Source organism: Acinetobacter sp. BWR-L5, from assembly GCF_039655985.1.
GTDB classification, from domain to species: domain Bacteria; phylum Pseudomonadota; class Gammaproteobacteria; order Pseudomonadales; family Moraxellaceae; genus Acinetobacter; species Acinetobacter johnsonii.
This window is the reverse complement of the sequence record NZ_JAGFEV010000003.1, coordinates 173015-230685: the sequence shown is the minus strand read 5'-3', so window position 1 is coordinate 230685 and position 57671 is coordinate 173015. Positions and strand designations below refer to the sequence as shown.

General features: G+C 38.9%; 47 protein-coding genes and 2 tRNA genes (2 of these 49 running past the window's edge). 14 read left to right on the top strand and 35 right to left on the bottom strand.

The genetic code is table 11. The features are described 5' to 3' along the window. Positions 1-1800, bottom strand: partial view of a potassium transporter Kup gene (locus tag JZ787_RS06800; RefSeq protein ID WP_339422047.1) — the 5' portion only. The gene continues 78 nt to the left of window position 1, outside the view; the window shows 1800 of its 1878 coding nt (coding positions 1-1800); it begins with the start codon at positions 1798-1800; the stop codon falls past the left edge of the window. A gap of 121 nt (positions 1801-1921) precedes the next feature. Here JZ787_RS06800 and JZ787_RS06795 point away from each other — a divergent pair. Then, a tRNA-Ser gene (locus tag JZ787_RS06795) sits at positions 1922-2012 on the top strand. Positions 2013-2192: 180 nt separating this feature from the next. Beyond that, positions 2193-3356, top strand: coding sequence for an integrase arm-type DNA-binding domain-containing protein (locus JZ787_RS06790; RefSeq protein WP_346311992.1), 1164 nt, complete (start codon positions 2193-2195; stop codon positions 3354-3356). Positions 3357-3465: 109 nt separating this feature from the next. Here JZ787_RS06790 and JZ787_RS06785 read toward each other — a convergent pair whose 3' ends face one another. The 8 genes from JZ787_RS06785 to JZ787_RS06750 all read right to left on the bottom strand — a co-directional run bounded on the left by JZ787_RS06785 (position 3466) and on the right by JZ787_RS06750 (position 14652). Further along, positions 3466-3927 (bottom strand): hypothetical protein, encoded by a 462-nt coding sequence (locus JZ787_RS06785; protein WP_346311991.1) that lies wholly within the window; start codon positions 3925-3927, stop codon positions 3466-3468. Positions 3928-3929: 2 nt separating this feature from the next. Then, entirely contained in the window at positions 3930-4811 is an 882-nt protein-coding gene (locus tag JZ787_RS06780) for a DUF6731 family protein (protein ID WP_346311990.1), read from the bottom strand. Positions 4812-4908: 97 nt separating this feature from the next. Next, complete coding sequence (locus tag JZ787_RS06775) at positions 4909-5787, bottom strand: HNH endonuclease signature motif containing protein (RefSeq protein ID WP_346311989.1); 879 nt, start codon at positions 5785-5787, stop codon at positions 4909-4911. After that, a complete protein-coding gene (locus tag JZ787_RS06770) occupies positions 5787-7391 on the bottom strand; it encodes an AAA family ATPase (RefSeq protein ID WP_346311988.1) in 1605 nt (534 codons plus the stop codon). Before JZ787_RS06770 ends, JZ787_RS06775 begins: the two co-directional genes overlap by 1 nt. A gap of 1 nt (position 7392) precedes the next feature. Continuing rightward, positions 7393-10455, bottom strand: a complete 3063-nt coding sequence (locus JZ787_RS06765; RefSeq protein ID WP_346311987.1) for an HsdR family type I site-specific deoxyribonuclease — start codon at positions 10453-10455, stop codon at positions 7393-7395. 23 nt (positions 10456-10478) lie between these two features. Further along, on the bottom strand, positions 10479-11573 hold the full coding sequence (locus JZ787_RS06760; protein ID WP_346311986.1) for a restriction endonuclease subunit S: 1095 nt from the start codon (positions 11571-11573) through the stop codon (positions 10479-10481). Then, on the bottom strand, positions 11570-13057 hold the full coding sequence (locus JZ787_RS06755; protein WP_346311985.1) for a class I SAM-dependent DNA methyltransferase: 1488 nt from the start codon (positions 13055-13057) through the stop codon (positions 11570-11572). The genes JZ787_RS06760 and JZ787_RS06755 overlap by 4 nt, the downstream gene beginning before the upstream one ends. Before the next feature lie 5 nt (positions 13058-13062). Continuing rightward, positions 13063-14652: a class I SAM-dependent DNA methyltransferase gene (locus JZ787_RS06750; protein WP_346311984.1), complete on the bottom strand. Its 1590-nt coding sequence runs from the start codon at positions 14650-14652 to the stop codon at positions 13063-13065. Positions 14653-14838: 186 nt separating this feature from the next. Between JZ787_RS06750 and JZ787_RS06745 the strand changes: the two genes are divergently transcribed. After that, complete coding sequence (locus JZ787_RS06745) at positions 14839-16749, top strand: hypothetical protein (RefSeq protein ID WP_346311983.1); 1911 nt, start codon at positions 14839-14841, stop codon at positions 16747-16749. A 4-nt stretch (positions 16750-16753) separates the two neighbouring features. Here the strand turns inward: JZ787_RS06745 and JZ787_RS06740 are convergent, their stop codons facing one another. From JZ787_RS06740 to JZ787_RS06685, 12 genes are all read right to left on the bottom strand, one after another. Continuing rightward, positions 16754-17767 (bottom strand): HNH endonuclease signature motif containing protein, encoded by a 1014-nt coding sequence (locus JZ787_RS06740; RefSeq protein WP_346311982.1) that lies wholly within the window; start codon positions 17765-17767, stop codon positions 16754-16756. A gap of 7 nt (positions 17768-17774) precedes the next feature. Continuing rightward, positions 17775-18359 (bottom strand): class I SAM-dependent methyltransferase, encoded by a 585-nt coding sequence (locus tag JZ787_RS06735; RefSeq protein ID WP_346311981.1) that lies wholly within the window; start codon positions 18357-18359, stop codon positions 17775-17777. Positions 18360-18433: 74 nt separating this feature from the next. Continuing rightward, entirely contained in the window at positions 18434-18661 is a 228-nt protein-coding gene (locus JZ787_RS06730) for an AlpA family phage regulatory protein (protein WP_279702017.1), read from the bottom strand. Positions 18662-18757: 96 nt separating this feature from the next. Then, positions 18758-19690, bottom strand: a complete 933-nt coding sequence (locus tag JZ787_RS06725) for a hydrolase or metal-binding protein (protein WP_346311980.1) — start codon at positions 19688-19690, stop codon at positions 18758-18760. A gap of 141 nt (positions 19691-19831) precedes the next feature. Beyond that, positions 19832-20875: a lambda-exonuclease family protein gene (locus JZ787_RS06720; RefSeq protein ID WP_346311979.1), complete on the bottom strand. Its 1044-nt coding sequence runs from the start codon at positions 20873-20875 to the stop codon at positions 19832-19834. A gap of 144 nt (positions 20876-21019) precedes the next feature. Beyond that, positions 21020-22066, bottom strand: coding sequence for a DUF932 domain-containing protein (locus JZ787_RS06715; RefSeq protein ID WP_346311978.1), 1047 nt, complete (start codon positions 22064-22066; stop codon positions 21020-21022). Positions 22067-22317: 251 nt separating this feature from the next. Beyond that, positions 22318-22941, bottom strand: a complete 624-nt coding sequence (locus JZ787_RS06710; RefSeq protein ID WP_346311977.1) for a hypothetical protein — start codon at positions 22939-22941, stop codon at positions 22318-22320. 37 nt (positions 22942-22978) lie between these two features. After that, a complete protein-coding gene (locus JZ787_RS06705) occupies positions 22979-23290 on the bottom strand; it encodes a hypothetical protein (protein WP_346311976.1) in 312 nt (103 codons plus the stop codon). A 4-nt stretch (positions 23291-23294) separates the two neighbouring features. Next, positions 23295-23579, bottom strand: coding sequence for a hypothetical protein (locus JZ787_RS06700; RefSeq protein ID WP_346311975.1), 285 nt, complete (start codon positions 23577-23579; stop codon positions 23295-23297). Positions 23580-24068: 489 nt separating this feature from the next. Continuing rightward, entirely contained in the window at positions 24069-24935 is an 867-nt protein-coding gene (locus JZ787_RS06695) for a hypothetical protein (RefSeq protein WP_346311974.1), read from the bottom strand. A gap of 126 nt (positions 24936-25061) precedes the next feature. Then, positions 25062-26027, bottom strand: coding sequence for an inovirus-type Gp2 protein (locus tag JZ787_RS06690; protein WP_346311973.1), 966 nt, complete (start codon positions 26025-26027; stop codon positions 25062-25064). A gap of 399 nt (positions 26028-26426) precedes the next feature. Next, the gene (locus tag JZ787_RS06685) at positions 26427-28772 is read right to left on the bottom strand and encodes a hypothetical protein (RefSeq protein WP_346311972.1); all 2346 of its coding nucleotides are present in this window, start codon (positions 28770-28772) and stop codon (positions 26427-26429) included. Between the two features lie 794 nt (positions 28773-29566). On the opposite strand from JZ787_RS06685, the gene JZ787_RS06680 reads away from it, so the two are divergent. Both JZ787_RS06680 and JZ787_RS06675 read left to right on the top strand, forming a co-directional pair. Further along, positions 29567-29794, top strand: a complete 228-nt coding sequence (locus JZ787_RS06680) for a hypothetical protein (RefSeq protein WP_004691623.1) — start codon at positions 29567-29569, stop codon at positions 29792-29794. Between the two features lie 177 nt (positions 29795-29971). After that, a tRNA-Thr gene (locus JZ787_RS06675) sits at positions 29972-30047 on the top strand. 67 nt (positions 30048-30114) lie between these two features. On the opposite strand, the gene JZ787_RS06670 is transcribed toward JZ787_RS06675, so the two are convergent. The 3 genes from JZ787_RS06670 to JZ787_RS06660 form a co-directional block, all read right to left on the bottom strand. After that, positions 30115-30945: a class I SAM-dependent methyltransferase gene (locus JZ787_RS06670; protein WP_234964964.1), complete on the bottom strand. Its 831-nt coding sequence runs from the start codon at positions 30943-30945 to the stop codon at positions 30115-30117. A 3-nt stretch (positions 30946-30948) separates the two neighbouring features. Next, the gene (locus tag JZ787_RS06665) at positions 30949-32247 is read right to left on the bottom strand and encodes an FAD-dependent oxidoreductase (protein WP_346311971.1); all 1299 of its coding nucleotides are present in this window, start codon (positions 32245-32247) and stop codon (positions 30949-30951) included. A gap of 414 nt (positions 32248-32661) precedes the next feature. Then, positions 32662-33543, bottom strand: a complete 882-nt coding sequence (locus tag JZ787_RS06660; RefSeq protein WP_004978180.1) for a pirin family protein — start codon at positions 33541-33543, stop codon at positions 32662-32664. A 332-nt stretch (positions 33544-33875) separates the two neighbouring features. On the opposite strand from JZ787_RS06660, the gene ycaC reads away from it, so the two are divergent. Together ycaC and JZ787_RS06650 are read left to right on the top strand one after the other, a co-directional pair. Then, entirely contained in the window at positions 33876-34502 is a 627-nt protein-coding gene (gene ycaC / locus JZ787_RS06655) for an isochorismate family cysteine hydrolase YcaC (RefSeq protein WP_346311970.1), read from the top strand. A 127-nt stretch (positions 34503-34629) separates the two neighbouring features. Next, on the top strand, positions 34630-35553 hold the full coding sequence (locus tag JZ787_RS06650; RefSeq protein ID WP_346311969.1) for a LysR substrate-binding domain-containing protein: 924 nt from the start codon (positions 34630-34632) through the stop codon (positions 35551-35553). Between the two features lie 100 nt (positions 35554-35653). Here JZ787_RS06650 and ahpC read toward each other — a convergent pair whose 3' ends face one another. The 4 genes from ahpC to JZ787_RS06630 all read right to left on the bottom strand — a co-directional run bounded on the left by ahpC (position 35654) and on the right by JZ787_RS06630 (position 39145). Continuing rightward, positions 35654-36217 (bottom strand): alkyl hydroperoxide reductase subunit C, encoded by a 564-nt coding sequence (ahpC, locus tag JZ787_RS06645; RefSeq protein ID WP_346311968.1) that lies wholly within the window; start codon positions 36215-36217, stop codon positions 35654-35656. Positions 36218-36495: 278 nt separating this feature from the next. Beyond that, positions 36496-36987, bottom strand: coding sequence for a flavin reductase (locus JZ787_RS06640; protein WP_035326242.1), 492 nt, complete (start codon positions 36985-36987; stop codon positions 36496-36498). Positions 36988-37069: 82 nt separating this feature from the next. Continuing rightward, positions 37070-38116 carry a methionine synthase gene (locus JZ787_RS06635; RefSeq protein WP_346311967.1) on the bottom strand — a complete coding sequence of 349 codons (1047 nt, stop codon included), beginning with the start codon at positions 38114-38116 and terminating at the stop codon, positions 37070-37072. A 36-nt stretch (positions 38117-38152) separates the two neighbouring features. Further along, entirely contained in the window at positions 38153-39145 is a 993-nt protein-coding gene (locus JZ787_RS06630; RefSeq protein WP_234964968.1) for a DUF1852 domain-containing protein, read from the bottom strand. An 898-nt stretch (positions 39146-40043) separates the two neighbouring features. Between JZ787_RS06630 and JZ787_RS06625 the strand changes: the two genes are divergently transcribed. Further along, a complete protein-coding gene (locus JZ787_RS06625) occupies positions 40044-41342 on the top strand; it encodes a dicarboxylate/amino acid:cation symporter (protein ID WP_346311966.1) in 1299 nt (432 codons plus the stop codon). A gap of 135 nt (positions 41343-41477) precedes the next feature. Here JZ787_RS06625 and JZ787_RS06620 read toward each other — a convergent pair whose 3' ends face one another. Then, positions 41478-42368, bottom strand: coding sequence for a LysR substrate-binding domain-containing protein (locus tag JZ787_RS06620; protein WP_148825348.1), 891 nt, complete (start codon positions 42366-42368; stop codon positions 41478-41480). A gap of 134 nt (positions 42369-42502) precedes the next feature. Here JZ787_RS06620 and JZ787_RS06615 point away from each other — a divergent pair, with 134 nt between their 5' ends. Then, positions 42503-43921, top strand: coding sequence for an aspartate ammonia-lyase (locus JZ787_RS06615; protein WP_346311965.1), 1419 nt, complete (start codon positions 42503-42505; stop codon positions 43919-43921). A 207-nt stretch (positions 43922-44128) separates the two neighbouring features. Here JZ787_RS06615 and ssb read toward each other — a convergent pair whose 3' ends face one another. The 3 genes from ssb to JZ787_RS06600 all read right to left on the bottom strand — a co-directional run bounded on the left by ssb (position 44129) and on the right by JZ787_RS06600 (position 47368). Continuing rightward, positions 44129-44713: a single-stranded DNA-binding protein gene (gene ssb / locus JZ787_RS06610; protein ID WP_004691666.1), complete on the bottom strand. Its 585-nt coding sequence runs from the start codon at positions 44711-44713 to the stop codon at positions 44129-44131. A gap of 51 nt (positions 44714-44764) precedes the next feature. Continuing rightward, positions 44765-46129: an MFS transporter gene (locus JZ787_RS06605; RefSeq protein ID WP_004978200.1), complete on the bottom strand. Its 1365-nt coding sequence runs from the start codon at positions 46127-46129 to the stop codon at positions 44765-44767. Between the two features lie 159 nt (positions 46130-46288). Further along, entirely contained in the window at positions 46289-47368 is a 1080-nt protein-coding gene (locus tag JZ787_RS06600; protein ID WP_058870674.1) for a DUF475 domain-containing protein, read from the bottom strand. A gap of 211 nt (positions 47369-47579) precedes the next feature. On the opposite strand from JZ787_RS06600, the gene tenA reads away from it, so the two are divergent. The 4 genes from tenA (at position 47580) to uvrA (ending at position 51942) form a co-directional block, all read left to right on the top strand. Next, positions 47580-48254 (top strand): thiaminase II, encoded by a 675-nt coding sequence (gene tenA, locus JZ787_RS06595; RefSeq protein ID WP_201701835.1) that lies wholly within the window; start codon positions 47580-47582, stop codon positions 48252-48254. A 161-nt stretch (positions 48255-48415) separates the two neighbouring features. After that, positions 48416-48790, top strand: a complete 375-nt coding sequence (locus JZ787_RS06590; RefSeq protein WP_004978208.1) for a hypothetical protein — start codon at positions 48416-48418, stop codon at positions 48788-48790. Next, the gene (locus JZ787_RS06585) at positions 48791-48913 is read left to right on the top strand and encodes a hypothetical protein (protein WP_256350717.1); all 123 of its coding nucleotides are present in this window, start codon (positions 48791-48793) and stop codon (positions 48911-48913) included. A gap of 197 nt (positions 48914-49110) precedes the next feature. Next, positions 49111-51942 carry an excinuclease ABC subunit UvrA gene (gene uvrA, locus JZ787_RS06580; protein ID WP_346311964.1) on the top strand — a complete coding sequence of 944 codons (2832 nt, stop codon included), beginning with the start codon at positions 49111-49113 and terminating at the stop codon, positions 51940-51942. Between the two features lie 231 nt (positions 51943-52173). Here the strand turns inward: uvrA and JZ787_RS06575 are convergent, their stop codons facing one another. Together JZ787_RS06575 and JZ787_RS06570 are read right to left on the bottom strand one after the other, a co-directional pair. Continuing rightward, complete coding sequence (locus JZ787_RS06575) at positions 52174-52641, bottom strand: HIT domain-containing protein (protein ID WP_218288614.1); 468 nt, start codon at positions 52639-52641, stop codon at positions 52174-52176. Between the two features lie 60 nt (positions 52642-52701). Continuing rightward, positions 52702-54447, bottom strand: coding sequence for a GGDEF domain-containing protein (locus JZ787_RS06570; protein ID WP_346311963.1), 1746 nt, complete (start codon positions 54445-54447; stop codon positions 52702-52704). A gap of 1089 nt (positions 54448-55536) precedes the next feature. Here JZ787_RS06570 and omp33-36 point away from each other — a divergent pair. Further along, positions 55537-56403 (top strand): porin Omp33-36, encoded by an 867-nt coding sequence (gene omp33-36 / locus JZ787_RS06565; RefSeq protein WP_234963332.1) that lies wholly within the window; start codon positions 55537-55539, stop codon positions 56401-56403. A gap of 49 nt (positions 56404-56452) precedes the next feature. Here omp33-36 and betT read toward each other — a convergent pair whose 3' ends face one another. Beyond that, positions 56453-57671 carry the 3' portion of a choline BCCT transporter BetT gene (gene betT / locus JZ787_RS06560; RefSeq protein WP_346311962.1) on the bottom strand. 749 nt of this gene lie beyond the right edge of the window, so 1219 of the gene's 1968 nt are visible here — the last part of the coding sequence; its start codon lies off the right edge, out of view; its stop codon occupies positions 56453-56455.

The following is a 57671-nucleotide window of genomic DNA, read 5'->3' as shown; positions in this document are numbered from 1 at the left end:
CCGTTGCATTGAGATAAAGAGCTTTTCACGCCACGGCGCCATACCATCACCCACGGTACTGATAATTCGTTCACGCGATACAAAGAAGCTGATCTGCATTAAGTTATATTCCAAATCAATCGCTTGATACACCGCTTCAAGTGCTTGTGGAATGTTCATTTCATCTTTAAAGCCATAGTACAATTCAAGACGATAAAAATGCTGATTCATGGTTTCAACATGGAAGCGATTGGACTCTTCCACATAAGGAACATCTTGAATTTTAACGGTGAGAATGATGTTCTTTTGATGCAGTACTTTATTGTGCTTCATATTGTGCAACATCGCATGTGGCACAACGGTTGGCGTTCCTGTTAAAAAGACCGCCTCGCCTTCAACCCAATTGGCTTGATCACCAATACTTTGTACAAATAAATCGAGTGGCAATGTATCTTGCTGAAGCTTGGCAAAGGTTAACTCGCGACCTTGTTTCCATGTCATTAATAACATGAATGCAATACCGCCAATCAGCAATGGAACCCAACCGCCCGATAATACTTTAAGTGAGGTCGCACTCACCAAGACCAAATCTAAAACAAGGAATGGAATAATCAGCAGCACCAATTTTGGCATGCTCCATTTCCATGTATAACGAATAAATACCGCAATCAATAAGGTATCGCACAACATGGTCATGGTGACCGCTAGACCATAGGCATGCGAAAGCTGTGAGCTGGTTTGGAAGATTAAAATTAAGACAATAATCGATGCCAACAATATCCAGTTCAGTAAAGGTACATAAATCTGCCCCTGTTCCGAATCTGAAGTATGCTTCACATTTAAACGTGGTAAATAACCCAATTGAATGGCCTGACGCGCTAAAGAGAAAACCCCCGAAATTACGGCCTGTGAAGCAATAACGGCGGCCATAGTGGCCAAGAAGATCATTGGGTACAAGCCCCACTCTGGCACCAACAGGTAAAATGGATTTTCAATCGCAGTCGGATCACGCAAGAGCAATGCACCTTGTCCTGCATAATTGAGCAGTAAACACGGCAAAACCACAATAAACCAAGCCAAACGAATCGGCACAGGACCAAAATGTCCCATATCTGCGTACAGGGCTTCGCCACCTGTGACGGTCAACACTACCGCACCCATAATGAAAAAGGCCATTAAAGGGTTGGTCACGATAAACTGAAATGCCCAATGTGGGCTCAGCATGCCCAAAACCAAAGGCGTTTGAATAATACTCGAAATCCCAAGAATACCGAGAGAGAAGAACCACAACAAGGTCAGTGGGCCAAAGAACTTACCAACAAAGGCTGTCCCATACTTTTGCATGACAAATACAGCAGTGACGATGCTAATCGCAATCGGCACAATATAAGGGTCAAGTGCATCGGTTGCGATGGATAAGCCTTCTACGGCAGACAAGACTGAAATGGCTGGGGTGATGATCCCATCCCCAAAAAATAGTGAAGCCCCAATAAAGCCAATCGAAATTAACAGTAATTTTTTCCGATGGCTAAAATTGGTATTGCGCAAATTGAGTGCAAGCAAAGCCATAATCCCGCCTTCACCATTGTTATCTGCACGCATGACAATTGCAGAATATTTAATGGTAATGACCATAGTCATGGTCCAGAAGATAATGGACAAAATACCCAATACGTTTGCAGGGGTGATGCCCAAGCCATGTGCAGCGTGGAAGGATTCTTTCAATGCATAGAGTGGACTGGTTCCAATATCCCCGAACACGACCCCTAATGCTGCCAAGGTCATCGCAGGCAAGGCGGCTTTTTTTGCAGTACTTTGCATAAGCTTGTCTTCAATTATCGACACTATTTTTGCGAATCATATCATTGAGCTAAAACTTTTGCTCGAATTCAATTGTTTCACCTTGTCGATGGCTATGTTTTTCGATATTATCCTCCGCCATGGTGAAGTGTCCGAGTGGCTGAAGGAGCACGCCTGGAAAGTGTGTAAACGTTTATAGCGTTTCGAGGGTTCGAATCCCTCTTTCACCGCCAAATTCAATTCTTATGAAATCTCATAAGGTCTAGAAAAGCTTAAATCTAAAGGGTTTAAGCTTTTTTTACGTCTCATACAATCTACTTAATCTATTGCAAGCTTGATGTAGTTGGGGGTATAACTGGGGGTATAATATTTTACCCCTAAAATTATACCCCCAATTCTGTGGATTTATTGCCATGCTTACAGATGCTCAAGTCAGAAAAATAAAACCTTTAGAAAAGAAAACTAAATACTCTGATGAAAAAGGCATGTATCTAGAAGTCACTCCTTCTGGAGGAATGCATTGGCGAATGAAGTTTCGTTTGAATGGTAAAGAAAATATCTTCAGTATTGGTACATACCCTCAAACTACGCTTGCACAGGCTCGCCGTGCTAGAGATGAAGCACGATTAAAGCTTAAAGACGGAATCAATCCCAATGAAGAGAAAAAGCAGAAGAAGCAACAAGCTGATGAAAGCATTCTTTTCAAAGCGCTTGCTATGGAATGGATAGAGGATCGTAAGGCTGTTATTAAAGAAGGTACATATTTACGTGACCTATCTGTATTTGAAAAAGACCTTTTTCCTGCGTTAGGACATATGCCTATTGATCAGATTAAAGGGAAAGATGTCCTTGCTTGCGCTAAGCAAATTGAAGCACGTGGTGCTCAGGAGATGGCTAAACGATCTATTCCTTTAGCTGGACGTATTTTCCGTTATGCGATACGTAAAGGTCTAATTGAGAATGATCCAACCCCTCACCTTCAAGAAGCTCTCAAGCCTCGTAAAGTGAAGCACATGGCTCGCTTAGATATTTCCGAGTTTCCCCCTTTCTTAGAAAGGATGGATCATTATCACGGTAATATTCTGGTTAAAACTGCCTTACAAGTAATGACTTTAACTTTTGTAAGAACTGCTGAGCTCATTAACATGGAGTGGAATGAGATTGATTTTGAGAATCAGTTATGGAGAATTCCTGCATATAAAATGAAAATGGCTTTACCACATATTGTTCCTTTATCAAAACAAGCTATTGAACTCATTCAAGCGCTACAGCCACTTACAGGTAACAAACAATTTGTTTTTTATAATCACAGCACTGCCAAACCATTAAGTAATAATGCTCTTTTAAGCGCTATTCGTACTATGGGTTATACAGGTAAAATGACAGGTCATGGTTTCCGCGGACTTGCATCAACAACATTACATGAGCAAGGCTATATGCATGATGCTATTGAAATACAGCTAGCGCATACTGTTGGTAATGCTGTATCTCAAGCATATAACCATGCGCAGCACCTCGAATATAGAATAAAAATGATGCAGGAATGGGCTAATTTTATTGACGGGTTAAGAAAGTAAGCAAATATAAAGAATTGTTTAGAACTGGAAGTAGAGTTTCAATTTGAATTATTTTTTAAATACTTACTAGGCCAGGTTAGTAATTTTAAATTATTTAAGCCTTGCAAAATTATTCATGTACTTTCTTCATAATATTATAAGAGATATTTGCGGCACGGAGAAAAGTCATTCCAGCATAAGCAATACTTCCCAGCCATATACAAAAATAATATTCAAAGTTACTTTTTAAAAAGAAAAAGCCCGTAAACGAAATCATAGAAAAAAGTATAGAACCCTTGATAGAACTAATTAGATAGCTATGTAATTCATTAATATAACCAGAATCTTTCAATTTTTCTAAAATATCAGTATTACTTAGTGTCATAAATAAACCCATAATGACACCAATAAACCCAGCCCAAATTGCTCCTAAACTAATGCCAACAGATAAAAACTCAGCTTTCTTATCTGTAAAACATGATGTTAAAGATAAATCATATTTTAAATATACGGCCATACAAATAGTAAAGGCAGCTAATGCTAATACTATAGGGCCATATCTTTCACGATTTAAACCAGAGAATATGCTCATTATTAAGAACCTAAGAGTATTTTCTTCCATCCATTGTACGCTTTTTCAAGATGTTCGTATCGCACGGCCTCAGACCATCTTTTATTAGAACTTAAAGGTACATTTTTAAAGACTTTTTTCTCTCGATCTTTAATTAAATCAACAGTTTCAGGAGTATCACTACCATCATCAAAACCTGTTGCCCTGACAGTAGAGGCAATACCATCTCTTGCAATCATTTTTAGAAATTTTTTAATACCATTTTTAATTAAACCATCTTCAGGCTTTGCTGAGATTTTTAAATAGACACTTTTGGGGTTTAATTTTCCAACAGTGTCTATAGCCTGAGCCAATGTTTTTCCTTCTTGCCTCATTGCGGAGGTCATTTGATTGGGATGAATTTTAATTTCCAACTCTGTTAATATATCTTTATTATCCAACCGTGCTTCAGCATCTGGTTTTAATTTCACTAAAAATTCATATTGTTTTGGGGTTTCATTCACATCTTGAATATAGATATTTAAATACTCATTAATTGCACTTACTCTTGGACCGTGATGAGCATATTGAATTAAAATATATTCGCTTTGAGGGATGTATAAAACTGCTGTTTCTTCTGCAAAGTCATGACCTTCGTCTAATTCAATATCTTTAATTTGATCATCTTTACTTCGCTGCCCAGGAGCAACATTTAATATTCTGCTAAAATTAAGAAGCCAATATGGCTTATCCTCTGTAGGCTGGTTGATTTTATCAAGTCTTATACTAACTTGCTTGATCAGTCTTGAACGCGTTTCTAGGGAATCTCTTTCAATAACCTTGAAAACTTCCTCTAACGGTTGTTTATGTTCAAATTTATTTACTTTATATAATTCAATAGTAAGTGATGGATTATATTTAGCCATGTTCTACCCTAAAAATTTTAAATTATTGGTTATTAAGAGAATATAGCAGATTCTTTAAAAATTTATGCTTCTAATACTAGGTTAAATCAACTAATAATTATATAATTTCAACAATTTTCTTTTGGTTTAAATATTTAATCAATCCATCGCACATCCCTACCTCCCAATAGTTTACAAAAGGTGCATCATCAATATCAGGCTGAATTACCTCACTAATAATTTCCTGAATACTAATACCTTGGTCCATTTCTCGCTTAATTGATCTTAGTTTAGATCGCAATGATGCCGTAGCCTGTTTAGCATACCTACTCGATAAATTGAAATCATTAAAATATTTATCAGCTCTTTTCTTATCAACTTCACTCCAATCATCTGGAGCATTGACGTAATATTGGAATTCGCCAGGCTCATCGAAACTTGAACCTGAAATGTAATTTGCTGTTATCCACTGCTCTTCAAAAAATATTGGTTTGTCCAGATATGGATGTATCGTTTGCTCTTCATCAGTTTTTGCATATCCAACTTTCTTTTCCCCCATATTACAATCTCGACAAGATGGTACAAGGTTTGAAGGATATATACTAAATTGAGGAAATTCTGCTTTAGGTAAAAAATGATCTAGAGTGGCCGGATCCCCAATACCGCCACAAAAAGGACAATCACCTTTCGCAGACGCTAATATTGCATCGTAGATTACTCTTACTTTTTTAGCTTTAGGCACAAAATATTGCGTATATAATTTCTCATAATCATCTTTAGTACTTCTAATGCATATTGCATCATGAAATCTGATTAATGGCAGATAAGTATAAATTATCCCCTGATTAACCCCAGCATCATATAAATTTGCGTCTAAAAGTAGATTTCCCTTATTAGCTTTAATTCTCGATTTTATATTTTGAGTATCCGCGATTCCTTCAATACATAAATCAATTACATCATTATAGTTGTGATCCGGCTTAGTTAATCTTTTCATTATTGATCACCTCTATCCCTTTCAGTAATCATTACTTTTAGTAAGGCTCGGCCTTCAAAACCAATCTGATTATCAAATTCCGTAATAATTTCTTGATAGCTCTTTCCTTCATCGATAGCCTCTTGAAGTAAACTATGAAATCCTGAAGTTGTAACTTCCAGTCCAAAAACTTCGGTAGTTAAATCACTTACACTTTCACCAAACGTTTCTATTTTTGGTAAATCAATCTGCATACTTTTACCATGTCTAAATAATTTCCAAACACAAGCTCGCGGAACTTCTTGAAGAACTACCGGAGAATGAGTTGCAATTAGTGCTATAGCATTTCTAGATTTTAAAAGATCAGATAAAGCTCGTATAAATGCCGACAATAAAGGTGGATGTAAATGGCTTTCTGGCTCATCCAATAACACTAGAGAACGCTCATCAACTTTTTCAATCAGTCTTGTGATTGTCATAAATACGACTGAATGTCCCGAGCTCATACGTTTTAAAATACTTAAAACATGGTCTTCATATTCTTGTTTCATTCGTTGTTTTTTTTCTACATATTCAACAGAATCAGACCTGTCATTAATACGGTAACTCTGTGCTAGATCTTGATAAAATTCCTTTAAATTTCCTAAATTCATTTCAGCAAAATTTTTATCTGATGATAGTTTTTGAATAACTGTCATCCATCTTTCAGCTTTATCTTGATGTGCAAAGCAATTCATCAGAGATCGAATGCATTCGATTCTCAATTCTTTAAAACCCAATAGCTGTTCATCATCACCTGGTTTTTTTAGACCTAAATAAAAATAACACGTTCCTTTTGCAGGATCAGACTGCTCAGCTGGAGGCATAAATGGGTCAAATGCGCTAAAAGATACCGAAATTAATGAGCTAAAATAATCTTTATCATTCGAATTATATCTATGATCTAGAGGCTCTATTCGGCATCGTTGATTATTTTCAGAGTCTCTAATAGATGAAATAATATCATTTAATACTGTGGTTTTACCCACGCCATTACGACCTATAAGTGCATGAATATTTGTTGGAGGTTTCGTATCGACTCCCACATCAAAATATAATTCAATTCCACTCATCCTCTCATTTTCATCACGAATGAAATGAAATTGGAACGGGGTAGGTTCATTGTTTCCATCTAAGATACTTTTAAATTTCCCTCTAATTGAAGCTATGTATACGTCTCTTAATAACGAAGTTCCAAAAACTTTCTCATCTTCAATTATTGGAATCAGTTCTGGGGAAGCAACCAAGTCATTTATGCCTTTTAAGTAACTTGTTCTTGTTTCTTTAGGCATGCTACTCAACTTTTTATAGTATTCAGTACTTTGTCCTAGAGAGAAATAGTCTTCTGAAAGCTCCAGAAAATGATTATCAATTTTTTGAGACGTTGCATTAGCACTTCCTTCATCTTGCCCCTTATAAGCAATTTTCACATCCCCAAGTTCATAGCCTATTCCATTTTTATCAAATACTTTTACTTGGAATAATGTGAAGTATGAATAATCATTCCAATTATCTATTTTAAGATAAGCAGTATTTCTACCTTCTGTAGGCAACCATGTACTACGATTTAAAACTTTGAATTCCATCTCAGTAATGCTCTTTTATATACCCATAAGCCTTATCAAAAAGCTCTTTATCTTTCCCTAAACCAAACTTATTCAACGTAATGATCAATGCTTTTTGCACTTCACGTGGACCACTCACTGAAGTCTGCCAGCCATCAAATCGTGTGACTTTAACAATTTCATCAATCTGCTCAACAATCTGACGAATGATATCTGGAGTTTTTTCTGGACGAGTCTCAATAAATAGCTTTGTTAATGCTTCTTTATTATCTAATTCAGTAATAGGTACTTCCCCTGTTTCACGCTCAGCCTGAACCGTTTCTTTGGCTGTTTCAAGCAAGCCTTTCAACCAGTCAATTGCTTTAATTACACCTGCTTCATAGTCTTGGCGCAATTTTTCTAAACGCTCACCAAGTTTCACAAAACGTGGATCATCATGACCACGTAAGCGGCCAAGCAAATTGATTTCAAGCTGTCTTGCTTTACGCTCTTGCTCTTTTTCAGTAAACGTAAAGATTGCATGTTCATCCATGGTCAGCGAGCTAATATCATCACGAATACGGTTTACATCTGTATTTTCATGAATCATCTGTATCACTTGTGGTCCAAGTGCTGCCCAGATTAATGAGCCCGTACCAGTTGCAGGACGAAAACTTTCATAAATCTGCGCAAGCCATTTGAAATCTTGTCGATGTGGATTTAAAAAGTTATCTGGGTAAATTGCCGTCCACAGTTTATTCACTACACCAAAGGCACGAGCAAAGTTATCTCGTTTTTCATTGTTAGGTAGACATTCCTGTGCAGCCATAATGCCTTCAAAACCCTCTAATGTCCGATCTACTCCTGGAAAAAAATCTAGACATTTTTGCAAAGCAGGTTGGAATAACTCTTTAAAGCTCTCAATCGCTTCAACCACCTTATCAATATCTTCAGGATCATAAGCAAGCGCCGTACGTAAATTTTCAAATACACCAAGATAATCAACAATTAAACCCATTTCTTTTTTAAATCCGTCTTTTTCATATAGACGGTTGGTTCGGCACATTGCCTGAAGTAAAGTATGATCTCGAAGAGGTTTATCTAAATACATGCAATAGCAGATTGGCGCATCGAAACCTGTAAGCAATTTCGCCGTCACAATAATAATTTGTAAAGGGTTTTCTGAATCTTTATATCCCTCTAAAATATCTTTTTGCGTTTGACTATCAGCATCAATTTTTTGCCAACGTTCGAAATCATCTTTTTCAATTGATAACTTGAGCTCTTCTTTCCAACGGCGCCAGTCTTTATTAAGCTTTCCGTTCTTATTTCCATCAGTCACTTCAATTGGGGCACGGTCTACATTCATAATGACTTCAATACTATCTTTACCGAGCTTCTCTTTCAGTAAGTAGTACATTTGCACACACGCATCACGATCATAGACCACGACCATCGCTTTAAGCTTTTTTGGTCTGACATGTGCGTTAAAGTGCTCAACTATATCTTCACTAATACGTGCCATGCGTTTAGGTGCTTTAAGCATAAGTGCTAATTTACCCGCACGGCGTGAAAGTTGTGCTTTTTGTTCTTCACTTAAATCATTTTCTTTGGCTAATTTCTCAAACTCAGCATCTATCGTTTCACGATCTACACGGAGCTCAGCCAAGCGAGGTTCAAACTTTACAGGATTAGTTGCAGCGTCACGGATAGACTGTTTATAGCTATATTTATTCATATAGCGACCTTCATCCTCTTCTGCACCGAAGAGCTTGAAGGTATTCTTTTCTAATCCTGAAATTGGTGTACCTGTTAAACCAAAGAAGAACGCATTTGGTAAAGCCCAACGCATTTTCTCACCCAGTGAGCCTTCCTGAGTACGGTGTGCTTCATCCACAAGCACAATGATATTACTTCGGTCATTTAAGCCTTTGGCATTGTCTTGTTCAATCTCAACATCTTGGAATTTAAAGATGGTGGTAATGAGAATGCCACGACTGTCCTGTTCAATATGCTGACCAAGCTTTTTACAGCTTTGTACAGGTACTAGATTTTTAATATCTGCACCACCAAAGGTGTCATTGATTTGACCATCTAAGTCTTTACGGTCTACTACCACCAATACAGTCGGATTCTTAAGCTTTGCATCTGCACGTAGCATTTGCGCTGCGTACAGCATAAGTAATGATTTACCTGAACCTTGGAAATGCCAAATCAAGCCTTTCTTTGGATAGCCTGCTTTTACACGGTCTACAATTTGTGAAGCTGCTTCAAACTGTGGGTAACGTGGCAGAATTTTAATTTTTGTCGGTGCTAAGTTCTTACCAATTTTTACCGAAGAATATAGCGTGAATGATTGCAGTAGCTTTAACAATGTATTTGGATTGAGTAAGCCTGCTGCACTTTCGAGTACAGATGCCATTCCTGGTAAAATTTCATCTCGTTGTTCGGTTTTATGCCATGGGCCCCAATCTTTTAAGCGTGCGTTGATTGCGCCGTAGGCAAATGTTTTCCCTTCTGAAGCAAAGCACAGTAAGTTAGGTACAAAAAAAGGAGCAACATTATTCCAATAATTTTTTGTTCCACCACAGAAATCAGCAGCGCCGTCTTCCCAGCTTATTGCTGGACGGGTTGCAGTCTTCACTTCCCCCACAACCAAGGGTATGCCATTCACATACAGGACAATATCAAAGTATGCTTCTGTCGTAGCAATGAAATGTACCTGTCTAGAAATGACATAATGGTTATTTTCAAGATTATTATAGTCAATCATATGAATGGTGACATGCTCACCATTCTCACCAAAAGGTAATGATTTTTCAGCTTTGAGCCATTCATAAAAGCTTTCATTGGCTTTGACTAAACCAGTGTGTTTCGCCTCTATAAACACTGCACGTAGTTTATAGATGACTTCGTCTGCATAGTCTGGATTGGCTTGGATCGCAGGGTTGAGTTTCATTAACGCCTGCTTGAGCCAAGGATCAACCAATACATCCTGCGTATGCTTGGGAATGGTCCCCCCCGATACGAACTCCCACTTTACCCCATCTAAATTTTGCAGTTTTTGGACAATTGCTTCTTCTGGTCCATTTGCTTCATTAAACAATGCAATATACCCTCTAGATAAATTTAAATGTTTTTTAGTATGTTCAAAACATTTATAATTTTATTTAATGACATAGTTTCTACTGCTTCAATTTTTTCAAGAAGATTAACAATAACATCTTGAACAAATTTATCAGGTACTGAAATGTCAATTTTTTCCAATGTAGTTCTAGACAATGAAGGCACCCCAGAACCTTCATTCAATGATCGAAGATCAACACCTTCTAGAACAAAGAAAAGCCACTTTAAATTTAATATTTCACTTTTTTTACTTAAACAGTAGAAAGTTGTATCAATTGGCCAGCATGCACCTTTAAAATAAATTGGTTTATCAATCGTACCTTTCCGACCTAACAAGATGAGCTCATCTGAATCAACTAAATACTCATCAGAATAACCAACAACACCACTTGATCCTAAAATAGGATATTCACCATTATCTTTTTTAATGCCTAATGGCGATTTCCCATAATTAATACTAATAAGATCTTTCAGCTTTTTATTACTTATACTAAACTCTTCACAACTAAATTTTTCATAATCACCAATTAGACATTTATGAACGATGTTGTTTTTGAGATTGTAAATTGAAGCTATTAGATCATCATGCGCTTTATCAATTTTCTCATAAGACTCGTATAAATCCAGAATACTTTTTTGAGCATCAATTGACTTAAGTGAAACTATAAAATCACTTAATAATGAAAATTTAGTACGTGGTGATAAGGAACCTGATGATGTCTGTACTGCATGTTCCCAGAATCTATCGTTATGAATAATTAATAAAATTATTATATTATCAACAACATTATCCTTTTTATCGACAACAATAATATCCCCACTACAGATACCATCAAATTCGGCAATAGCGGCCTTTTTAAGATAAGGACGGCGTTTACCAATTAGGATATGTCCTTTTTTAAACACACGCGTAAATGTCGGATTATCTTCAGCAATCAATCCCCAACGTTTAATTTTTAAAGATCCTGAATCCAAATGCTCTAAGCCAATATATTTATCGTAGCCATCAGCAATCGGATCTTTCGTCGTTAATTTCACTTCACGACAAATATCACCAAACTTTACTTCTTGATATTCCATATTCACATCAGTACTCATACATCTTGCTCCACTGACTGAACATCTAAACTTTTTAAATCTTTCATCAAATCTGCGACTAAATTTTTTAACTGTTTACGGTTATCTACCCAATCATCCAAAAGCTGATCCATAGATAGCGTTTCTTGCTCTTTCTTCAACGAGATATAGAGCGGAATAGACAAGTTATGATTGTTCTGACGAACTTCATCTAAGTCCACCAAACGCGCAATGGCACTCTCTTCTGGCTTTAAATAAGCATCAACCAAAACGGCCAAATCTTTTTCAGAAAGACGGCTATGTGCACGCTCACGAGTCACATGCTCTACACCATTAATAAACAAAATCTTGTTCTGACGTTCCGCAGGCTTTTTCGCCCGTAACACTACAATACAAGACTCCATTGGCGAGTTATAGAATAGGTTTGGACCTAAACCAATCACTGCATCAATAATGTCTGACTCAATCACTTGCTTACGAATTTCAAACTCAGAATCACGGAACAGCACCCCGTGCGGCCATAACATAGCGCCACGACCTGTTTCTGGGTTTAAACTCTTAATAATGTGCGTATAGAAACCATAATCGGCACAGCCTTGTGGCGGTATGCCATACATGTTGCGATGAAAGGGATCTGATGAGAATTTCTTGCGATCCCATTTTTTAATCGAATATGGCGGGTTAGCCAAAATCACATCAAACTGCTTAAGCTGATCATTTTCAATGAACTTTGGCTCACCTAAAGTATCACCACGGCGTATATCAAACTCTTCAATGTCATGTAAAAACATGTTCATACGTGCAATAGCAGAGGTTAGTAAATTCACCTCTTGACCATAGAGCTTCACGCTACGCCATTCTTCGCCGTTCTCACGCAAATCCATCACAGCATTGAGCAACATCCCACCAGTACCACAGGTTGGATCGTAAGCTGTTTCGCCTGGTTTTAACTCCATGATACGTGTCATAAAGTGTACGACAGTACGGTTGGTATAAAATTCCGCCGCTGTATGGCCAGAGTCATCGGCAAATTTCTTAATCAGGTATTCATAGGCTTGACCAAGATCATCTTGCTTGACCTTATGTAAGCCTAAATCAATCTTACTAAAGTGCCCAATCAGGTCTTTCAGTAAATGATCTGGTAGACGCTCTTTATTGGTCCATTGCGCATCACCAAATACCCCCGCTAGGCGTCCATTTCGTGCTTCAATAGTACGTAATGCTGTTTGAATCGCCTTCCCAACATCTTCAGAGGTTTCTTTGACTCTTTGCCAACTTGCTTCAACAGGAATTTGAAACCGATGGAAATATTCCGCATCAAATAAATCATCTGTACCCATTTCCGCTCGTGCATCTGCCAGTTCATCATCATAAACATCTGATAGACGTTTAAAGAATAATAATGGGAAGACATACTGTTTATAGTCTGAAGCATCAATTTGCCCACGTAAGAACTCAGCAGCACCCCATAGCAGATCTTCTAATTTTGCGTTTTCACTTGCCATCTGACTTAACCTACATCCTTAATTTTAAAGCCTTGGGCTTTTAATAACACTTCTAACTCTTGTTCAGCTTTTTCTAACTCAGTCATTTTTGCAGTAAAGTCACTTAAAGCCTGCTCCAATGTCATGGTTTCTTGCACTAAAGGTTTTTGAACATAACGCGCAATATTTAAGTTGAATTCATTCTCTTCAATTTCAGCAAATGGCACCCACCGAGATTGGCCTATTATCTCTTGGTTTTCTTCTTTGGCTTTAATATAAAGATCATAAATCTCGTCAGATTGCTCATTGCTCAGCGTATTCTGCGCACGGCCTTTAGTAAAAATCTCTTCCGCATTAATAAATAGCACGGGTGCATTGAGCTCAGTTCCATTTTTTTGCTGAGTTGGCTTTCTATCTTTACTAAGTACAAGAATACAAGCAGCAATACCTGTTCCATAAAACAAGTTTTGTGCAACACCAATTACTGCTTCAAGCTGATTAGATAAAAGAAGCTGTTTACGAATTTCTAACTCTGAACCACCACGGAAAAGTACGCCGTGGGGTAATACAACCGCCATACGGCCTTTTTCTTTAACTGAAGCCAACATATGCTGAATCCAAGCAAAGTCGCCGTTGGTTTTTGGTGCTAAGAATGATTTACGCACAAGCTTGGTTTCTAATGACTGTTCCGGCATTGGATCAGACTCTTCAACCATATAAACATTACGTGCGTATGGATCAGACGACCACTTGTTATATCCCCACTCTTTTAAACTAAATGGAGGATTGGCAATCACGCAGTCAAACTGTTCAAGCTGATCATTTTGCAGGAATTTAGGTTCAAGTAAGGTATCACCACGTACAATTTGAAATTCTTCTTGTCCATGTAGGAACAAGTTCATACGAGCAATCGCTTCAGTCGTTAGGTTTTTTTCCTGGCCTTTTAGCTTGAGTGAACGTGGATCACCGCCATTTTCTGTTACATGGTGAATTGTTTCTAATAGCATACCGCCCGTACCGCAAGCCGGGTCATATACACTTTCGCCAGCTTTTGGATCTAAGATATTCACTAGTAAACGTACAATTGAACGTGGTGTATAGAATTCACCCGCTTTTTTATTGGCCTTATCGGCAAAGCGTTTAATCAAATATTCATACGCACGGCCCATATCATCATTACGGACTTTACTGACACCTAGGTGATATTTATTAAAATGACCTAGTAAAGTAGTAAGAAGCTCATCTGATAAGCGTTCTTTATTAGTCCAACTCGCATCACCAAAAATGCCATATAAGTTTTCATTGGCCTGTTCGATTTTATTAAAGGCTTCTTTTAAATGGTAACCCACATCTTGTGTATGGGCGATCACATCTTCCCAATGACAACCGTCTGGAATATCAATTCGATGGAACATTGGTGCTTTAGCCATTTCAGCATCACCACCAGTTTCTTTAATTGCCTGCTCTAGCTCTTCATCATAAACGTCACAAATACGTTTAAAGAAAAGAATCGGGAAGATATAAGTTTTATAGTCAGACGCATCGATCGGACCTGTGATGATATGTGCTGCTTCCCATAAGTGGATTTCAAGATCTTTCAGGTCTAACAAGGTCATAACTATAAAAACATTAAATTCAAAGACTGTAAGTATAAGTGATCAACTCGCTTTTTTTTTTGATATTTCACAACAAATCAATTTAGCTCAAATATGAAAATAATTTATTAGTTTCTAATTAACTTATCATCGCTTTAGCATAAATAAGATTTTAAAATGGCTTTATAAATTATCAAATTGCCCTTTATGAAAAATTACATTCCATTTGATGCTACGACTTTACCGTTCTCACAACTCTCAAGTGATCAATTTGAACAATATTGCGAATGGTTACTCTGCAAAGATAAAGAATTGACAAATGTGCATCGAATAGAAGGTAATGGATATTACCAAGGTGGACTTGATATATGTGCCAATCTTGTAAAATCCCCTACACAACTAGCCGTATTTGAATGCAAGTGCTGGAAAAAATTATCAATTCAAGAATTAGACAACACGATAAAAAAACTCAAAAAAAATGATTTAATCCCTAATATAAAAAAGTATGTACTTATCCTTGCACAGTCAGAGGTGACAAGAAATATTCGAAAAAAATGGGATGAAATTCATCATGTACTGCATAGCCTAGGAATTGAAGCAGAACTATGGACTGGTGTAACGCTAACAATAAAATCACAACCTTATCCGGATATTGTCAGCAAATTCTTTCCAATGGCGCCAGAAAGCCAGTTTTACAATGAATGGATGCTTAGAACTCACTTTATTGAGACATTACATAAAGCGTTAATTGATCCTGATGAAAATAATCGAGAAGCGGCTAAAGAACTTCTTGATTTCTCTTCATTAAATTATTCAGATTTTGACGAATCCTTTTTTGAGGATGGCAATTGGAAAATTAAAAAAAAGTGGATTGAAATTTCGGCTTTATTACCTACACAAAACCATGTTGGCTCTGCCACTATTACGGTCAAAACGCATGATGCTCATGGGGTAAGTGTTATTCTAGAAAACAAATGGTTGTTAGAAAATTTCTTAGGGAACTCAGGACAACCCATCAGCTCTCGGTATAGACCATTTTATATTGATAACCCATCAAATCAATCTGAAGTTATAGACTTACAAAACTGTCGTTTTAATCTACCAATCGAAGTTGTTCAACAAATTACAGAAGTCGCAGACAATCTTACTATCGCATACCTCAGGGCAATACAAAAAATTGAAGCCATATGGAAAGCTTATAATTTTCCTTTTATTTCATGGAACGGTCGAACATATGTTGCTTTATGTACATTGCCCAAACAAATTTGGGACCTGATGATTAAGTTTACGAACGTTCATGATGTAGATAACGGAAACACTGAATGGCACATATTTTCAGCATCTCGAAATTTCATACAACTATATACTGGTGAGAAATATAAACCTGTAGAAGATGTTTATCACGGTATGTTTTGGGCAGAAAATATTGAAGATATCAACGATAAAGATGAACTTACCTTGTTATGGGAACCACCCCTTAGCAAAATCCCTGTATCCGAAGAACAATGGTGGCCTTGTCAAACTTCTTTTGAATGGATAACTGAGAAACTTATTCCTGAAGCTATTAATTGGAATAAAAAGAAGAACTTTTTTTCCTACTTTAGTTACTCAAGAAAAATCAGAAATTTAAAAGATCTAAAGGACTTTGGTTTCATGAGGGATATTCGTAAATTTGCGTTACTCAAAGATCATTACTATCGAAGTTTAGGTGTATTAAAAACAATCGAGATCTTGCAAGCTTTTTATATTTCCCCCAAAAGTAGCCGTGCCTATTTCACTACGAATGAGATTTCACAACTATATCTTTGTCTGATTTCTTTGGTCGAAAATGCAAAAGGCTATTTTTCTTATATCTCTTCAAAGCTTGATTTTTATAATGAAGAATTCTCAAATTTTGAGGAACTTCTTAATGCGCTTAGAGGTAGAGTAGAAGAAGAGATCTTTTTAATGAATAATCATGAAATTGAAATTATTTTCAGAGCCATGGGTGAATGTATCTATCTTGATGATTCATGGATAGATATCAAATTAAAAGAAGAAATTTACTTAGCCCTTAAACCCTTTTTAGAATTTCATGACCATCAACTACTTATAGATAGATACTCTAAATTTATGTAAATGCTTAGGACTTATTTGTCCACAATAAATACCCATTCTCTTCGGCCTGCCGATAGGCCCAGCTCGCAACACTATGCGATCTTTCCATATCTGTCAGAAATCCAAGCTTTGATACCTGCTCTATAATCAGGTAATTAAAGTTCTTATTTCTTTCTTGCCACTGCAACAAAAACTCTTTTGACGCCAAGAAATCACTTTTAGCTGAATTACACTTGTCATCTGCAAGCACAAAATTATGTCCTGTATCTGCTGGATACATGGCCCACGGTATAAAATGATCTACAGCCCACTTATTGTGTTTAATTGGCTTTTGACAGTAAAAGCATCTACATGCTTGTAGGTCAACTAGGAATTCTCCTACTTGACGAAGTTGATTCCGGTTTGGTTCAAACATGAATTTAGCCAAATCAGGTAAACCATCTAAAACCAATATATTACCTTTATTCAATCTTACAAAATCAACCCATTTTTTCTGGCATAATTCTTCAATAATTTCATTGAATTGACGTAAGCAATACATGACTTTTGGCAAAAGTATAAGTTGTTTTTGAGAATCTTCTAAACGATATAAAAACTCAACATTTTGACCTTTCAAGTTTTGTAGGTATGTGACAGGCATCTTTTTTACGATATCTGCGACTTTCTTTTTCAATTTCAGCCAGTAGACATGATCTCGTCTGGCTAAGGCAAGGGATTTATAACTTTGTTGGGCAGTATGAATTAAGCTAATAATTCCTGCTTGCTTGCCATTATTCTGTTGTAATAGGAATGGTTCATTTTCATTAAAATGAAATGGAAGAGTCTGCTTCCAGTATAAATCTATAAATTTTTCTGCAATATCCATATAGTCTAAAGTTAAGTTTTCTCCAGTATCGTTACCCTGTTCAACCGCCAAGCGGGAAAGGCTCATCAATAAAGCAAATTTATAAGTGGAAGAAAAACTTCCTGAATGTAAAATTTGCTGTATCTGTTTCAGAAACTTAAGTTGCTGCTGTGGTGTAGGTATAGATACTGACATTATTTATTCAATTTTGTTTTTGAAATACGATATTAAGCCAATCTTCATTATGATCGGGACGCTTATCAATGGTAATCCATTGTTGTAACAGTAAAATATTATCAAATTTTTTTAATAAGCTCTGTGCTTGTGATTCATCCATATCTGTAAATTGTCTTCCATCCTTGTAACGGTCTCCCGCACCATATTTAAATGACGTATAGCAGATACCATTAACTTTTAATGCTTTTAGTATTTTTTCCAGTACCTCAGGCAAGCGCTTTCTTTCACAATGTAATAGTGAAGCACATGCCCAAATACCATCATACTGATTCAATTCAGACAATTCATAGAAGTTTTGCTGCCTTACATTAATTCCCGTGAGTTCTCTCACCTTTGTAACGAGTTCTTCTGAATAATCAATCGCTTCGACTTGGTAGCCCAATTTTTTAAAAGCTAGACTATCACGACCCGAACCACAGCCTAGATCCAAAATATTGCCTCCATCAGGCAAGTACCTTACAAACGGCTGATATATTTCTTCCATCTCTACATAAAAAGTTGACGCCACAAATGTGTCTGCATGTTGATTATAATAATCTATTGTTTTCATAGCTGGCTTGTTAACGAATATCTGATTTTATTCTACTAAAAAACAAAAAAATAAGGGAGCATTCGCTCCCATACTTATCGGCTTTGTATCTTACCTTCAATCCATTGATGAACTTCTAAAGCCACCCAACCAATACGCGACTCACTTAAGCGAACTGGCTTTGGAAAAGTTGGGTCATAGTACTTTGAATCTACTTTTATCATTTCATAAATTTTTGCTCGACTAATACTTGTAAATTCAATTACTTCATTAATATTAATAATCTGATTCATCTGAAAAGTTTGACCTGTGAACGCATTCATGATGTTGACTCCTGATCATTGATGCGAGCGTGTATTCGCTCAGATAATAGGTCAGTCCAATAAAATTTTACTGAGTCCAATCTCGTCCAACTCCATCTAATTCACAGCCCTTACATTCTGCTGCAATCCCTTCTGAATATCCTGTACAAAACCCTCCCCCTGATGGAACTTATGCTTTGCTTTAGCTTTTGAGTTAGGCTGTACTTGTTCAGACTCAACAAGTTCATCTGTATAAAACTCTTCAACCAAATCCAGCCCCTCCTCTGAATCCATCTCAAACCGTGCATTGCCATAACCCTGCCTCGCCATCTGATCTAAAGCATGTTGATTAAAGCCAAAAGCTTTGCTTTGTTGATCAATGTCCTTAGCTGTTTGAATGGCTTGTTGAAGGTTGACGCCATCACGTAGGGTTAAATCGACGTAATACACAGGTGTACGGTAGCTTTGAGTGGTGGACTTGCCTCTTAAAGTGAGTTGCAGAGGTAGGCATGAAAGCAAGCCATTCGATGCCGCATGGTAGTAACTCAGTCGTGCCGCCAAGGTTCGTATGCTGTTAAAACCCGTGGTTCTAAAGATGAATGTACCAAGTTCATCCGATTCATCTAAATTGACATGCAGACGCCCATAAGGTTTACAGTTTCCTCCTTGTGCCATTGGGCATAGATCAGGAGATGGACAGGGATGTTGCTCAACCCCTTGATGGGTCAATCGTTGACAGGTTTCCCCATTGCCTACACACATAGGACGTCCTGTCTGACGGTCAAATAGAGTGTACTCAGCCCTCAAGTTAAGCTCTGGATCATTGAAGATCATACGGACTGGGATTGAACGGAGTTTTTGATTGGGTGCTTTGGCTCGAAGCTGTTCATCCAGTGGATGTTTCACCCAACCACTGTCTTTATTTTGGATTTGACTGGTAATGGTGAATTGGTCATCTTTTTCAGGTAGACGTTTACCGTTCTTTTCGACAACCTTGCCAATACTGATTCGCCCTAGAATAGGCGGTGTGATTGCTAGACCTTTAATCATGGTGCTTTCCTCTTCTGTTTAAATGAGTTTCAGTGTTTGTTTAAAATGAAATTGCTATAAAAAATCCCATGCGCTGAGGCATGGGATTGTTGAGTGGAGTTTGATGTTCCGCTTGTGAATTACACTTAGGCTAAAGCAGCTTCAATCATCCTTGCTGTAGATATTGAAACGTCGTGAACCTTGTTTAGTTTGTGGAAACTGGTTGAGGTATTCAGGGTGTGATTTGAGTAAGGCTTTACTGTCTAAACTGATCGAGTCTTTAGCCTTTTTCCATGTCACTGAACCTGTCGTAAACACGGCCCGTTCGGCATTTTTCATCTTGGCTTGTAGCTGATGCTTCAGCAGATCGAAATGCTCTTGATGCTTTTCAATTTGGCTTCGAGCTTGAAGCAATTGCTCAAATTGTTGATTGGCTTGTTCATCCTCTGATAGATCCGTGGTACTGAGAGGTACATGTTCTGGATAGAGGAGTTGTAATGCTTTGGCTGCCGATTCACTGGCATCGACTTCAGGCGGCGTATCCTTTTCCACACATTCCCAAAAGTAACGCTCTGCATCGATGATGTGTTGAATCACCGATTCTGAACGGGTCACTTTAAAGATTCGCGTTTCATGCCCACAGATCAAGATGCAGATATGTGCAGCTTGTTTACCTGTCACCGCCAATTGATGTTGTACTTGGCACAACACGTATAAAGGCACACCCTCTCGCCACAGTTTGGCACCATATTCCCCTGCGGTTTTACACTCCAATATCTGTACATCAGCATCACCCACCACCGAATAATCCAAGTTGGCCAACATGAAATGCTTATCAGGTTCAGGGTGTTGTAGCACTGCATTGACACGTCTCACTTTGTAGTTGGTGTGCATGCTGTAGTATTCAGCCACTAAAGGTTCAAGCTGTTTACCCCAATATAAAGGTGCATGCCCTTCACTTTCATCTTCAATGGATTGCTGTATCCGTCCTGTTTTGATCATCCATAGTTCCAGCATCGACATATAGGGATTGAGTCCACAGGCTGCGGCACAGTCACTACTACCGATGCCTTGCCGACGTACTTCTAGCCACTCGGCTTGGCTAAGTTTCTTGGTATCCACAAAGCGTTTTGCGGTAAACAGCTTGGGACGATCAGCATGGATATTTGGTTTGGTATGAGTTGGTTGAATCAGTGCTGAGTTCATAAATAATTTCCTGTAATTGTTAAATTTTGGGCATAAAAAAAGCCACATCTGGAGATGTGGCAAAGAGGGGTCTGGGTTAAGAGGGTTTTACAGGATCATATTGATCTCATGTCCTCATGTTAAATCTGGAATCTGAATCTAAACTTAAACAACTAAGCGTAGTGCTTGTTCAAGTCCACGTTGCTTTAAGCCCGCCCCTGCACCAAACCAAGCCGAATCAAGTCGATGATCTTGACTCATGGCTCGACGTTCATGGTCGGCAAATTCTGTGATCGAGCACAATAAGCCATAAGCTGTATCTTTGGCTGAACTAAGCTCTGCCCCACGACCCTGTCCATTAAACATGGTCATGACTTTCGACATGGCACGTCCATTCGGCTCAGTTTTGTTTTCAGCTTTGGTAGCTGAGTTGGCTTGCGTTGCGACATTACGGTAGAACTGAATAATGCCTTCGTCTTGTTCAGCAATACTCAGACTGGTGTTGTTAAACACCGCATCAAAGTACGCTGCCGCTTCAGTCTGCGTCACTTTACGCTGACTGAGTTGTTTCATTTCATACATGTGTTCATCCCATGCACGAACAGAAATTCCCAGTTGCTGTTTAATCTTCTCAGCATCAAACTTGGTGCTGTGCGGGACTTTGACTACACCTGCACTTGAGTTCTGACCTTTCAAAGCAATCGCTAAGGTGTTGTTACAGACCACACGGATACTGGTGAATTGTGCTGTGGTTGCTAAGGTTCCATCACAGGCCGTAGCCAAGAGGATATAGCCATTGCTGACATCCTTGCCTTTTAAAGCTGAGCTTTGTCCTGTACGCGCCAAAGCCCAGAACTTCTTCCCACCTTTGAGTACCCCTGCCGTTTCTAACTCAAAGCCTGATTGCTCAGTTAGATCTCGATAAAACTCCAGAATCTGTTTGGGTTGAACTTCCTGATAACGCTGACTGACCACGGAGAGCGGTGCATGGGTATCGGAACGGTATAACACCCGCTGTTCTTCATACGGCATGATGATACTTTGCCCGCGTTCATTTTGTGCCATATAGCTGACATTGGAGGATTCAATGCGCCAGTCCATGCCTGCCTGCTGTGCCCAGACTTCAATCGGTTGATTTTGCGTGAGTTGGTTGCCTAAACCATGCCAAGGGGTTTGACCGACATAAGCCATTTGTTCGAGTTGATGTGCCATGCGTTTTGTCCTTATAAACAAAAAGGCTGCTGAACCCCATCCCTTGATTGGAATGAAGTCCAGCAGCCTGATTCAGATTTGTCTTGTGAATTTGCTTATTAAGCCTTATGTAATTGACTCAACAAACTCATTCAGTGTATTGATTCATCTTTATGTTATATAAGTGAAATTTCTTTCAATCCACTCAAAATCCTCGACGACTCAACTGTATGGTGCATGGTACATACGTAGGATAAATGTACTATCTAAGTCTATTGCGCTGTCATCACAATTTCACGCCCATCTTTGAGTACTGCAACCACCTCTCGGACATTCCGTGGATCACAATTTAAAAAGAAGCGCATAGTTTTACCGTACAGAATGGGATTGGCACCATCACGATAATCTGCTTTACAGTTACCACGGTTCACCATTACTCGATCCAGAGTAATGCTGTCAGAGAGCGAGATTAAATGTAGATAGGCTGTTTCCACCACGTTGTTCGGTCCAAAGACCTGATTCTTGATTTCAATACGGTATTGCATCGAAGCATCGCCTTGATCGGATGGCGCTTGTTGTTCATCCTTCTCGGCTTCTTGTCTATTCAAGGTTTCCCATTCATCCCAGCCTTTGGCAATAAACTCTCGTATTTCATCAACAGGCGTCACTTCCAAATTACTTAAGTAAAAGCCTGCTGTAGCTGCTGTTTCTTCACTCGGTGATTTTTCTAAAGCTTCTAAATCCTGTATTTCTTTTTCCGTCAGTTTTTCAGCTTTGACAGCAGCTTTCGTTTCTTCAGTTTTAGCAACTGGGTTTTGTGCTTGTACGGCTTCTGGTTGCTTTTCACAACCGACTGTTAACATGGCAATGGTTGCCAGCATCATGATCTTTTTCATCTTTCCCCCTCTCCCCCTCTATACTTAGGCACTCACATCAAGGTGCTGGTCTATCCATGCATTGTTGGTAGTATTTATCTTTAAAGACTTGTTTGGTTTTTTCGAAAGTCGCTGTCCCACCTCGACCATATTCAAAGGCATCATGAATCATCGGTCTAAGTTGTTCTCTCAGCTCATCGTTATCGCCTGCGAGCATATAAGTCGCTTCGGCAAAGCCACCATAGGTCAAACGAGCCTGCATTACCGTTTCAGCCAGATTGGCTTCTTCTTGACAAGCCTTTTCTTGTTTGGAGGTACAACCTGTAAGCAAAACAATGGCAATGATGAAAAGTAATTTTTTATTTAGCATGTTCCTACCCTCTGCATTTGCCTACGGTATAACCTCTGGCAAAGTCCAAACGACGTCTATCTTCATCATTGGTGATCGGGACTGTAAAGAATGGCTTGCCGTATTGTTCACGAATGCTGTCATAGCGACAGCTACAGGCTTCTTCACTTTCCACTGCGGTTTTAATGGCAGCATTTGGATACATGCATTGTTCGATATAGGCTTTACGGTCTTTGCTATCCGTAGATGAACAGGCAGATAAAACAGGTAAAAGGCATACAGCAAGCATGCTGCATGATTGAATTTTCATGAAGCTCCCCTCTAATATTGTTCTGTATTGAAATCAAAATTTAAGACACGAAGACGCATGCTCCCGAGTAAGGAAGATGTGCGGATATGAATAAAATGAGACGAATCAATCCCATCAACTGCTTGATGAAAAGTCAGTTGTTTGAAATAGAATTCAGTACAGTAAGGGGATGATTTGAATGACCATGACGGACTCCTATATGCATGAGAAGCTCTGCCAAATCACTGCTATTTGATTATGGTGGCAGAACAGAAGGGGGTTAGCAGACTGGGCATATAGAACCAGCACGCGCGAACGCGTCCCCCTCCCGTTCTACCGCAAAGGGGGACGAGAAGGTTTCGCACAAGACTTATACTCAGGAAGAATATAAATACCTGATACGCTATACGCTCGGTCTGCTAAAACCGACTGGCAATGTAGGCCAGCATGCTAAGAATAATGGTGAGGGGGATTGAAGTCAATTCAAGCCATTCTTTTATTTATGCTAACTCAACCTGTATTATTCCCCCCCCGACCAACTATATAAAAATACCGCCAATTCTTAGGAAAATTGTGATCTTTCCAAGCATGTTTAAATTTTTCTTCTCCCCAAAAAGCATTGGTAACATAAATAACTGCATAAAATAACTGGTATTCATAGTCACCTGTATACCCTCTTACATCCTCTGCTATTTGCCCAAGTATTTTTGTCAATTGCTGTCCGTTAGAGGCATATTTATATTCTATCGCTACAGACAACTCTGGAATTAAAATATCTGGTTTATACTGTTTAGCCGTTTTAATAAAATTTGATTTTGATGTTTTAATAGACGGAAAAACTGCCTCTAAAACATATTTAACCTCCTGATAAACCTCTGTTTCTGACTTTGGAGTTACTTGCTTTTGATGAAGAATTGCATCGGTATTCTTAAGAATTTTTTCTAGGTAATGTACTCCAGAAAGTTTTAAATACCCCTCAATATCCTGCATAATGCCAAGAGGACCAATGAATTGTCGAATATTAAAAAGAAATACATTAAACGGCTCTCCTGTCCAATACGCCTCTATATCAAATTCTTCCGCTGCTTTCCTTGCATCAAATTTTTTACCAAATACCTTATAAAAATGCTTTAAATAGACATGCATCTGTTCTTTATCTAGTAATGCAACCGTGGTGAGGTATATTGAAGTAGCAAGATGCATAAAGGGAATAACTAACTCTTCATCTCGATCATTAGCCGAATTAAAATCAGCATTATTCCCACTAGCATCATTTTTCGCACATTCCAGTTGATAATATACTAGGTCGTGCTGTAACCGTTCTGCCTCTGTTATTAAAGTAAATAGTTCACGCCTGATTTCCCTTGATTCCATCATTTAATCTCTGTTAAAGCTTTAAGCATAAGTATTTCATATAGTTACATAAAAATAACTATATGAAACAAAAACTGAAATTAATTTAAATGATCAGCTTTTTGACTAGTAATATATAAGTCAATAATTTTAACTTATGCTATTTTTAATCCCTCTACGCTTGGTATTTTCAAACTCTCCATGCCCAAAAGTTTGCATATCTTTTATGGCTTTCACTCGAAGTCGTTGAATATCTTTTTCAGGTAAGGTCAAGTAATTGATCACCGAGAGTAAACGCTCCCAATCACCCTCTTTATTCCTTGTGACCATCCCTAGACCAATTTCACAGCCTGCCATACGCAACTTATGAATGTATTCCTTACTGTGAGGGTTAAAATAGCAACCATGTCCTTGAGTAATCTCTTGCCATTTCTCCCCTATACGTTGCGCATAATAAGAGCCTTTCTGTACTTTCGTACCATCATAAATGAGTAGCAGATGGGCATGATACCCACCATTATTTTCCGTTGATTGTTCCAACGCCCAAGCATACCCATGCATATCTTGAAAACAGGTATCTTTATTCGATAACCGATTCCGCATTTTTTCAAAATGCTTATAGAATTGCTCTATATTAATCTGACCCTTTGAATCATTTTTGTACGCAAGATCTACTCTGACTATCAATAACTTAGAGTAATGATGGAAAAGCTTACCAATATAATCGATTAAGCTATCTGTGTTGTTCTTTTCTTGCTGAGCAAATTGGTTCAACTCATCATTAATTCGACGTTTAAAATCTTTAATTTGTTGTTCAAAGTCTCTCAATTGCTTCGTATTAAACTGAAGCACAAAATCATAACTATCAGTATTAGGGTTACAAAAAGGGTCGTAACGCATTAAGTCTATTTCTGACTTTAGTGCCACAAAAACAGCGTTGTAATCACTGTAGTGATGATCTACATCATAAATTTTATCAAACTGTTCTAGCAGCTCCTTAAAAACTGGTTTAAATGATTCTTCAAAACCTACGACCATAATATTGCTAATAAAGCTCTCTACTGCGATTAAGATAGCTGGTTCAGAAAGACGATTGAATGAAAGCATTGATGTCATGGTGTCTCCAAAAAGTATTATTCACCATCACATCAGTCACTTCTGTTTTTTTTCAGAGACTAGTAAATCTTTCCTGAGTACTCTCATACCCTCCTGTACAGAGTTATCCGTAAAAGATATATGAGAAGTAGTATCATGAAAGAAAGGTTATAACGACTGACTGAATTCTTTTTGTAGTCAGTACCTTAGGAATCAAGAGAGTAGGATGTCTTAATAATATAAGTTACCAACTAAGTAGGTTGTACAGCCCAGTAAGAATTGCCCATGAAATCCTACTTAGTGGTATAAGAAAAGCCTGTAAATACTATAAATATGTCATAAATCAACCAAGCTAAAGTAACCCCTTACTAGACCCTTTTTTCTTAAATAGAAATGTAATGATGATTCAACGCCTTCAACCTAGGATAGCCCTTGTTCTGCTTTAGGTTTATGCCCTGGTGTCAGCCTTTTTTCTTTACGCACCCAACCTTCAATTGGGTTAAATAAACTCTTGTAACAAATGTATGGTAAATATTTTTCCTTAAAAGCCACTCTAGTCACTTTGTCTGTAGTCTCAATTTTTAAGGACCTTGATGAAAGTTCGATAATTCCATCTAAAATAGCCTGATGCTCTATAAGGTAATCAAACTCTGCTTTTATAAAGGCAAGAGAACCACTATGGGATGAATCGTCTGAATTTCGATATTTTTCATTACGTAGGTTGATGAAATTTTTCAAAAATAAATCCAAACTTTCACATATATCAATAGACTGCAATTTTGAGTCATAGTTAAAAATCAAGGTTAGGTCTGCATGCAACGTTTTGTCTTTCCCAACTTCGAATCCTTTTTCATCCCAACGCAGTATATACCCTCTTAACCAACGTAAAGGTTGAGTTGAGCGCCCTACACGAAGGAACTCTGTCAAAATTGCCGATTGCTCTTTTTTGCTAAAATTACCGCCATGCAGACAACCAAATTTAAGATGCAATCGATGAACAACTATATCCTTTTCTAAAAGGTAATCAGCATATTCTGACAACTTTTCAAATGACTTATCTAATTCTTTAAGCTGCTTGTTATAAGTATTCACATTCAGGCTTGCCTTAAAACTTTTTAATCTCTCTTCATACTTTTGAATTATTTCAGGACTTATTGGTTGAGAATTCAAACTCAATAATTCCTTCTTATAGAGAAAAAAGAAATGACTAAAATCAGTTAAATTTTGTGAATCAAAACCAGATGCTGTTATTTCAAAAAAAGGAAAATCTTCATTTTTTAATTGCTTTAAAAGACTAAACCAAATACCCCCTAATCGAGTCAGGCTATCACCGTAAAATTTGGGTGAACGGCTCTTATTAGAAATTGCTAGTGTTGTCACTATATTGAATAATTTTGGTGGAACAGTTTTCAAAGTTTCGCAAAAAAGCTCTACCAAATAAATTAGACTGCTGCATGGGATTGTATCCTTATGCCTTATAGGAAATACAGCATGAGGTAAATCCATCAATTCAACTTTATGGAGATAATTCTGGGTGATTGGAGAGAGGTGCTTGCAATCAAAGCTTTTTTTACTTCTAAAAAGTGCTAAAAGCTCATCGAATGTAATCTGTTTTGTTACATCCTTTTGCTGTAATTTGCTATTAGCAATTAAGTCGCCAATAGAACCTTTCTTAAATACATAATCATTCTTGGCATAGCCTTCTATCTTCAACCCTATTACTTGGTTCACTGAAAAAAAATAACTGTAAACCCAATACCAGCAATTAAAGCGTGATTCTATGTTCTTCTTTTTTATTAAACCCACGGCATTGGATGCATGATAATTACGAAGGTGATTATTCCAATTTATCAGGGTGTAGCTTCTAGCAGACAGACCAACTTGGCTTCTCATTTTCTTATCTAACTGAGACATGATCCCATCTTCTGAGAAAGTCGAATGTTTACAATTAAACATCAATATGCAATGCAAATTTAAACCAGCTTCTTGCATCGGTTCTAATTTAAATAAGTAACTTTGTAAATTCTCAATTTGAGCAATCAACTGATGTATAGCATCGATTTTATCTTTAAGTGCTTTGAATAAGCTCGTGTAACTGTCTGAACAATCATCGGAAGGCGCGTATAACTTAATGTCCAAGCACATGATGTATACTTGCCCATTTCGATCTAACGTATCATTAAAATACTTAAAATATTGTTCTTCTTCATCTGATAAAGCAAAGCTTTCTTTAACTGATTCATCATTTATTAATTTAGGTTTTAAATCCTTCGATATCGCAAAATAAGTCTCTGCCAAGCATTCACTAGAAACTGGACTAAAGCCTAAAGAGTTATTTACACAAAATTCATTAAGTTGAAAAATCTCGTTAAACCTCTTGACAATATTTGTCTGATTATCCAACCTGCCATGGACTTCAGGTTCCATCAAATATTGTACAAATTTTCTAAATGTGGGTATCTCTAATCCATGCCATTCAAGCAATAACTCGGATGTATATTGCAAAGAACAAATAGCTTTTAAGAAGTTTTCTCTGCTATTAAAGTCCATTTTTTCAAATGCTTTTTTTCCCCATGCATTATCATTCTTAATATTTTCTAGCCATCTATCATAGAGCTGAATGACATCTATTGAGTCTCTGAAAATTAGAAAATTTTGACCTCGATCTTCTTGCTTAATCTCATCATAAGTCTTTCTATACCTCGCCCTAAGCAAATCATACATTTCTTCTTTTAAAATTTTAGGTAAATTAGGGCTTATTCTCATTGAAACCTTCTATATACAATACTTACAAAATATTTATTAAAATGTTATTCAGTATTTTTTATCATAAAAATCATATTCTATAAATTAAAAATCATAACATTTATATATATTATTCAAACTTATGAAGTCATTAGTAAACCCAAAAGAGTTGAGCAAAACTGCCCAATTCTTTTAAACATTAATTGAAGACTTTTAGGTGAAAATGCTGCATTACTCTGTGAAATCGGAACAGACTGCTTGGTAACCAAACTAAACATGAATACAAGGTAAACAAAAGGATCTGTATGCTGAGAAGTTAGAATAGTAGAATCTGATAGCTATCTAATTAGTTTATGCTAGAGTAAAGACAGTACCTCAATAAGTGCCACTCTACCTTTATTCATCTGGGGGTATAATTGGGGGTAAAAACAAAAAAACGCTATATCAATATATTTTTATTTCAATAATTTAAATTAACAATATGATTCCCTCTTTCCCGCCAAAATTTTAAAGACCTTAATCGAAAGATTAAGGTCTTTTTTTATGCTGAATATTCTTATTTAGACTTGGCACAAAGTCTGCTTCATAAAAACGACTCTTCACAAAACAGGATAATTTGCACCACAAAGTGAAATATTTATTCAAAAATAAACGCTTGAACCTGATTCAAACTTGAGCTAAAACAATTTCTAAGGGAGGTTAAAATAAATCATCAATGATCATCTAGATGCAATGTTTATGAAGCACAATTCATTTGCGGTATATAACTAGCGAAACACTAAATTGACCAATAAAACTGCTATTCGGGAGTCAGAATGAATAACAGCACCAATTATGTCAAACAAATTAAAAACGCTAAACGAGGCGGTTATACCCCAACCCTTGCAAAGGATGTCAATAAACATAAAATTCAAAAAGCAATTCGTCTGATTGAACAATGGAGAACGCTGGCCAATGAACTCAAACCTCAAATGCAACTCGACATGGCTTTTACGTTGGAAGAATGTGCCCAAGACCTCGATCAAATTTTAAGGAGCAAATAAGTTCCATGTTTTCACTTAACCCTATTTAAAAACAGTTTCATCACAGCCCCCAAATTTTATTCTTAGCTTTCACCCACCCTTTGGTGGGTGAAGTTTGCACAAACAATCATGTGCATTTCAATCGCTCACTTTTTGGCTTGCGTTTTCAAGAAAATCCGCTATTATTCTCACCACGTTGCCGGCATAGCTCAGTTGGTAGAGCAACTGACTTGTAATCAGTAGGTCCACAGTTCGAATCCGTGTGCCGGCACCATTTTATACATAGCCTCGCTTTTTAGTGAGGCTTTGTTGTTTCTGGCCCTTTGGTTTTTTATTTCATTTTAAATGTCTTTAACTGCTGTAATTTGAACATAGCGCACGATGCCCTGTTCAAATAATTTTTGACAGAGCTTAGCCGTCATTTTAATTTTGAAGTAATCCAAATTTTGAGCGGCCTGTTGGACTAAATGCACATGATAATAACGAGAAAAACCCGCCAAAACTGCATCTGATAAATCTTCAATAGCAACCTGCTGATAGCCTTGTGATTCTATCGAATGCTTCAAATTCGCTTCTAACTGAAGATGTTCCAAATGAACATCGGCTGCTTTTAACAGCATTTTCAGTTGAAGTTTCTCAAAACGATTTAAATTCAAAAATGCATCACTCAACATCAGATAGTGAAAACCGATACGCCCTTTTGAATTTAAAACAGAATGGGTTGATCTCAGAAATGAATTTAAATCACTGTGATAAGCGGCATCGAGGCAAAACACCACATCAAAAGGTGCTGAAAATAGCTTTGAATTTAAATTTAAAAATGACGTTTGAATGATGTGTATCTTTGAATTTAAAGTGTGTTGTATGTGCTGAACACATTCGGCTTGTAACTCAACCGCACAAAGTTGCTGAACATGGTAATGCTGCTGCCACAGCAATAGACTCGCACCCTGTCCACAGCCCAAGTCTAGAACACGGTCATTTGACTTTAGCTGTAATCGATCAGCAAGGTGTATGGCTAGTGTTTGGCAAGCCTCAGGATAGGATGACCTTGCATCATCCCAATAGCCAAGATTGCTCCAAGCCAATACAGCGTGATCTCCCAATTGTTTTGCATCAATTGCATATTTATGTTTGGGCAGATGTCGCTGTAAGGTTTGGAGCCATTTCATGCTTTAGTAGCCGAGTTGTGGGGCAACCTCAACTTTAGGTTTTAATCCAACAAACGGCAATGGTGCACCGAAAATTTCTGCAATATGCATTGCTGAAGTGACGGCAGACTCTAAAATAGGCAGACCATCGCACGACCATGAACCACAGAAGAAGACTTTTCGGTTAGCACTTTTATGGCGTTGTTGTAACTCTTTATTCAAAGCCACAGTTTGCGAGTCCACCACCGCACGGGTCAAAGTTACAGTTGAAATCACTTTTTTCGGGTCAATCTCGGTCACAGGCTGCCACGTTTGGAACACAGCGTTTTTACCGACCAAACTTGGTTCGACTGAATTAAGCCAAACCGTGAACTGTTGACGGGTAAACTTACGGTCCATAATATAGCTCAGCACCGACCAGTCTTTACGCTTAGGCGGCATCACGGAAGGATCCGTATGGATCACCAGCTGACCTTGCTCAAAACGGAACTGCTTTAACAGCGCAATATCATCTGCAAACTGAACAGGATCTAAAAACTCTTCAATTTTTGTGGTTGGCGTTGCCACCACCACACGGTCAAACAATTGCTGTTCGCCCTTATTATTTTCAACCAAAACTTTGTCACCTTGTTCAGTGACTTTGCTAATAGCCGATCCGCTTTGGATATTGATGTTTTCAATCAATTTATCGACCAAGGCAGGTGTTCCCCCTTGTATACGCAATAAAGCATCACCATCCGTCAACTGACGTAAAAAGATCAGCAACGGTTTCGCTGGCCATTCGCCAATGGTTTTTGGATTACAGGTACAGATGGTATAGAGCACAGGCATGACTGCGCCATGCCAAAACACTTCTTCAATGTCATGCTGGTTGATAAATTCAGCCAAGGTAATGTCTTGATCTTTAGATTTGAAGAATTTAGCAATCGCGGTTTTAAGCTGCAACATACCTTTAACCAAGCGCCATCCATACTGCTGTAGGCCTTTGCGGTTATTGATAATCGGGAAATTGCCAATGCGACTACGGGTAGTGGTTAACCATGTTTCTGTACGGTCTTCAAACAACCAACTACATGCCATGTAAGTGCGTACTGGATACGTTTTGATGCCTAAATAAGTCGCAAGACTTAAGGTGTTTTTCCATAAGTGTGGGTTCATGACACGTAACGGAGCATCAATCAGACCACCTTCAAACTCTGTACTGTGGCTATCCATCCCTCGCCCAGTCAGTGCTTCGAAAATAGTAATATTATGCCCAGCATCCTTTAGAATTCTTGCGGTAGCAAGACCGGCCATGCCGCTACCAATAACTGCAATATCCAAAATTATGATCCGTCAGTCTGACTTATATTGACTGAAATTATGACCCAATGTCGAAAAAATAGGGCTATTAAAAAATACCAGAATCACATTTTTTCATGTGGTACACCGATAGGAAGATATCTGCTTAAATTACATTTCATTACACTAAAAAAGCACTCAAATAAGCACACGTTTTTTATACATTTTATTTTAAATAAAAATATAAATTGTTTAAAAACAAAGTATATAAATTAACTATTTTTATAACATCTGTTTTACAAACCAGCAAAAAGGCGCTAAGATACGCCCCGCATAAAAACGATAACCACATCACATAATAATTCATGACCAACTATGCAAAACAAGAAGACTACAGCGCCTAAAAAATCCCTACCCTTGACCGAGTAGGGATTTCTTCTTTTTAGCGACAAGATTTTAGTCCACCACAGCAACAGGGATTTCACCAAACTTGCCACGATTAAAATCATCAAAGGCTTGCACAATTTCCGCTTTGCTATTCATGACAAATGGACCATAACCTTGAATCGGCTCATTTAGTGGTTCACCAGTCAACACCAAGAACTTAGTGTCTTGCAGCGCTTGTAGTTGAATTGCGGCTTCGCCATCTTGAGCAAACATCACAATGGAACTATCCACCACTTTTTGCGTGCCATTAATCAGCACTTCACCACTGAGTACCACCACAATTGTGTTATGCGTGACGGGCACATGAATAAAAGTTTCGTACTCTGCTTTTAATTCACCATCCCAAACATTGACGGGGCTATACGTTTGAGCAGGGCCATGATGACCACCAAACTCCCCCGCAATCACGCGGAGATGTCCAGCATTATCATCCATTTCAATACGTGGGATATCCGCCACAGTCAAGGCTTGATAACGTGGTGTGGTCATTTTGTCTTTGGCTGGCAAATTCACCCAAAGTTGCACCATTTCAAACAGACCACCATGCTCAGCAAAGGCTGGAGAATGAAACTCTTCATGTACCACACCTGAACCTGCAGTCATCCACTGTACATCGCCAGTATTGATGGTACCGCCACCACCGCTAGAGTCTTTGTGCGTCACTTCACCACTATAAGCGATGGTGACTGTTTCAAAGCCACGATGCGGGTGTGAACCCACACCACGTTGCGATGTGGTTGGATCAAATTTGTAAGGTGCAGCATAGTCCAAAAGTAGAAACGGACTAATCGCTTGTCCTAAGCGGTCATATGAAAAGAGGTTTTTGACAGGAAAACCATCACCCACCCAATGCATGTCTTGATTACGATAAACACCAATTACTTTTTTCATCTTGGAACTCCTATATCGATAGGATGAATATGCAATCTATACTACCCCTTTCCTCAGCCCTCTTATAGCACTGTGCTAGCACACACAATCACACGAATAGGACAATCTCGTTAAAATCATCTCACCTACATAAAAACCAATTTAAAAACAAAGCCATTCTTTATTTTTATGGCATATTTTTGCTCAAATTTTCCTATTTTTAAGATTAAGCATCTCGTTTGGCTTATTTTATTGTCTCATTTTCCTACCTATGATGATGTTCAAGCTCAAGGCACTAACCTTCTTACTGATTGCCTTGAGACTCGACTGATAATCACAACGAGGACAGAAAAATGGCGAAACCTTATATTCGTTTAGACAAAGATAATGCAGCGGTTCTTTTGGTTGACCACCAAGCGGGTCTCCTTTCATTGGTCCGTGACATTGACCCAGACAAATTTAAAAACAATGTACTGGCACTGGCTGCTGCCGCGAAATATTTTAATCTTCCCACCATTCTGACCACCAGTTTTGAAGATGGACCAAACGGCCCTTTGGTCCCTGAATTGGTCGAAATGCTCCCCGATGCACCCTATATTGCACGCCCAGGACAAATCAATGCATGGGACAATGAAGACTTTGTTCAAGCCGTAAAAGCTACAGGTAAAAAACAATTGATTATTGCGGGTGTAGTCACTGAAGTCTGTGTAGCCTTCCCTGCACTGTCTGCACTGGAAGAAGAGTTTGACGTCTTTGTGATTACCGATGCTTCAGGAACCTTTAATCCCATCACCCGTGATGCAGCATGGGATCGCATGTCTCAGGCAGGCGTGCAGCTGATGTCATGGTTTGGTGCAGCATGTGAATTACACCGCGACTGGCGTAATGACATTGAAGGCCTCGGTTCACTCTTTGCAGCGCATATTCCAGACTATAAAAACCTAATTCAAAGCTATAGCAAAAATACAGCGCAGAAATAATCAAACCTCAGTAAAAGCGATCCTCGGGTCGCTTTTTTGTCGTGTGCAATCATCAGCGATGATACAGTATCAGATTATCCATCACAGACTGCCTTCGGTCACAAATCAATACAGGCTTGAACCCATCATGCATTCATTTGACGACTATTATTATTTTTATCTTGTGGTCAAGCACGGCGGTTTCAGTGCTGCAAGCGATGCCTCGAACATCACCAAGTCTAAGCTTAGTCGCCGCATTTTAGACCTTGAAGCCAAGTACAACGTGACCCTGATTCAGCGTTCAACACGACATTTTAAAGTCACCCCCTTGGGACAAGAGCTGTTTGAAGAATGTCGTCAAATCATTCAGCAAGTCGAAAGTGCACACAATGTTTTACTGAAACAGAAAAGTGAACCGCAAGGTTTAATCAAGATCAGTTGCCCTTCTGTGATGATGCGCTATCAAGTGCGAAGTTTACTCAATCATTTTTTAAAACAATATCCCAAAGTCCAAGTGGAAATGGAGCTGACCAGCCGTCGTGTCGATGTCTTGCATGATGACATTGATCTTGCCATTCGGACCAATTTTAGTGCCAATGAAGACTCGAGTATTGTGGTCCGTGATGTGGTCAAAACCACGCATTGTTTGGTGGCCAGTCCTGATCTGCTACAGGGCCGTGAAATTCAATTTGCCACCGAGCTGAATGATTTTCCAACGCTCGCACTGGGGGTACAAAAGTCCAATTATCAATGGTTATTGCATCATACCCAGAGTGATGAACAGATCGTGATTCCTTTAGAACCACGGGTCAAAAGTAATGATGTCGCAGGCGTGTATTACTCGGCTCTGGATGGACTCGGCATTGCCAACTTGCCTTACTTAACGGTAGAGGCAGATATTGCTTCAGGTCGCCTAGTTCACATTTTGCCCGACTGGTGTTCCAATATTGGAACCGTACAGTTGGTCTATGCTTCACGTAAAGGACAACGTTTGGTCATGGAAAAACTGATTGAGCATTTGATTCAGGGTTTAAGAGACTTTGCCAGCACCAGCAAGGGTTACCATCTGTAAAAGCTAAAAGAACCTTGCATAAAAAAAAATCAGCCCAAGTGGCTGATTTTTTACAGGTATCATGCTCATGACTCAGCACGATGCAACCATTGAGGTTGACTTAGATTTTACCAACCAAGTCGATTGACGGCGCAAGCGTTGCTTCACCTTCTTTCCATTTTGCAGGACATACTTCGCCTGGGTGCGCATGCACATATTGTGCTGCTTTTACTTTGCGTAATAGTTCAGACGCATCGCGACCAATCCCGCCAGCATTAATTTCAATAATTTGGATTTTACCTTCAGGATCAATCACAAAAGTACCACGGTCTGCTAGACCTTCAGTTTCAATCAGCACATCAAAGTTTTTAGACAAAATCCAAGTTGGATCGCCAATCAATGGATACTGAATTTTACCGATCACATCTGAAGTGTCGTGCCATGCTTTATGAGTAAAGTGGGTATCAGTCGATACACCATAAATTTCCACACCCAGTTTTTGAAATTCAGCATAGTGATCGGCTAAGTCGCCCAATTCTGTTGGACACACAAAGGTGAAATCAGCAGGATAAAAAAATACAACAGACCATTTGCCTTTCAAGTTTTGCTCAGACAACTCAATGAATTCGCCATTTTGGTAAGCTGTTGCATTAAACGCCTTAACTTCAGTATTGATTAAACTCATGTATTTGTCCTCAAAAAATTTGTGAGAGTGCTTAAGTGATGAAGCAAGAATACGCACAAACCTAAAATAGGTAAAATAGTAAGTTTTTATTATTTTTATCGGATTTTTAGATTTATAATTTCCCGACACTGTTGCCCGATTTTCACCATCTTGTGGTCTAAATGAAAACCTTTCGATTATCCAAATGAGCGCAATACAGTCAAATCCAGAGTCAAGCCGAGGAAAATCTATGATTTGGAAGGTCATTTCAAAGCTTTGATGTTCAATTCAAAGTGAATTTAAGCCGTTTCGGTCTGCCCGACCTGATGATAAGCACGATTAAAATAAACTAAACTTTGCTCATGTTGGCTTTGTTGAATCGCGACAATACGGCACATAAAGACCGTATGTGTTCCCACTTCTTGAATGTCATCAATTTCACAATCAAAATTGACCAAAGCATCCTTTAAAACAGGCGCGCCCGTTTCTAGCTCTGTCCAAACACCATGTTTAAAACGCTCTTCAGACGTCATTTTAGATGCAAAGACATTCGAAATATGCTGATGTTGTGCACCCAACACATTCACAGTGAGAATTTTATTATCGACAAAATGTGCATGTGAACGCGATGCTTTATTCATACAGACCAATAATGTCGGTGGTGTATCCGTCACACTGCATACGGCAGATGCTGTGAATCCATGACGATCAGCCATGCCTGCCGTAGTTACGACACTCACTGCACTGGTTAACAAAGACATTGCATCTCTAAAGTCTGTTGCTTCAATCATCATTTTATTCCTCAGTAGAACGGACACATGCTTTGACTCAGATAAAAGCTACCCATTTTATCAAACAGGTAGCCCTTTCACATCACGCGCTTGCTGCGTATGAAGCCGAAAGTTCTTTACGAATAATTTCTGCACCTGCGCTTAACGCATTCAGCTTACCACGTGCGACTTCACGTGCTAAAGGTGCCATGCCACAGTTGGTCGATGGATAAAGCTTATCTGCATCGACAAACTGAAGCGCCTTACGTAGTGTATTCGCAACCTCTTCAGGTGTTTCAACGGTGTTGGTTGCCACATCAATCGCACCGACCATGACTTTTTTACCGCGAATCAGTTCAATCAGATCCATTGGTACACGCGAGTTTTGACATTCGAGTGAGATAATATCGATCTTGGATTTCTGTAATTTAGGAAAAGCCTCTTCATATTGACGCCACTCTGAACCCAAGGTCTTTTTCCAATCGGTATTGGCTTTGATGCCATAGCCATAGCAAATATGAACCGCAGTTTCACATTTCAGACCTTCAAGTGCTCGTTCAAGCGTTGCAACACCCCAGTCATTCACTTCATCAAAGAACACATTAAATGCAGGTTCATCGAACTGAATGATATCCACGCCAGCAGCTTCTAACTCACGTGCTTCTTGATTCAAAATTTTGGCAAATTCCCAAGCCAGTTTTTCACGGCTTTTATAGTGACCATCATACAGCGTATCAATCATAGTCATCGGACCAGGAAGCGCCCACTTAATCGGCTGATTTGTTTGGCTACGTAAAAACTTAGCATCTTCTACAAATACTGGTTTTTGACGGCTTACAGCACCTACCACTGAAGGTACACTCGCATCATAACGATTACGGATACGAACCGTTTCGCGTTTCTCAAAATCAACGCCATCCAGATGTTCAATAAACGTCGTCACAAAATGTTGACGGGTTTGTTCACCATCACTGACGATATCAATACCTGCATGGATTTGTTCTTGCAATGATAAACGTAAGGCATCTTGTTTCGCTTCGAGTAATGCCTCACCTTCGAGTTTCCAAGGTGACCAAAGCTTCTCTGGCTCTGCAAGCCAAGATGGTTTAGGTAAACTGCCAGCTGTTGATGTTGGTAATAAAATGGCCATTTTAAATCTCTATTTCAATATTCTATTTCAGTTAAATTAAGCAGCGTCGCTGTCTACGGTATAATTCGCAGCCCATTGCTCAAGGATGTCTTGATAAGGCTTAATAAAGTTCTCTTCCGTCCATTTACCTTGCTTAACCGCGAGCTGACCACGTTCAACACGGTCATAGACAATTTGTGTTAATGAGTAATCTGGATACTCTAGGCTGGCTTGATAGACTTGGGACGCTGATGAATTTGCATTGTAAATTTCAGGGCGATAAATCTTTTGGAAGGTTTCCATGGTGCTAATCGCACTGATCAATTCAAGATCGGTGTAATCACGCAGTAAATCACCCGCAAAATAGAATGCTAAAGGCGCAGCGCTCCCTTTTGGCATAAAGAAGCGAACCCTTAAGCCCATTTTATGGAAATACTCATCGGTACGTGAATATTCATCTTGTTTATACTCAACGCCTAAAACAGGATGCTCATTGGCAGTACGGTGGTACTTCTTCGCCGTTGAAACACTCAAACAAATCACAGGCTGTTGATTAAACTCTGCTTTAAAAGTCTCTGAGTTCACCAAGTATTGATACAGTTTTCCATGTAGATCACCAAAACCTTCAGGTGCATACGACGTCGAATTCTCTTTATTATGTTCTTTCAGCACCACGCTAAAATCGTAGTCACGTACATAAGACGAGAAGCTATTGCCAATCATGCCTTCAATACGTTGATGGGTATGATGATCATTAATCGTGCTTTTCAGCATTTCAATAATTGGGAAAGTTTGACCATTCCCTTCAATGTCTAAATTTGCAGAAATAATATCGATTTCAAGCGAATAACGATCACCATTCGGGTTATCTGTTTGTGCTAAGGCATTGAAACGATTATTAATCATACGAAGTGTATTACGTAGGTTCTGCTCACGGCTTTCACCACGCGCCAAGTTAGCAAAGTTCGTCGTTAGACGTGTGTTATCTGCTGGTTGATAGTTTTCATCAAAACGAATGCGTTTAATTGAACATGCAAACTCTGTACTCATGGCGATCTGTTACCCTATATTTCTGCGATAAAACTGAATTTCTTTCATGCTCTTTCTAGACTGTCCAATTTTCTTTTTGGATCTTTCTAGCAAATCGTCTTTCCAACCTTCTCAGATTTTTCTGAGCATCAGGCTAAGAAGCAACGATGAATATGATCTATCGTTAAGAGCGTGGTTTAATTTATACCTGAATGATCACATGAATAAAAATGATTTAATCTCACACCAAAGTGAACTAAATTCATGTTTGGAAATTCTGTCGCTTTAACAATGAATTGTGCGTGGATAATTTTTTGTGGATGTACGAAAGGAGAGAATGAAAACATCAAGCCCTCATACGTGAGCTGTGAAAAGTCATGATATTGCTAAATCAATGTTATCAACACAATACATCTCTTTTTTTAATTATCTATTTATATCAGCAACTTAAAATCATGAGCTGATTATTAAAATATTAGATAAAACGGGCAATTCAATGGTTTTGTCTGTGGGAAAATGATGAGTGCAAGCTTGGTTTTAAGTTCGTGTATTCATTAACTTTGGCTCCACTTTCTGACCTTAGCTCTTCCTCACAGAATCAGGAAATTTAGTATCTTTCCTATCACCAATCAGAATTACAAAAACAAACATTCGGTCTTAAGTCCAAGAACAGCTCATCTATATCAAGTAAAACTAAAGAATCATCTCATGCATTTTTTGCATAACTGAATTAAAAATTGCATTGTCGTTTTTTTTAAAAAAAAGTAACACTTGCCACAGCTAAATCCCCAATCGACGATTTAGCACTCAATATCTAAAGCAATGCCTCTATAAATTGATCAACATGGAATGTCATCAATGCCTTGCTACATCAGGCCAAAAGTTGATGAAAAGAAGATTAAAAGAAGGAACGATAAGTATGAAGCAGAAGAAACTACTGAAATATATTCTGATTGCCATGATCTCAGGAATACTGATTGGATGGGCTTTTCATAGCACTTTAACGACTGCACAAACCACAGAACTTGCCGCCTATTTTAAAATAGTGACCGATGTATTCTTAAGATTAATTAAAATGATTATTGCACCCTTAGTGTTTGCAACAATCGTTTCTGGTCTTGTCTCAATGGGAAAATCCTCATCGCTGGGATCAATTACCTTAAAAGCCATGAGTTGGTTCATTGGTGCATCATTTATTTCACTTTTACTGGGCATGGGCTTAGCCAATTTATTCCAACCTGGCGCTGGAATGAATCTCACCGTCCCTCAAACAGCGGTTGATATCGGTGTCAGTGCGACAAGTTTGAGCTTAGAAAGCTTCATTACGCATATTTTCCCGCGTAGTTTTGCTGAAGCCATGGCCAATAATGAGATATTACAGATTTTGGTTTTCTCAATTTTCTTTGGTTCCGCACTTGCCTATGTTCAACATCATAGTGAAGCGACCGTCATTGGTAAAATAATTGATGAACTCTGTAAGGTGATGTTCCGAATTACAGATTATGTCATGGCGTTTGCACCTATTGCCGTTTTTGCAGCGATTGCTTCCGCGATTACCATCCAAGGCCCTAAGCTGATTATTGATTATAGTATTTTCATTGGACAGTTCTATGTGGGACTACTGGCGCTTTGGACTCTCCTGATTGCTTTCGGCTATATCTTCTTGAAAAAAGATATTTTTAGATTGATGCGAATCGTACGTGAACCCACCATGTTGGCCTTTGCGACCGCAAGTAGTGAATCGGCGTATCCAAAAACTATGGAAGCTTTGGAGAAATTCGGTGTACCTAAACGCATTACCAGTTTCGTGCTCCCTTTAGGTTATTCTTTCAACCTCGACGGCTCGATGATGTATATGGCATTTGCCGTGTTATTTATTGCACAAGCCTACAACATTGATTTAAGTTTTTCCCAGCAAGCACTCATACTCTTTACCCTCATGATTACGAGTAAAGGGATTGCAGGTGTTTCACGAGCATCCATTGTGGTGATTGCCTCCACTCTGGCCATGTTCAAACTTCCTGAAGCCGGTATTCTATTAATTTTAGCGATTGATCAGTTTTTAGATATGGGCCGTACGGCAACCAATGTGATTGGAAATAGTATTGCAACTGCCGTGATTGCACGTACTGAGGGCAATAAAGATGAGCTTACGGAGCAAGAAGGTATTATGGTGAACAACCTTCCTCCCGCAAACCAATTGGCCGATAACAGTTAGAATTATTTATAGAGAAAATAAAAGGTGATTTTTAAATAGTAAGTAAAGCCCTTTATTTACTATTCATAAAATCACCATATTTATTATTAACAATATGTTTCACAACGATTAACTAAAATAATTCATAAAATCCAATTATTTATTTTTCTGAATTAAAATATTCCAAATATAATTAATTCGATTTGAAAATGACATTTCTCGTTTAACCAGATAGACATCTTGAAATAAATAGTACTGCTTACCGTCCAGTACTTTTAATTTATTTTCTTGGATTTCTCTTTCAACCAATAATTTAGGCAGCCATGCCACACCTAAACCTTGTAATACCAACTCTTTTAAATCACCTGCATTATCAGTCTCATATAAAGTTCTATAATCCAACTTATTTTCAATCGCTTCATCCACACAGTTTCTTAAATATGCTTGTTTACTATAAGACAACAAAGGAAATGACTGATCGAGTGAATATTTGGCAGTTCCGTCATGATCTAACGCCGTCACCGGGAGTATTTCCATTTCAACAATTTTATGAAATTCGAACAAAGAACGATCGAATTGTTCTAATGTTTTTTGATCACAATAACTGATTAAAAAATCACACGAGCCATCTTTTAATAAGCGCATCCCCTGTTTGAAATTTGAGGCAATAATTTCCAATTTTAAGTCCGTCATATCCATCGCTAACTCATGAATAAAGCGGGGGAAAAACTGGGTAATGAGCGAGTGTGACACTGCAAACTTGACGGTTAACTCATCATGTTTCACATTCTTTTCTAAATATTTTATTGTTGTAGTGAGTTGATTTTGTATGTTTTTTGCCGAAGCAAGTAAAACTTGGCCTGCTTCTGTGAAATCAATGTTTTTACTATATCTTTTCAAAATTTGGAAACCCAATGAGTTTTCAATATTCTGAATTCTGCGCGTAAAGGCAGACTGCGTGACATGTCGTAGAGCTGCTGCTTGAGATATCGATTTTTCTTGCTCTAACGCAAGTAAATCTTCAATCCATCGAATTTCTAAAGTCATAACTCATTCTTCACTCATCCTTTGATCAATTATAATCTATTATGCAAAAAATGCATGTAGTAATATATTTTTACATTAGAAAAAAAACTGTGCGCACTTTAATATCGATTTATTCGAGATTAGAGTCTATTTAAATGAACATTAAGATTAACACACGCGTTGAAAAGGATTTATTAGGACATAAAGAAATTCCTGCTCATTGCTATTATGGTGTACAAACTTTAAGAGCTTTAGAGAACTTTAATTTAAGTCCAAATAAACTCAATCAATTCCCTGTTTTTATTAATGCCCTTGCAATGGTTAAAGCTGCATGCGCAGAAGCCAATTTTAAACTCAATAAACTTGAAGAAAATAAATACAATGCTATTCAGTATGCATGTGAACAAGTTATTAATTATAAGTATCATGACCAATTTCCAATTGATATGATTCAAGGTGGTGCGGGAACATCCACCAATATGAACATCAATGAAGTACTGGCTAATATTGGATTAGAACATTTAGATCATTTAAAAGGCGAATATCAATATTTACATCCAAATAATGATATTAATATGTCTCAGTCAACCAATGATGTTTATCCAACGGCAATTAAAGTAGGTTTAATTTTTGCAATAGAGCAATTGAACGGCCCGTTTCAAAATTTAATTCAAAGTTTTAAGAACAAGTCAGATGAGTTTTCACATATCTTAAAAATGGGCCGTACCCAATTGCAAGATGCCGTTCCAATGACCTTGGGCCAAGAATTTGGCGCATTTGCAAATACCTTACAAAATGATTTAAACAAGCTCAATGACATCATGCCGTCTGCTTTAAGTGTTGTAAATTTGGGCGGGACAGCCATTGGAACAGGGATCAATACCGAAGTTAAGTATCGTGAATATGCCATCGCAGCATTGTCTGAAATTACGCAAAAGCAGATCAGCAGTTCACCTGATTTAATCGAAGCAACCTCAGATATGGGTGATTTCGTTTTATTATCGAGCTTCTTAAAACGTACCGCGACTAAACTCTCAAAAATTGCCAATGACCTGCGTTTACTTTCTAGTGGCCCTCGTACTGGTCTGAATGAAATCCATTTAGAACCGCGTCAACCAGGCAGCTCAATTATGCCTGGCAAAGTGAACCCTGTTATTCCAGAAGCCATGAATTTAGTGTGTTTTCAAGTCATTGCAAATGATTTGGCCATTACTTTGGCGGCCGAAGCAGGTCAACTGCAGCTCAATGCGATGGAGCCGTTAATTGCTTTTAAACTGTTCGAATCGATCGATTTGTTGGGTAAAGCTATGCAAATGTTCCAACATAAATGTATTGAAAACATCCGTGCCAATGCTGAACACTGTCAGGCCAATGTAGATAATTCAATCGGCATTATTACTGCACTCAACCCCTATTTGGGCTATGAAACAACGACTCGTATTGCAAAACAAGCCAATGAAACTGGTCAAAGTGTATTGGCTTTAATTAAAGCTGAAAACCTATTGTCTGATCAAATTTTGGCTGATGTGCTATCGATCAAAAATATGGTTCATCCTCAGCAATCTTTATCATGATTTATTAGCATTTAGTCTTTTTAAAAAGGGATCTCATCGGAGGTCCCTTTTTTATAGAGGAAAAGTATGCTCTGTCACTCGTATTAGCTGAACATTTTGATGCCATAAAGCTCTTTTTTAAATACCAAATTTGCCTACCATAAAAAAAAGAACTTGATATAAATCAAGTTCTTTTTTACTTCATACAATATTTAGATATTATACAAATCAGAATGGAAGATCATCATCCATATCTGCTGGTGCTGCCGCAGGCGCTGACTGAGGAGCCGCCTTTGGTGCAAAACCGCTTGGGTTATTGTTCGCATAACCACTTTGTTGGTTGTTGCTATTGCCCGCTGCAGGATTGCCGCCATAACCGCCTTGGTTGTTGTTATTGTTATAACCACCACCTTGGTTATTGTTGAAACGTGGTTGTGCATAACCATCATTTCCGCCTTGCATTTGCTCACCTTGCTGACGGTTGTTGTCGAGCATCTGCATTTGCTCACCACGAATTTCTGTGGTGTAGCGTTCTTGACCATTTTGATCTGTCCACTGACGAGTACGCAGTGAACCTTCAATATAAACTTTCGAACCTTTACGTAGGTATTGTTGCGCAATTTCACCTAGACGGTTGTGTAACACAATACGGTGCCATTCGGTTTGCTCTTTACGCTCACCTGTGCTTTTGTCTGTCCAAGAGTCGCTCGTTGCAATTGAAAACTGGGTCAACGAACCACCGTTTGGAAAAGTTTTCGTCTCTGGATCTCGGCCTAATGTGCCCACTAAAATAACTTTATTTACACCGCGCATCTGATGTTTACTTCCTATCTATTTCTATTATTTACTTTATAAGAGTTATGCTTAAATGGCTACCTCTTTCCCCAACAACTGCGTTAAATCTTGTCGCGTAGCATCATCTATTTGCTGCTTATCGACTTTTACATACGCTACTTGCTGATCAGACATCACCACGACCTCTTCAATACCACGAATCGCTAAAAGCTGTGAAGTCCATTCGTCCGTTTGTTTATGTTCAGGTAAACGCAATACCATCGAAGACAAATAGCGCGGTTGTGCCAAGCCAAAACTAATCAATAACCAAACAATCGCTAGTCCAGTCAGGATGCTCCAACCCAAGGCTGTATTGTTTAACAGCAACAACTGACCACCTGTGACACCACCAAAGAATGCGCCTAAAAACTGGCTACTGGCATTAACGCCCATCGCGGTGGCTTTAGACTGAATCGGCGCAGCTTTCGATAACCATGACGGCAACAGCGCTTCCATGACATTAAAAGCAATAAAGAATAAGCCCAAACCTGTCAGCAAAATATACTTCGACTCAAAGCCAAAAATTAGGATGCCTAAGCCTAAAATAATGCCGCCAATAGCCGTTAAAAAGATGCCTCGCATCTTGCGATATTTTTCAGCCAACACAATACTTGGAAAGGCAAAAAATAGGCTAATCACCAAGAGCGGTAAATACACCCAGCCATGCGAATTTAGTGGAATTTTTGCAAAATCGATGAGCTGTGAGGGAACATAAATAAACATTGCTGTCAGCAATAAATGTAAGCTAAACACCGACACATGCAGACGGTTCAGATCGCCCATTTTTAAGACTTGTTTGAGCTGGGCCAAATAACCTTGTTGATAATTACGATGATGGCGGGTGACTTTGGGCACCAAAAATAACATCGAAATGGCCGCCAAACCCATGATGGTGGTCACCCAGAATAATCCTGAAATTCCTACTAAACCGGTAAGCCACGGCCCCAAACTAAAAGCCACAGCAAAAGAAACCCCGATACTCATGCCCATGGTTGCCATGGCTTTCATACGGTTTTCTTCACGGGTCACATCCGCCAGTAGTGCCATCACCACGGCAGACACTGCTCCACCACCCGCAATGGCACGACCAATAATCACCCCATAAATGGTGTCTGACATCGCTGCAATTGCACCACCCAAAGCAAACAGAAGCAGCCCAAAAACCACCAAAGGCTTACGGCTATAACGGTCGGCAATTAAGCTGAAAGGAATCTGTAAAATGGCCTGTGTTAAGCCATAAATCCCCACAGCCAAACCGAGCAACGCAGGCGTTGCATATTCATAGGTCTGCCCTGCCACAGAAAATACAGGGATGATCATGAACAAACCCAACATGCGTAAGGCAAAAATACTGCTTAAGGCAAAAGTTGAACGACGTTCTAAAGCATTCATCATAAACGAGGACAGACTGTATTGAATTAATCTTGGATCAAGATTATAGGCTATTCAATCCGACTAGCGGCATGAATTTTATGTTTAATAAAAGCCTTCCTGATCTGAAAAACAAAAAGCGCAGTCTGAGCTGCGCTTTTCTTCGGTTTAAAGCAATCTGCTTTAAGCGGCTTGATGTTTTTTGTATTGAATAGAAGCAATAACAGCCCAAACAATAAAGGCCACACCAATTAAACCTGTGACGACTTCTGGTACATGTAGACCTGTACCACTTGCCAGCATAATAAATGCTAAAGCACCAATCGCGTAGTGTGCGCCATGCTCAAGGAAGACATAGGCATCCAAGGTGCCTTTTTCGACCAAGTAAATAGTCATCGAACGCACGAAAATCGCACCAATCGCGAGACCCAGCATAATAATTACGACATCGGAAGTAATAGCAAACGCACCAATTACACCATCAAAACTGAACGATGCATCAAGTACTTCTAGGTATAAGAAACCACCAATACCTGCTTTGACCACACCTGTGGTTGCGCCATTGGCATCATGTGTAACCGCATTGCCGTCTTCATCAACTTCAGGTTCGCCACCCAACAAATGACTTAAGACTTGTACACCAATATAAACCACGATGCCCCAGATTCCCGCCATGGTCACCACCAGACGTTTAGCTTCATCGACATTGGCCGCCATCACCAAAAGTGCAATTAGTGCAAGGAAGACCGACATTGCAGGAACATTGGCTAAGTTGGTCAAACGACGTTCTAACCAGCGGAACCAGTGTGTGTCTTTCTCTTCATCTAAGAAGAAGTTTAAGAACACAAGTAACAAGAATGCTCCACCAAACGCAGCAATTTCAGGGTGGTGATCCATCAGACGTTGTGAGTAGGTTTTTGGATCATTCAAAGCCAGTTGTACGACTTCAACAAAGCCCATATCTGCAGTTACAGCCACAATTGCGACAGGGAAGATTAAACGCATACCAAATACAGCGACTAAAATACCCACAGTCAGGAACAACGTTTTCCAGAAATGATCCCAACCACGTAACACAGATGCATTGACAACGGCATTATCAAAAGATAACGAGACCTCCATCACCGCTAAAATTGCAGTGATGGTCAAAGCAGTAAACATGGTCTTTAAGCCCGCTTCTGGTCCATGGGTAAAACCCCAGTACGCAGACAACGCAAGACACACGATCGTAAAAATGATAGAGAAACCAAAATGTTTCATCATGACAGATCGACCTATAAAAAATTTGGAGATGAACGAAAACTTAAAAAACAGGTTGAGTTTTATGGCCGCAATTATGACGCTTTTTGCGCCTGAAACCAAAACATCTTCGTTAATTTTTACTTATCTCACCGATGTACGGAGATGGATTGTTGTTCCGCGTAAACTGTTGTTATAGTCTTGCCCATATTTTGGCTTCCCTCAGGATCTAATCATGGCTTTTTCTCAAGACGTTTGGCAACGTAATATCGACTTATATCAAAAAACACTGGCCTTACCTTTTAACCAAGAATTGGCTTCAGGCACACTTAATAAAGAAGCATTTTGTCATTATGTGATTCAAGATGCACACTACTTGGTGGCTTATGGTCGTGCTTTAGCGGTGTGTGGTGCCAAAGCGTATGAGGCTGACGACATTATTCAGTTTAGCCAAGGGGCTAAAGAAGCGATTGTGGTGGAACGCAGTTTGCATGATGGCTTTATGAAAAATTTTGATATTTCAAAGCAGCAGTTTGAAGAAACCCCGCTGACTTTGGCATGTCACCATTACACTTCATTTCTAACGGCAACAGCATGGTCTGAAAGCTACCCTGTAGTGTTAGCAGCGCTCTTACCTTGTTTTTGGATTTATGCTGAAGTCGGTAAAGACATTGTGGGTAACTCTATCGCCAACAACCCATACCAAGCGTGGATTGATACTTACGCAGGTGAAGAATTCAACCAAGCAGTACGTAATGTAATTGCAACCATCGATAAAGTGGCTGCGCGTTGCGATGCAGACACTATTGAGAAAATGCATAAAGCCTACCGTAAAGGGGCTGAACTGGAATGGTTGTTCTGGGACAGCGCTTATAAACAGCAGCAATGGCTCGGTTTAGACCACGCTTAAAAGCGAAAATGATCCAAAAAGCCCTGAAACCTTCAGGGCTTTTTATTGACCGAATATCGTATTTTTTCAGAAGGCGCGATTGCTATTTTAAGCATTTAAAACTAAACTCCAGTAATGATAATAATTATCATTTGCATAATTAACTTTCGAGGGCCGTTCTCATGCATCCGGATACTCTTGGTACTGAAGCCATTCGTGCATTTTTTACCGTACAATGTTGCTGGCTAAATAACGAAGAAATTTACCTTGAAAAAGGCTGTTTACACTGCGGTTCTGCCGCGACCTATCTCATTTATTATACCAATCCACATATTCAAAAATTGATGTTGGCGTTTATTAAAAAATATCATTGCGTTTTAAGTCGAGAACAAGACTTACTCGACCTACCAGACTTTGAAAATGACTACGACGCCTTCTTACAAACTCTTGAGCACGAAGTCAATTTCTATGCCCGTCTCCATCATGACATTATCCGTCCCTTTGCTTTTGAGACGGTCGATTCAATCTTTGAACGTCCTTATGCGCTAGCATGCTAAATGCTGCAACCACAACAACACTCTATCCCTGAAGGCGTATGGCAAACCAAAAATAGCACAACCATGATGCAACTTTTGCGCTGCGCCGAATGGGTGATCCACTCTTTTTTACGCAACGCGTAAACACCTTTCTGTCTTCAGTCGCAGCCAATATCGATAGCTTGAGACTTGTTTCAACACTGAAATCTAGCTACAGTCTAGCAGCATCAATTTTCTTTTGGCCGACATGATTTGTCGCTATAAAATCATGTTTAACACTTGAATAAAGCATAAGTCGTTATCATATACCTCCTTCATCTGCACAATTTCGAGATAGTTTTATGAGCCAAAGTCATATCCGTATTCGAGGCGCACGTACCCATAACTTAAAAAATGTGAACCTTGATATTCCCCGCGATAAGTTCGTGGTGATCACGGGACTTTCTGGTTCAGGTAAGTCATCGCTTGCATTTGATACACTCTATGCCGAAGGCCAGCGTCGTTATGTCGAATCGCTTTCGGCCTACGCGCGCCAGTTCTTGTCACAAATGGAAAAACCTGAAGTTGACTCAATTGAAGGTTTAAGCCCTGCCATTGCGATTGAACAGAAATCGACCAGCCACAACCCACGTTCTACGGTGGGTACCATTACCGAAATTTATGACTATTTACGTCTACTCTACGCACGTGTCGGCACGCCATTTTGCCCAGAGCATGATTTGCCGATGGTGGCACAGACCGTATCGGAAATGGTCGATGCAGTAAAAGGATTGGATGAAGGAACAGCGCTGATGCTGCTTGCACCTGTGGTGCGTGAGCGTAAAGGCGAATATTCCAACCTGTTTGAACAGCTACAAAGTCAAGGTTTTGTACGGGCGCGCGTCGATGGTGAGATTGTTGATCTCGACCCAATTCCAGAACTCGATAAAAAGAAAAAACACACCATTGAAGTGGTGGTGGATCGTTTTAAAGTCCGTGATGACCTCGGCAACCGCATTGCAGAGTCTTTTGAAACGGCTCTACGTTTGGGCGGTGATATTGCGATTCTTTCGTGGATGAACGGTGAACACCCAGATCGGGTCTTTTCAGCTAAACACTCATGTCCAGAATGTGACCGCGCTGTTGCAGAACTTGAGCCCCGTTTATTTTCATTTAACAATCCCTTTGGTGCCTGCCCAACCTGTGATGGTTTAGGGACTCGTAGCCATTTTAGTGCCGAAAAACTCATTCCAAGCCCTGATGTGTCGATTAGCCAAGGCGCTATTCGTGGTTGGGACAGACAACGTCCGTACTACTACAGCATGATTGAAAAAGTGGCTGAGCATTTTAGCTTTTCTTTGGATACGCCTTGGAATGAACTGGATGCCGACACCAAAAAGAAATTTTTATACGGTACAGGCAAAGAAAAAGTTGATTTAAGTTATATCGATGAACGTGGTCGTAAACATAATCGTGTACAACCTTTTGAAGGAATTTTGCCACATTTAGAACGTCGCTATCGTGAAACTGAGAGTAACTATGTTCGTGATGATTTGGCACAATATCTGTCTAATGCAGCATGTGATGCCTGCGGTGGATCACGTCTGAATGAAATTTCACGCCATGTTCGAGTGAAAGACAAAACCATTGCCCAAATTACCAAAATGTCGATTGGTGATGCTGAAAGTTATTATCAAGATTTAAATCTTGATGGTGCAAAAGGCGAAATTGCCGATAAGATTTTTAAAGAAATTCGTGAGCGTTTACATTTCTTAGTTTCAGTGGGTTTGAATTATTTAAGTCTTTCTCGTTCAGCAGAAACATTGTCTGGTGGTGAAGCGCAACGTATTCGTTTGGCTTCGCAAATCGGCGCAGGTTTGATGGGAGTGATGTATGTCCTCGATGAACCGTCGATTGGTCTGCATCAACGTGATAATGATCGTCTATTAGAAACCTTAGTCCGCTTACGTGATTTGGGGAATACTGTTTTAGTCGTTGAGCATGATGAAGATGCGATTCGTGCAGCAGATCATATTATCGATATTGGTCCTGGTGCTGGTATTCATGGTGGTCATGTGATTGCTGAAGGGACTTATGATGAAATCCTTGCGAATAGTGAATCTCTCACGGGTCAATATTTATCAGGCAAACTAAAAATTGAAGTACCGAAAAAACGTACTGAACCGCCAAAGCCTGAAGAACAAATTAAATTGATGGGTGCTGCGGGTCATAACCTACAGAATGTGGATTTAACCATTCCTTTGGGTGTGATGACCTGTGTGACTGGTGTGTCTGGTTCAGGTAAATCTACGCTGATTAACCGTACTTTATTGCCTTTAGCAGCAACACAGCTCAATGGCGCAACGACATTAACGGCTGAGAAGTTTGACTCGATTGATGGTCTGCAATTCCTTGATAAAGTTGTTGATATTGATCAAAGCCCAATTGGTCGTACACCTCGCTCTAACCCTGCAACGTATACAGGTTTATTTACTCCGATTCGTGAATTATTTGCGCAAACACCAGAAGCCAAAGCACGTGGTTATGCTGCGGGACGTTTCTCGTTTAACGTGAAAGGTGGTCGTTGTGAAGCCTGTGAAGGTGACGGCATGATCAAAGTGGCAATGCACTTCTTACCTGATATGTATGTGCCTTGTGATAACTGTCATGGTAAACGTTATAACCGTGAAACTTTAGAAGTCGGTTATAAGGGCAAAAATATTTCAGATGTACTGAATATGACGGTTGAAGATGCCATGCATTTCTTTGATGCGATTCCTGTCATTCATCGTCGTTTAGAAACACTGAATCAAGTGGGTTTGGGCTATATCCGTTTAGGTCAGTCTGCAACGACACTATCAGGTGGTGAAGCGCAGCGTGTGAAATTGGCACGTGAATTGGCAAAACGTGATACGGGTAAAACGTTATATATCTTGGATGAACCAACTACAGGTTTACATTTCCATGACATTGCTAAACTGTTAGATATCCTCCATGAGCTTCGCAATAAGGGCAATACCATTGTGGTGATTGAGCATAATTTGGATGTGATCAAGACTGCTGACTGGGTGATTGATTTGGGCCCTGAAGGTGGTGCAGGTGGCGGGATGATTATTGCGGAAGGTACACCTGAGCATGTGGTGAAATCTAAAGTTTCGCATACTGCGAAGTTTTTGAAACCGTTGTTGAAGTGATTCTGGGATTCTCCCACTTTAAGAGGGGGGATTTCCTCCTTCCACATAACAGGCGCGACATGAATGTCGCCTGTTTGACTATGCTCAAGGGACTGAACATTAGTTAAACAAGTGGGTTTTGTCACTTTTGCCCAGTAAAAATGAGATAACGCTACACAATAGCAATTATGCCAGCAATCCAGTACGAAGATGCTCTAAAACGATAGTCATTAATACCAATCGTTCAACTTATTATTCAAAAGCTCGAATCTGCTCAGCAAGCAAAGCCAACTCTTCATCATTTGCCCGCTGAAAATCATGTGATGAAATATAGCCTTCGTACTGCTCAAAATATTTATCAACATTAGAGTTTACAGCTTTCCAGTTTTCATGCATTTGCTTGGTTCCATGCATAGGGAACAATTTTGCATGTATATGATCGACGCCAAAACCTTCAAATACCATTGCAGTCCGCCCAACGTCTTCAAAGAATCCATCTAACTTTTTCGCAATTTTCTTGGTGTAAAGTATCAATCCGGTGAGAACATCATCATCCAAATCAAAAGCATAACTTGTGTAATGTTTTTTGGGGATTACAACAGCTGCACCTAACGTATTCGGAAAAATTGTTAAAAAAGCCATGTAGTCGTTATTGCTATCAATAATATGGCAAGGTATTTCATTTCGTGTCATCTGACAAAAAATACAGTCTGTTCTCATTTGCCCCTCATCTATTCTTTTGTACTGTTATTTAAATTTATTCATTTAGGGCTAATTATTTCAAATATAATATGATTCATTCACTTCACCGACTGAATAAGCCACAACCTTATTTTTCCCCTGCTCTTTGGCTTGAAACAAAGCACGATCGGCTTTTTCTAACAGTGCCATCCAACTGGTCGCACCAATTGCGACCCCAATACTAATACTAACTTTCAAATCAGGGCAACGTACATTATCAAGTGGCTTCGCTTCATAAATCTCAGAACGAATCTTTTCCGCAATTTTTAAAGCGCGCTCCATTCCAACATTTTCAATCAGCACAATAAATTCGTCACCACCGTAACGTACCAACAAGTCAGATGTCCGAATATTTTCTTTTAATTTTTCAGCCACAAACTGAATCACCTGATCCCCCATCAGGTGTCCATATACATCGTTGACCTGTTTAAAATGATCAATGTCGATCACCATTAAACAAGTCTCCGAAAACTGAGTCGGCTGATTTTCCAAAAGTTTAATGTATTCATTCAACGCATAACGGTTTGCAACCCCGGTTAATGAATCCAAATGCGCAATATTCTTGAGTCGAAACTCCAACGCATCTCGCTGCTGAAGCGTCTGTTTTAACTGCTGAATCGCTGCAAATAAAGAATAAACATTGGCGGGTTGGTCTTTGGTATCCATCGGGTTGGGGCGAAGACTGGAATGGGATAAATCAAACAGAATTTCACGCGCTTGAATAAGTGGACTAAACACTCTCTTGCGTGCATAGATCATGGTAAACAGTGCCGCAAAAATTGAAATAAGTGAAATCCCCACCGTTGTGAGCAAAATATTTTGTGCTTTATGCTTTTCAATGATGGCTTTTTCAACGCTATATTTGAGTAAATAATTTTGCAATTCCACCACGGTCGAAAATTTATCAACGATTGCTTCAGTTAACTGTGTGCCAGTTAAGTAATATGGTCGATGGTAAATACTTTCATTCATCAAGCGTTCAACAATCAATAGCCCTTTGGCTAAAAACTCGTTATAAACCGCCTGATGCAGCACTTTAAATTCTTCGGTTTTATCATGCTCGGGCTGTAAGGTATCAATGAGTTCCCACAAATACATCACTTGCTTCCGAGTCTGTAAAGAACGCGCTAAATTGGTTTCAGGAATCGGTTGTTTAAAAGCTACATGCGCCATCACATTGGATGCAGCACGACCAGCCTGATCGCGTAAGTCCGCTAATAATAAAATTTGGACATAGAAGTTTGAAACAGCGGTGTCTTTGCCTTCAGATACAGCGATCACATCTTTTAAAACATCATGACTACGATCCCAAGCACTAAACATTTTTAGGATGGCTTGATCCATGGTCTCGGCATTACGTTGCTCACGTGGTAGAGCTGCATAGGCATCTACCTGTTGTCTGCCTTGCATTAAAGCTTCATCTAAACGGTCAAATAAACTTAAATCTAAATTTGGGAGGTTCGAATGCTTTAAAACCTCTAAGGTCTTTTGCATCTGCTCATCTACCGTGAGTCGATACAGTTTTAATTCAAGCACATGTTTGGCAAAGTCTTGCTGATTACTCGACATGAGCTTGTTGGCTGGCGCACGCTCTCGTGAAATCTTATTGGCCAAGTCTGCAACAGCTTGTAGGGCTTGTATTTCAGTTAAAGCTTGGTTGGTTTTGATGTAATCGCGATAACTTTTGACCATCAACGGAATGGATAAGCTGCACAATGACAAAATAATAATGCTCATTGCAATGTACAACTTTTGACTCAAATACTCAGAGCGTATTTCTCGCATACTTCAACCACGCCCCCATTCCAAAATAAAAGAAAACCAAATTAACTGTTCATTATATGAACAGTATATCGTGTATTTAAGTGATTAATTCTTTGTTTTGCATCATTTTAAGATTTCATCAGCCCCAAATGATCACGGCTAAACTTTCACTCACCTATGGAAACTAAGTAAATCAATCCTTAATAATATTCATGTTTAGTGTGAATTTCATTCAATATTTTCTAGTTTTCCCATTTTTTAAAGTACCTATATTTACATATGCAACATTTAGGTGCATAATGCACAGTATTGGGGCGAATTAGCATATATCCTCAGCAGATATTCTAATTTTCCCAAAAGTTTTGGCGGAAAAAACCAACTTCTTTTAGAAGTTGGTTTTTTTTTGACCAAATAAAAGTTTTTAATGAAAATGCATATTCATAATTGCACCATTATGATGCATTAAATTCCAATATATTTTTATTCAGAAAGAAAATAAAATCTTGAAAATTTAAATAAAAAAAAGCCCAACCTTGGGGAAAGTTGGGCAGATAAACAAAAACTGTTTGAGGAGAATTAGCTTCTCAGAAAACAACAATATTGTTAAATGATTCGCTAAAATTATTATGAAATAAATCTGTTCACTTGTAAAGCCAACTAAAGTGCTATGGATTAATATAATTCTATAATTATTGTGAAAATTATCACAAACACTCAGAAGATATGTACATTATGCAAGCAAAACCCGAGTTTTTTGCGCTAATTTTAGGCATTTTTTAGACTTAGGACACAAAAACGCCTATATTTGAGGCGCCTTATTTAACTTTTTTACCGTTTATACCAATTACTTCAATCTAATTTATCAATTAAAAATCAAGTTCAGTACAATTCGATATCGCGCATTCTCTGTTTTCTAAATAGGTATACACTATTGTTCTGCTGTAAGTTTTTTTTGGTTGACATGGATACGATCAATTGAGCATTTTTTAACCTTTAACATAGTTAGAGTAATTACTCAATAACGTAATACCATTAGAGTTCATTGACTTAATAAATTGTTACAATAGAATAGCCTTAGTTTAATCCAATGTTAACAATCTGGTAAATATCATGAAAAAACTCGGTTTAGCCACTGCTTTATTATTAGCCATGACCGGTGCTCAAGCATACCAATTCGAAGTACAAGGTCAATCAGAATACCTCGATGCGTCTGCTGCAAATGACAAAGATTTTACTGGCGGTTTGCAAGGTACTTTCTACTTTAAAGATGTTGATTCATCTAAAGGTCCTTTAGCTGAAGCTGCTTTCTTAAACCAAGCGTCTAATGTATCTGTAGCGTATAACTATGCTGAACTAGATGCTGACGTAGTTGCTCACAACTATGGCGCTAAAGCTGAAGCTTATGTACCAACTAAATTCGTTCCTGCTTATGCAAGCGCGTCTTACAGCCACACTGTTCTTGATGGTAAAAACGGCAAGTCAAATGACCAAGGCGACCGTTATGCTCTTGAAGTGGGTGCTTTAGCTGCTCCAAACTTCTTGGTTGCTGTAGGTTACACTAGCGTTGCTGACCAATTTGCTCTTGATGCGTTCAACGTAATGAGCAATGGCGCGGTTAAAGCTGTTGGTGAAACTGTAACAATCGGTGATGACCAAGACGCGATTACTGCACGTACTAAATACGTAGGTAACATCGACGGTACTAACATGGCGCTTGGCTTAGAAGCTGGCCTTGTTTATGGTGATGACACTGCTTACCAATTAAAAACTGACCTTTACTTAACACCTGCGTTAAGTGTTGGTGCTTCTTATGTTGAATCAAGCTTTGCTGGTACTCCAGATTCAGCTTGGGGTGCGAACGTAAACTACTTCATCACTCCAGCGATTGCTGTAGGTGCGAGCTATGTAAATGCTAATGCTGAAAGTGCAAATCTTGATACACAATCTGTTGGCGTAAATGCTAAATTCCGCTTCTAATTCAATTTAGAAACTGAATAGAAAAAAGGACGCTTAAAGCGTCCTTTTTTTAGTTTGTGGCTCTGACTAAATTTAAGAAATGTAAATGACGCTCATATTGGTCAATAATATCTTGTAATAGATCATCTAAAGTCCAATCCATCACATCATAATTTTGCCCACCTTCTCTTAAGAAAACTTCAGCTTGATAAAACTGCTGTTCTTCGAGTCTATCTGCCATAAAACTAGGTGGCTGAGTTTCACGGGCAACCACCTGATAGATAAAATTAATTTCATTATGGTGATCTACGCGTAACTGCAAGCCATGCTCAATCGCTTGAATGGTCACGTCTAGCTGACGGCGCTGAAATTCCTTTTGTACCGCTGAAAATGCATGTTGTACCTGTTGGCCAATGAACTCTTCGACCTCAGACTGAGTATGTGGATAATGCATAATCAGACCTAGACGCTGTTGCCAACTGCGTGGATTTTGAATCGCACGTGGCGTAATTCGCGCATCTTGTAATGCACGCATTTTGGTGACATCCAAACGCAGTGCTTTCAGTAAGCCCCAACAGACCAGTAACATAATCAAAGTAAAGGGCAAGGCACTCATAATTGTGGCCGATTGTAAGGCTGAAAGTCCGCCTGCCATCAGTAAGATAATCGACAGTAACGCAATCAAAATGGTCCAAAACAATCGTTGCCATAAGGGTGAATTTTCTGTTTCTGCGGTTAAGTAATCAATGACCAATGAGCCTGAGTCGGCTGAAGTCACAAAGAATAGTACCACCAGAACGGTCGCAATCAGGCTCGATATTTGAGAGAAAGGTAAATGGGTCAAAAATTCAAACAGTGCGACGGATGAATCTTGTTGTACTGCTGAGATTAACGAAGTGTGCCCATCTTGAATAATACTGAACAGCGCTGCATTCCCCATGAAGCCCATCCATATCAGAGTAAAGCCTGTAGGTATGAACAACACCCCGACAATAAACTCACGAATGGTTCGACCTTTAGACACTCGGGCAATAAACATTCCCACAAAAGGCGACCAAGAAATCCACCACGCCCAATACATGATGGTCCAACCACCAATCCAACCATTAGGTTGATAGGCATATAGGTTGAAAGTCATCGTGAACAGGTTGGATACATATTGCCCTGCATTTTGAATGCTGGTTTGTAAGATATAAATGGAAGAACTGGCAAAAAACACAAATAACAGTAAAACCACTGCCAGCACCAAGTTCAATTCAGACAGCCGTTTAATGCCTTTGTCCAAACCA

Excerpts from the sequence above, each read along its gene's own strand:
- JZ787_RS06730 (WP_279702017.1), bottom strand. The coding sequence starts at position 18,661 with ATGAATGCGTTCACAGGTCAAACTTTTCAGATGAATCAGATTATTAAT.
- JZ787_RS06700 (WP_346311975.1), bottom strand. The coding sequence starts at position 23,579 with ATGAAAATTCAATCATGCAGCATGCTTGCTGTATGCCTTTTACCTGTT.
- omp33-36 (WP_234963332.1), top strand. The coding sequence starts at position 55,537 with ATGAAAAAACTCGGTTTAGCCACTGCTTTATTATTAGCCATGACCGGT.
- JZ787_RS06670 (WP_234964964.1), bottom strand. The coding sequence starts at position 30,945 with ATGAAATGGCTCCAAACCTTACAGCGACATCTGCCCAAACATAAATAT.
- JZ787_RS06705 (WP_346311976.1), bottom strand. The coding sequence starts at position 23,290 with ATGCTAAATAAAAAATTACTTTTCATCATTGCCATTGTTTTGCTTACA.
- JZ787_RS06575 (WP_218288614.1), bottom strand. The coding sequence starts at position 52,641 with ATGAGAACAGACTGTATTTTTTGTCAGATGACACGAAATGAAATACCT.
- JZ787_RS06740 (WP_346311982.1), bottom strand. The coding sequence starts at position 17,767 with ATGTCAGTATCTATACCTACACCACAGCAGCAACTTAAGTTTCTGAAA.
- JZ787_RS06785 (WP_346311991.1), bottom strand. The coding sequence starts at position 3,927 with ATGAGCATATTCTCTGGTTTAAATCGTGAAAGATATGGCCCTATAGTA.
- JZ787_RS06650 (WP_346311969.1), top strand. The coding sequence starts at position 34,630 with ATGCATTCATTTGACGACTATTATTATTTTTATCTTGTGGTCAAGCAC.
- JZ787_RS06600 (WP_058870674.1), bottom strand. The coding sequence starts at position 47,368 with ATGATGAAACATTTTGGTTTCTCTATCATTTTTACGATCGTGTGTCTT.
- ssb (WP_004691666.1), bottom strand. The coding sequence starts at position 44,713 with ATGCGCGGTGTAAATAAAGTTATTTTAGTGGGCACATTAGGCCGAGAT.
- JZ787_RS06585 (WP_256350717.1), top strand. The coding sequence starts at position 48,791 with ATGCTGCAACCACAACAACACTCTATCCCTGAAGGCGTATGGCAAACC.
- JZ787_RS06625 (WP_346311966.1), top strand. The coding sequence starts at position 40,044 with ATGAAGCAGAAGAAACTACTGAAATATATTCTGATTGCCATGATCTCA.
- ycaC (WP_346311970.1), top strand. The coding sequence starts at position 33,876 with ATGGCGAAACCTTATATTCGTTTAGACAAAGATAATGCAGCGGTTCTT.
- JZ787_RS06780 (WP_346311990.1), bottom strand. The coding sequence starts at position 4,811 with ATGGCTAAATATAATCCATCACTTACTATTGAATTATATAAAGTAAAT.
- JZ787_RS06685 (WP_346311972.1), bottom strand. The coding sequence starts at position 28,772 with ATGAGAATAAGCCCTAATTTACCTAAAATTTTAAAAGAAGAAATGTAT.
- JZ787_RS06695 (WP_346311974.1), bottom strand. The coding sequence starts at position 24,935 with ATGATGGAATCAAGGGAAATCAGGCGTGAACTATTTACTTTAATAACA.
- JZ787_RS06770 (WP_346311988.1), bottom strand. The coding sequence starts at position 7,391 with ATGGAATTCAAAGTTTTAAATCGTAGTACATGGTTGCCTACAGAAGGT.
- JZ787_RS06620 (WP_148825348.1), bottom strand. The coding sequence starts at position 42,368 with ATGACTTTAGAAATTCGATGGATTGAAGATTTACTTGCGTTAGAGCAA.
- JZ787_RS06760 (WP_346311986.1), bottom strand. The coding sequence starts at position 11,573 with ATGAGTACTGATGTGAATATGGAATATCAAGAAGTAAAGTTTGGTGAT.
- JZ787_RS06570 (WP_346311963.1), bottom strand. The coding sequence starts at position 54,447 with ATGCGAGAAATACGCTCTGAGTATTTGAGTCAAAAGTTGTACATTGCA.
- JZ787_RS06750 (WP_346311984.1), bottom strand. The coding sequence starts at position 14,652 with ATGACCTTGTTAGACCTGAAAGATCTTGAAATCCACTTATGGGAAGCA.
- JZ787_RS06725 (WP_346311980.1), bottom strand. The coding sequence starts at position 19,690 with ATGATTAAAGGTCTAGCAATCACACCGCCTATTCTAGGGCGAATCAGT.
- JZ787_RS06745 (WP_346311983.1), top strand. The coding sequence starts at position 14,839 with ATGAAAAATTACATTCCATTTGATGCTACGACTTTACCGTTCTCACAA.
- JZ787_RS06715 (WP_346311978.1), bottom strand. The coding sequence starts at position 22,066 with ATGGCACATCAACTCGAACAAATGGCTTATGTCGGTCAAACCCCTTGG.
- JZ787_RS06755 (WP_346311985.1), bottom strand. The coding sequence starts at position 13,057 with ATGGCAAGTGAAAACGCAAAATTAGAAGATCTGCTATGGGGTGCTGCT.
- JZ787_RS06720 (WP_346311979.1), bottom strand. The coding sequence starts at position 20,875 with ATGAACTCAGCACTGATTCAACCAACTCATACCAAACCAAATATCCAT.
- JZ787_RS06775 (WP_346311989.1), bottom strand. The coding sequence starts at position 5,787 with ATGAAAAGATTAACTAAGCCGGATCACAACTATAATGATGTAATTGAT.
- JZ787_RS06690 (WP_346311973.1), bottom strand. The coding sequence starts at position 26,027 with ATGACATCAATGCTTTCATTCAATCGTCTTTCTGAACCAGCTATCTTA.
- JZ787_RS06710 (WP_346311977.1), bottom strand. The coding sequence starts at position 22,941 with ATGAAAAAGATCATGATGCTGGCAACCATTGCCATGTTAACAGTCGGT.
- ahpC (WP_346311968.1), bottom strand. The coding sequence starts at position 36,217 with ATGAGTTTAATCAATACTGAAGTTAAGGCGTTTAATGCAACAGCTTAC.
- JZ787_RS06615 (WP_346311965.1), top strand. The coding sequence starts at position 42,503 with ATGAACATTAAGATTAACACACGCGTTGAAAAGGATTTATTAGGACAT.
- tenA (WP_201701835.1), top strand. The coding sequence starts at position 47,580 with ATGGCTTTTTCTCAAGACGTTTGGCAACGTAATATCGACTTATATCAA.
- JZ787_RS06635 (WP_346311967.1), bottom strand. The coding sequence starts at position 38,116 with ATGGCCATTTTATTACCAACATCAACAGCTGGCAGTTTACCTAAACCA.
- JZ787_RS06590 (WP_004978208.1), top strand. The coding sequence starts at position 48,416 with ATGCATCCGGATACTCTTGGTACTGAAGCCATTCGTGCATTTTTTACC.
- JZ787_RS06660 (WP_004978180.1), bottom strand. The coding sequence starts at position 33,543 with ATGAAAAAAGTAATTGGTGTTTATCGTAATCAAGACATGCATTGGGTG.
- JZ787_RS06605 (WP_004978200.1), bottom strand. The coding sequence starts at position 46,129 with ATGATGAATGCTTTAGAACGTCGTTCAACTTTTGCCTTAAGCAGTATT.
- JZ787_RS06640 (WP_035326242.1), bottom strand. The coding sequence starts at position 36,987 with ATGATTGAAGCAACAGACTTTAGAGATGCAATGTCTTTGTTAACCAGT.
- JZ787_RS06790 (WP_346311992.1), top strand. The coding sequence starts at position 2,193 with ATGCTTACAGATGCTCAAGTCAGAAAAATAAAACCTTTAGAAAAGAAA.
- uvrA (WP_346311964.1), top strand. The coding sequence starts at position 49,111 with ATGAGCCAAAGTCATATCCGTATTCGAGGCGCACGTACCCATAACTTA.
- JZ787_RS06630 (WP_234964968.1), bottom strand. The coding sequence starts at position 39,145 with ATGAGTACAGAGTTTGCATGTTCAATTAAACGCATTCGTTTTGATGAA.
- JZ787_RS06680 (WP_004691623.1), top strand. The coding sequence starts at position 29,567 with ATGAATAACAGCACCAATTATGTCAAACAAATTAAAAACGCTAAACGA.
- JZ787_RS06735 (WP_346311981.1), bottom strand. The coding sequence starts at position 18,359 with ATGAAAACAATAGATTATTATAATCAACATGCAGACACATTTGTGGCG.